Below are 57,104 nucleotides of genomic sequence, written 5' to 3' on the forward strand. Positions count from 1 at the left end.
CTCAACTATTCTTGTTGCACGACAGCATCCCGCTCCATCCTCGGCTTAGCACTTTGTTAACCGTGCGTATTTACTCTATGTTCAAGCTGTGTCATTAGACAGCTCTCTGTTGGGTGCAACCAAGTGTAACGCTATGCGTTCAATGGAGAAATGGTATGGGACTGCCGCAACCGAAGATGTTGCACGGTAGGGAGATAAGGGACAAGATTCCCAGCCCGGAACCGCATGAGCCAGCCCGACCGATTGAATCGGTACAAGGTGAGGTCGCCGCCATGCAAAGCCTGATTGCTTCACGTCTGATCCAGCAAAATGCTGATGACACTCCGGGAACGGCCGGTTCGATGCTCGAGACCGTCGTCTCCAGCGTTTCGCGCCTGAGCGGCTATGCCGCCATGGGGATCGCCCTCGCCGGGATCGCATTTCTTATCTTTTGACTCCGAGTTTTCGCGTAGGAACGAACCTCAGCTTCGGCTGCGCCCGCTGACCGCTATTGCCCTGCAAGCCACCTGAGACTCGAGATAGTCATTCGGGTGCCATTTCAAACAGATAGCACGAGACGCACGCCAATTTCGCATGTGCAGGGTAGCGACAATGTGAATTATTCGCCAAATAGTCCCATTTTGGAGCGTTTTCGCTTCATCGCGTGCATGACCCGGCTGGAACAATGTTTGTTGCATCTGCGTATTCGTGGCATATTAACCTTGTGGTAACCATGGCGAGGCGATCATGCGACGAGGCAAATGCCTCCTCAAAGGTGGACTAGACAATGGTTGGGCACGCCCGGCCGGTTGAACGGGGTTACAGGGAGCGATCAGTGACGGACATCCGAGCCGTAGATGGCGGAATGCCCCGAACGCGTGTTCGCAAGGCACTATCAAAGCAGGCAATTCGCATCATCCTTTACGCGCAGTTGGTGATGCTGGACTGCGCAGCCGTGATTTCCGGCTTTTCCCTCATTGGCCTGATTCGTGGCCAGCAGTGGATTTCGCCTGCGGGCGTGAACATCGGCTATCTGCTGGTGCCGCTCTATGGCCTGCTGGCGATCAACCGCGGCGCCTACACCATCGACGCACTCGGCTCGCTGGCGGAAAGCCTGCGCAGATCGCTCACCGCGCTCTTCATGACGATGCTGATCATCCTGATGTTCGGCTTTTTCTTTCACGCGCAGGATGCCGTGTCGCGCGCCTCGTTTGCGGCTGGGATCTGCGTCAGCGGGCTTTTCGTCTCCATTTCGCGCATTGCGTTCTATTATTACACGCGTAATCGCACCGGCGAGCGCCTGACCGACGAACTGCTGATCCTCGACGGGCTCCCTTATAACGGCCTCTATCACGGCAATGTGATCGACGCCGCCGCCGAGCAGATCGAGCCGGATTTGCACAATCCACGTATGCTCTCCCGGCTTGCCAGCTATCTCCATGGCTTCGACCGTGTTGTCGTCGCCTGTGCACCGGAGCGGCAATATGCCTGGTCGCTGCTGTTGAAGGGTGCGAACATCCGCGGCGAAGTGATGCTGCCCGAATCCAACACGCTCGGCGCAATCGGCCTTTCTGCCTATCATGGCAATGATACGCTGGTCGTCTCGCGCGGGCCGTTGAGCATGGCGAACCGGGCCAAAAAGCGCGCGCTCGATCTGGCGATAACGGTCCCCGCGCTGATCGCTCTTTCGCCGCTTTTCCTCGTCATCGCTATCGCGATCAAGATGGAGAGCAAGGGGCCGGTCTTCTTCCGCCAGCAGCGCATCGGCCGCTCCAACCAGCTATTCAATATCCTCAAATTTCGCAGCATGCGCGAGGAGATGTGCGACGCCGACGGCAACCGCTCTGCCGCGCGCGACGACGAGCGCATTACCCGTGTCGGCGCGTTCATCCGCCGCACCAGCATCGACGAACTCCCGCAGCTCATCAACGTGCTGCGCGGCGACATGAGTCTGGTTGGCCCGCGCCCGCATGCGCTTGGTTCGCTCGCCGGGGACAAGCTGTTCTGGGAAATCGACGAGCAATATTGGGTGCGCCATGCGTTGAAGCCCGGCATCACCGGCCTCGCGCAAATCCGCGGCTATCGCGGAGCGACCATGCAGCGCGAGGACCTGGAAAACCGCCTTAGCGCAGACCTCGAATATGTGCACGGCTGGCGCCTGTGGCGCGACATCTCGATCCTGTTTTATACGGCGAAGGTCGTCATCCACCGCAACGCATTTTAAGCTTTAGCGCGTTGGAAGGCTCGCCAGATAGTGGCGTAGATAGCCGATCAGCGCGGAGGGGTCTGTAGTGGCGCAGAGGGGTTCGCGCGAAGCCAGCGCAGCGAACGCCGACGTAAACTCCGCATCGGTGTCCGCTGTCTCCAGCAACCCGCGATCCCGGAATGCGCCGGTGATTTCGGCCTGATGGTCATCATAATGCTCGCCCAGAGCGAAGCGGCGCGGCACGGCTATCAGGCGGCAGCCCTCGCGCAGCGCGGTGATCAGCGACCCGGTGCCGCCGTGGCAGACGACATAGTCTGCATCGTGCAAAATCTGCTTCACGGTATCGAAGGGCAGAGTCTCGTGAAACGCGATTCCCGGCGGCGGGCTGGCAGGAATGCCTCCCTCCCCAGTCTGGACAATGACCTCATAACCATCGAGCAGCCCGCGCTCTGTTGCACGAATGACAAGATCGACCAGGCGGGGGAATTTCAGCGTCGCGCCTACAGTGGCGAACAGCAATTTTTTCTTCGGCGGCCGGGGCGTATCGAGGATTCGGAACGGATCGAACACCACCGCTCCCGGCCAGTGTCGCGCCGAGGCCTCAGCCTGCGCGATCCGTACATGCGCCAGCGGCCCGGCAATCCGGGCGAACGCGGACGGGCGATCGAACCGGGCAAAGCTGTCTATGAGCAAGATCCTGGCTCCACGCAGCCGCGCCCACAGCACCGTGAACACCATCGACCCAGCACCGGTGGTGATGACCACATCCGGTTTGTGCAGCGCAACAATCCGGAACGATTGCAAGCAGTTGCGCGCCGCATTCCACACCATCTTGAACGGCGCACCCAGTTTTGCCTGCCCCAGCGCAACGTGGGACACAAACGCGCCCGGATGCTTCTCGGCAATCGAGCGCCCGAGCGCCGTATCCTCGGTCACGAATATATGGGGATAGTCTTGCCACAAAGGCTCAAGATCAAGTATCTGCCGCACATGACCGCCGCCCGAAGCCGCCAGACACAAGCGAGGCCCGGTTCCAGTCATTTCCGTGCTTTCGGTCATGATTTACTCTTTTGATCAACCCGGCGTGTATAAAGCAATGGTTTACGAGCTTTGCCGCAGAAGCGAGGCGATTTATAGCAGCAGCGATTCGTGCCGAAATGCGGCTGTGTATTTGCCGCGATAGAAACAAAGAGGCAATCATGAAAACCTTGGGTGTCATTCTTCTTCCCTCCCTCGCCTTGCTCGCCGCCTGTGGTGACAAGGAGGCCGCGGCACCGACAGGTCAGGTAGCGGCCACCGTCAACGGCAAGGAGATCACGGTCATCGACATCCGCCATGAGGCGGGCACCGCAACGCCCAGCAAGGAGCTGGAAGAGGCCGCGCTGCGTTCTCTGATCGTGCGCCAGCTGCTGGCCGACGAGGCTGTGGAGGAGAAGGTGGACCAGCTGCCCGCGACCGCGATCATGCAGGAAAAGGCACGGCAGATGGTGCTCGTCGACGCGCTGACCAACCAGATTCGCTCCACCGCGCCCAAGCCCTCGCGCGACGAGGCGCAACAGTTCATTGCCAACCACCCGGCAAGCTTCGATCAACGCCGCATTTTCCTCGTCGATCAGATCATTATCCCGACGAGCACGCCCGATCTGGTGAAGGCGATCGAGCCGCTGGATACGATGGCTCAGATCGAACAGCTGCTCAACAGCCGAAAGGTGCAGTTCCAGCGCGCCGTAGGCAGCATCGACGCGCTGAGCATTGATGCCGATATTGCCGAGAAAATATCGCAGCTGCCCGAGAACGCCGTGTTCGCCTCGCCCGAGAACGGCGTGATCCGCATCAACCGCATCCGAGAGGCAGTGATCCAGCCGATCAGCGGTGAGGCCGCAATGTCGGTCGCAATGACCCAGATCGCGCGGCAGCGGTCCGAGGCGATTGTCGCCAACAAGATCCAGAGCATATTGGATGCGGGCAAGGCCAAGGTGAAATACAATGCCGCCTATGACCCCGCCGCCAAGATAGGCGCGAAGGTTCCGGCGGCTAAATGAGCGCAACACAGCCGAAACAGCAAAGCCGCCCGGCTGCGCAGGATGGTGACCTGTCCCATTTATGCACAGCGCGCACTATGCGTGGCGCGACGAATGGTCTAACGAGAGCGACGATGAACCCAAAAAGTGGGGAGAAAAGGGTGCGTAACACAGTTATTTTCCTGTCGGGAGCGAGCCTGATCGCGGCCCTTCCCACGCTGGCGCTGGCGCAAGCGGGCGGCGGTGCGGGTGCGGCGGGCGGAAGCCAAGGCCTCAGCATCAACGCCTCTGCGCAGCTGCGCCACGATTCCAATATTGCCCGCACCAACGCGGCCACGGCCGCGCAGCGTGGCCTGCACCGCAGCGATCAGAAGTTCTCGCCCTCGGTCAATCTGAGCCTTGGCAAGCCCTTCGGCCCGCACAACCTTACGGTTTCGGCCAGCGCGGGCTATGACTTCCACCGCCATAACGATCGCCTCGACCGTGAGCGCATCCAGGGCGCAGCCGGGCTGGCACTGAATCTGGGCGTCTGCGCGCCGACCTTCAACGGCTCGATCAGCCGCCGCCAGAGCGAACTGGGCGAAGTGGCCGACACGTTCGGCAATGTGCAGACTGTCGGCAACGCCGAAACATCGTGGAGTGTTGGCAGCACGGTCTCGTGTGGCAAGAGCTTTGGCCTGCGCCCCACCGCGGGCATCACATATCAGGACAACAGCAACAGCAATGCGCAGCGCCGGGGCACAGACAAGCACATTACCAGCTACCAGCTCGGCCTGGGCTATGTGCACCCCTCGATCGGCGACATCCAGCTGTTCGCGCAGCAACGCGATCTGCGTTTCGACGACAAGACGCTGCAACGCGGCAACCGCCAGCGATCCTACGGCGTGAGCTTCACGCGCAACCTCGGGGCGCGCCTTACCGGAAACGCCTCGATCAACTGGACGAACGTGAAACCGCTCGACCCGAATGTGCGCTCGTTCAAGGGCGTCAACTGGTCCGGCAACCTGTCGCTGAAGGCGACCCCGCGCATTCAGGTGCAGGCCTCGCTCGGCAAGTCGATCACCTCATCGTTGGCGGTGGACTCAAACTATAACATCAGCACCAACTATGGCATCAGCGCCAGCTATGCCGTCAGCCCGCGCATAAACTTCAACACCGGCTATTCGCACACCAAGCGCCGGTTCGAGGGGAACCTGGGCTTTTTCGCGCCTGGCACCGCGCCGGTCAACCTGCTGACGAACGACAAGAAGGACAGCATATTTGCAGCTGTCGATTATCTGTTCTCTCCTAAGCTTAAGTTCATATTGAATGGTGGACATGATGCGCGGAGCGCCAATGCGGCATTCTATGACTACAAGAACAACTATGTGGGACTGACAGCGGAATTGTCGCTCTAGGCCTCAGATGGTTGTCCAACAGTATGAAGGTGGACGAGACATGTCACTTACCCGTTCGATGATGTTCAAGACGAGCATGGCCTTGAAGGCGGTGTCGCTGTTCCTGGTCTTGATATTCGGCGGCACGATGCTCGCTCATGCACAAGTGGCGCCTGCTGCGCCGCAAGCAACGGCCCCGGCCGCACAGCCGTTCAGCAGCGCGCCGACGGACGATGCCTATGTACTGGGTGCGGGTGACGTCATTACAGCCGAAGTGCTGGGCCGCGCAGAGTTCAAGACCCAGGTTCAGATACAGACAGACGGCACGCTTCAACTTCCCTTCCTCGGCACGGTGAAGGCGGCGGACATGAGCGTGCTCCAGTTCCGTGAATCGGTGAAGAACGCACTGAAAAAGGGCGGCTATTATGCCGATCCCATCGTCAATATCACCGTTGCCAACTATGCCAGCCGCTATGTGGTCGTGCTCGGCGATGTCGGCAGGCCGGGCATGGTCCCGGTGGACCGCAACTACCGCGTGTCGGAGATTCTGGCGCAGGTTGGCGGCCCGCGTGACAGCGGATCGGACTTCATCATGCTTCGCCGCACCACGGGCGAAGAAATTCAGCTGGATATCCGCAAGCTGGCTACCGGCACGACCGAGGAGGATCCCTTCGTCAAGCCCGGCGACAAGCTGTTCGTGCCCAAGGCCGAGACTTTCTACATCTATGGCCAGATAGCGCGCCCCGGCACGCTCAAGATCGACACCGGGATGGACCTGCGCCGTGCCATTGCGGCGGCGGGCGGGCTGACCACCATGGGGTCTGAAAAGAAAATCAAAATAACCCGCGATGGTAAGGATATTAAGAAATTTCCGCTATCAGGCGCGATCAAGAACGGCGATGTCATCTACGTAGGCGAGCGCTTCTTCTAGAAACCGGGGCAGATCATGAGCTTCTTGCAGTTTTTCCGTATCCTCTGGGCCAGACGGGCGCTCATTCTGCTCAGCGTGCTGGGAGCTGTCGCTGCCGCGACCATCGTGGTGGTGCTCGCACGCCCGCGTTATGAGGCGACCACCCGTATCGAGCTCGACCTTCTGAAGCCGGACCCGGTCACCGGGCAAGCCATCGCTGGTCGTTCGACGCCCGACTATGTGAAGACGCAGGTTCAGCTCATGCAGGACTATAAGGTCGCCGGGCGCGCGGTGGACATGCTCGGCTGGCAGAACTCGCCCCGCATGGCGGCCAACTATGCCCGGCGCGGCCCGGGGGACAAGCGTGACTTCCACCGTTGGCTCGCGCAGCCGGTGATGGACAATACCAACGTGGTCTGGCTGTCCGGGACCAGCCTCATCGCGATTTCTTACACGTCATCTAACCCGGACACGGCTGCCAAAATGGCGGATACGGTGCGTGACGCCTATATCGCGCAGGTACTGGCTACCAAGCGCGAATATGCGATGAAGAACGCGAACTGGTACTACAAGCAGGCGGACGAAACCTACAAGAAGCTCAGGAAAGCCGTCGAACAGCTAACCGCCTTCGAGAAAGCAAACGGCATAATCCTGGCGGATGATGCCAGCGATCCTGAAATGGCCAAGCTCAAGATGCTGGCACAGGCCGCGCCGGCAGCGCAGGCCGCAGCGGGCGCCTTCATTGCCCCTTCGACCGTGCAGGTTGCCTCGCTGGAGGCTCAGATCGCGGCGCAGTCGAAAATTCTTGGCCCCAACCACCCCGATCTCCAGACGCTGCGGAGCCAGCTTGCCACCGCGCAGTCGGCGGTCGCTCGGGAAACCGCGATGGCCCGCTCCGGCAGCGCGCCGGGCGGTCCCTCCGCCTCCAGCATGCTGTCTGCGCAAACGCAGAAAGTGCTTGCCCAGCGTGGCAAGGTGAGCGAGGCGCAGCGCATGGCGACCGACGTGCAGGTACTGCGCTCGCAATATGACAAGGCGCTGCAAAAGGCCGCTGATTTCGAGCAGCAAGCCCAAACCACCGAGTCCGGCGTAAAGGTTCTCGCCAATGCTGTTGTGCCCCGCGCGCCCGATTTCCCGAACATTCCGCTGATCATTGGCGGTGCGCTTACTCTGAGCGCGGCGTTCGGCACGCTCGCGGCGTTGATCATCGAGTTGCTCAACCGTCGCGTGCGCGGAGCTGAAGATCTGATCAACAGCGGCCTTCCTGTCGTCGGCACCATGGGTCATACACCCGATGCCCACGAGCAGGGCCTGCTCTGGAGAATATTGGGCATTCGTGCGCCACAGTTCGCGAGGGCAGCGCAATGACGCAGGTAGACATGCCCCCGAGGGAAGAAAGTGAAGCTATGGTCGAACAACAGGTCAGCGAGCAGACCGACACAGGCATGGATGCCACAGCGGCTGTCGATGCCCCTGCCGGTCCTCTGGTGATCGACGACAACGCCCAGACCGTAATCGGGCGCAGCGGCTTTCGCTTTTCGCGCAAGATTGTCGCGCTCTCGGCGCCCAATTCGATCCAGGCGGAAAGCTTCGGTTCGCTCCAGACCCACCTCAAGGCAAAGCATATCGGCGATGGACGCCGCTCGCTCGCGATCTGTGCCGCGACACAGGGCGTCGGCACATCCTTCGTTGCGGTCAACCTCGCCATGTCTTTCGCTATGGCAGGCCTCAATACGATGCTGATCGATGCCAACATGCGCTCGCCAAGTCTTGAGGATTACATAGCGCCCGACAAAGCACCTGCAGGCCTTCGCCAGTGCCTGGGCGACAATGATGTGGAGTTTGGTGATGTCATCCAGGCCGATGTCTTCCCCAACCTCTCGCTGATCTATTCCGGTGGCGTTGCGCCCAATCCGCAGGAGCTGCTCGCCAGCCGCGCGATGAGCGAACTGCTTGATACCTGCCTGCGCGACTATGATGTCACCATCGTCGACACCCCCCCGGGCAACAGCTCTGCCGACGCCCGCCGCGTCGCGATGGCGGTGCGCTATGCGATGCTGGTGGCCAAGAAGGACAGCAGCTACGTCAGCGACGTGAAGCAGCTCGCCGACGAACTCACGTCCGACCGTGCGACGGTGATCGGCACCTTCCTCAACGATTTTTGACCGAGGGGCAGCAGGGCCGTGGGGGCAATGAGGGCGCAAGGCCGATGACCGCGTCTCCCATAACGGAAACGGAAGCGCCCTCCCCGTCAGGCAATGCGCCATGGTGGAGTGCTGCGATCCTGCGCCATTGGCCGCTGTGGGCTGGATTCTTCATCCTGCTGGTGCCGACGCTCGCCGGTCTGGGCCGCGAGGTCTGGTCGATGGAAATCGGCGCGCATGGGCCGATCGTGCTCGCGACAGGATTGTGGCTGATCAGCCAATGCCTGTCCGATATGCGCGCGCGCTGGCAGCCCGCCAACGCGATGGTGGTGGCGCTGATCCTCGTGCTCGCCCTGCCCGTTTACGCCTTTGGTCGCGCCTATGACTTCATCAGCCTCGAGGCGCTGGGCGTGTATGGCGCGATGCTGGCACTCGCTTACCGGCTGGCCGGATGGAACGCGCTGAGGCACAATTTCTTCCCGTTCTTTTACCTCGGCTTTCTCGTGCCACCGCCGGGCTGGCTGATCGACCAGGCGACCGCGCCCCTGCAGACACTCGTATCCACGGTGGCGACCGGCATCTTGCAGCCCTTCGGCTATCCGATCATGCGCGAGGGCGTGACCCTGTTCGTGGGCAGCTATCAGTTGCTGGTGGAGGATGCCTGCGCAGGCATGAACAGCATCGTCGGCCTTACGGCGATCACCCTGTTCTACATCTACCTGCTCCACCGCGCCTCGTGGCGCTATGCGCTGCTGCTCGTTGCGCTTATCATTCCGGTGGCGATCATTGTGAACATCATACGCGTCATGGCACTGATATTGCTCACGTATTATTTTGGTGACGGCGTGGCGCAGGGTTTTCTGCACGTAACCACCGGCATCGTACTGTTCACCGTGGCACTGGCGGGCATGTTTGCGCTGGATTGGCTGTTGCAGCGCGTGCTCGGCAAAATGCTGGGTGCGACCGCATGATCGCGCGGCGGGATCTCCTGATTGGCGGCGCCTGCGTCGCGGCGCTGGGCGTGGCCGAAGCTCTGCGCCCGCGCACGCTGCTCACGCTGATGCCGCAGCAGACGCTGACCAGCCTCGTGCCCAAACAGATTGGCTCGTGGACGCTGGGCGAAGGCGGCGACATCGTGGTGCCGGAGATACCGGGCAGCCTTTCCGACCGGCTTTATGCCGACACGCTCACGCGGCTTTATATCAATGCCATGACCGGTGCGCAGGTGATGCTCCTCATCGCTTATGGCCGCGCGCAGAGTGATATCCTCCAGCTCCACCGGCCCGAAAGCTGCTATCCCGCCATCGGCCTCGCCATCCAGTCCCGCCGCAACGATGACATCGCGCTGGGCAAGGGTGCTGCAATTCCGGCCGTGGCGCTCACGGCGGGCGAAGGCATCCGCATGGAGGACATCGTCTATTGGACGCGGCTCGGCGAATATCTGCCGCGCACGGCGGGCGAGCAGCGGCGCGACCGGCTGAATACCGCGATGGACGGGATCGTCAGCGACGGCGTGCTGGTGCGCGCGTCGACCCTGCGGCCGGGGCCGGACGCCGCGCCGGGATATGGCATGCTGAATGGATTTCTGGCGGAGCTGGTAAACGCGATCCCCCAGGCAAGCAGGCCGGGCTTCATCGGCACGGAGCGCGCCAAGGCGCTGGCCTGATCCCTTAGCGCAGCATCGGTGGCACGCCGCGCTCGCCCCTGATCCCTGCCCACCAGCCCGAGAGCGCATAGCCCCACTGCCGCCAGGCACCGCGCGCGCCATAGCGCAGCGACAACAGCGCCAGCGTCGCCACAGCAGCGACCGGCAGGCGCCAGGCGGAAATATCGCGAACGACGTGCAGCTTGTTGCGCTCGTCCATATAGATGGGCAGGCGGTTGCGCGCCTTGATCGCGCCCGCAGAGCCGGTGGTGCTGCCCTGATCGTGCCGCACCCGCGCATCCGGCGCGAATCCCAGCTTTACGCCCATCTTGCGCGCACGCAGGCCCCACTCCACTTCCTCGCAATAGAGGAAATATTCGTCGCGCATCAGGCCAGCGCGTTCGACAAAATACCGGTCCACCAGCATGGAGGCACCCAGCACATAGTTCATTTGCGCTTCGATGGCAGCGGGGTCTACAGGATCACTCACCCGCGCGCCCATGCCGATAGAAACAGCGCGCGCGAGCCAATAGCGCCAGTGCCCGCCATAGGCCTGCACGCGCCCGGAGGCGTCATGCAACACGCCGCCGACCATATGGCAGTCCCCGCGCCGCAATCGCTCCACGAGCGCGGCCAACGCCCCGGCATCAGGCGCCGTATCGGGGTTGACGACCCACCAAGCGGCGGCATCGGGCCGGGCACGCATCGCGAGGTTGACGCCGCCAGCATAACCAAGATTGCCGGGCGCGAGCAGGCACTCGACTTTCTGACCGCCCGGCAAACTCTCCGGCAGCGCCGCCTTGAGCTTGCGGAAAGCGTGCTCGCCGCCATTTTCGCAGATGACCACATCGAAATCCGCATAGGTCGATTGCGCCAGTGCGGAGAGGCACCCGGCTATTTCCTCTGCATTATGGAACCCGACGATGCAGATGCTGACCGGAAAAGGCGCGGCGCTCATGCGTGGTGGCCGCCCCCGCGCAGCACGATGCGATGCCCCTCGACAAAGCGCCACAGCCGAATGGCGGCCAATGTGCCCAAGGCGGAAAGCCGCTCGCCAAAGCTAGGCACGCGCCTGTCTGTGAGGATGCGCAGCGCGTGGACGGGGATGGCGGGCAGTTCGAGCCACGTCTTGGCAATCCACTTGAGCGCCGACCCTCCCCCATCACGGCTCAGAGCATAGCGCTCGGCGCAGATGCGCCGCCATTTGCCCTTCAACTGCGCCCAGTCGGCGCGTGCCGGATGGCCGACGATGGCGTCCGCTGCATAGCCAATGCTGTAACCCATATTCCGTGCGCGCCAGCACCACTCATTGTCCTCGGAAACAGCCGTGCGGAAGGGGCCGACCTTGAAAAACAGATCGCGCGGGCAGAAGAGATTGGCGGTGACGGTGAAATGCAGGCGCTTCACATAGCGTTCATTATCGAAGGCGAAGACCGTTTCGAATGCCTCTGCTCCGCTCATCGGCCGCCCGCCCGGCACCAGCACGGTCATGCCGCCGCCCAGGAAATCAGCACCCTGCCCCAGCGCAGCAACGCCACGTTCAAGCCATTCAGGGGCTGGAACGCAGTCGCTGTCAGTGAACGCGAGAATCTTGCCCTGTGCCGCTTCGGCCCCGGCATTGCGGGCGGGGCCTGCGCCGGGCGTCATGGCGGTGACAATGCGTGCGCGACCCGCGACCGCCCGCTCCACCGCGGCCATGCCGCACGGAGAGTTGTTGTCAGCCACGATAATCTCAAACGCGTCGCGCGGCATTGTCTGTTTACTGATCGCGGCAAGGCAGCGATCCAGCCGTTCCAGATCGTTGTAATGCGGAACGACAACGCTGATGCCCGGAGCCAGGGAGGAGGCGGAGGTCATTGCCCGGCGCCCGCCCAGTCCGGTTTCCGGCCTGCGCTAGTCCATGCTTCCACGGACGCGGCGGTGGGATGAAAAACGAGATCGGGGTTGGCGCGCACGAGCTGCTTCAGGGCCGGTGGATCGAGCTCCCACCAGCGGCTGGCTTCCAGCGCGGCAATCAGGTCCGGCGTGAAGCGGTCTCGCAGCTTTTTCGCCGGATTGCCCGCGACGATGGCATAAGCGGGCACATCCTTCGTCACTACCGCGCCTGCCCCGATGATCGCGCCGCGCCCCACATGCTTGCAGCCAGGCAGGATCATGACGTTGTGGCCGATCCAGACATCATCCTCGATCACGAGCACATCGTCGTAAAAGATGTCCTGATCCACCACACCGAATTTGCGTTCATAGAGCGCAGGGTGCGTCGTCATGGCCTCAAAGGGGTGATTGATGGGCGCGGAGCGGACGGTGTTGGCGAGCGAGCAATAGCGACCGATGCGGATCGGCCCCGGCATGCGCCAGCGGTCGAAGCAGCCATAGCTGTACAGCCCGACGTCGATGCGGAAACGATCACGGAAGTATGCGCGCAGGGGTGCGCTGTCATGCTGACGGCGGGACCACAGCTTGATCCTGAATTTTTCGATGAGCGATGCCAGCACGGCGCTTTCCCGGCAGCGTCAGGCGCTTTGTGTTACCGCATATTTATCGAGCAGCGCATCCAGGAGCTTGGTATTGCTCTTTTCGCCCGCGAAGTGGGACTGCGCCAGCTCGATCCAGAGGTAAACGGGCACGCCCTCCTCCCTGAAATGATAGGCGCCCGCAGGGTCGTTCTCCAGCGGCTCCAGCAGACCATAGTCCTGCTGCATCTTCTGCATGAAGGCGAGGCCCTCGCCCGGCTTGCGGATCACCTCATCGGCCTGGCTCGGCATCAGGCGGCCGCCATAATGCAGCGCGAGGCGCGCCAGCAGGCCAAGATTGGTGCCATGCCCCTCAGCCTTGGCACGGGCGGTCTGGAACAGGCTGAGGCTGGAGACGCGGTGGCGGATTTCATCAACCGAGTGATTGATCGCATCCGCGACGTCGCGTCGTTCGACCATATTGGCATCGCGGTCCACCGCCGCGAGACCGGCATGCTGGCTCAGCAGGCTGGCGATATAGGGCGAGCCATAGGCCACGGCGCTGATGAAGGCGATGGCCTCGCGATCGAATGTGAGGCCGCAAATCTTCTCACCGTTGTGGATCAGCTCCTCGATCTCGGTGTTCGACATGTTGGGCACCTGATAGCCCAAAATGTTACGGCGGATCGACGGGATATGCTCGATCAGCTCGGTAAGGTTCGCGGCGACGCCCGCGATCACAAGCTGGAGGCGGCTGGAACGGTCCGACAGGTTCTTGATCAGCTCCGCGATCGAGCGGCGGAATGCGGGCGAATGCGCGCGATCGAACTCGTCGAGGATCACCAGCACGCGCGTGTTGGAGACTTTCGAAAACAGGTCGCTTATCTGCGGCACGGTGAGCGTACCCTCGGGCAGCAGATCCGCCAGCGAGCGTCCGCTCTCAATTTCCGAGGACGTGGGCGCATAATCGGCGTGGTAGAGCAGCGGAATATCGCGCGCGATGGAACGCATCAAATCGCTGAAATGCGTTTCCTCGCCGCAGGACGCATAGCGCACGATATAGCGGGCATCCCTGGCAAGCTGGGCCAGAATGTGCAGCAGCGATGTCTTTCCGATGCCACGGTCGCCGTAGAGCACAACGTGCAGGCGCTGATCCTCGATCGAGCGAATAAGCGTCTTCAAAACTTCGGAGCGCCCGGCGAACATACGGTGAGAAAGCACTGGCTGAGACGGCGTGAAGGCATTGCGCAGGTGGAAACGCACCCGATCGAGCGCGGTACGCTTGCCGGTGCTGCGAATCTGGTCTCCAGCGGTGCCTTGAAAGCGAGGCAGCTTGTCGTCCTGACGATCGCGGTTGCGACCGCCCATGGACAGGCGGGGCACCATCTCGCCATGGTCCTGATCCAGCGCATCAAAGCGCCTTTTGCGCGTTGAAAACCAGTTCTGCCAGCCCATTACATTACCCTTCCATGACATCGGACGACTTGGTTATGCCAAATACAACGAATGTCTTACCGTATAGTATCCGCTATTCCCTTCGCAGACGCAACAGAAACAGCTCCGCATCGCGCAATTAGCTGGGCAGGCGCGGCTTAAGCACAAACCACACATAACCAGCGACTGCCGCAAGCATGAGAATTGCGAGCGCACCCATCCCCTCGTTGCCGAGATAGTTGGAAAGCGCGCAGCCGATGGCCGGAGGGAGATAGTGCCACACCGTATCCGGCGGCTCATCCATTGATGAGCGCTGAAGGAACAATACGATCAGGCCCGCAAAAGCCAGGATTGCAAGCCAGTCATACATCGTTTCCATCAGCGCACGGCCCCAAATTGTAAATTGTCGTCATAAAAAACGCTTCGTCGCAAAAAAAACACGTCGCCCTGCGTCAAAACCGCCCGACGAACTTGTGCTGCCGCATCAATATACCCTAGTGATGAATATCTCATAACAAAATGCCAATCTGGCAATCAGGGCGCGGCACAACAGGGAAATTTGACGGAAACGAGATGGCTTTCCCCTCTGTTGACCCGCGCGCGCTGTTAAAACGTCATTTTCAGTCTTTCATGTCGCTGGCTATTCGCGGCGGCTCCGTTGCGTCCGGCTTTCTGATTACCGTCCTGATCGGCCGCCTGTTTGGCCCAGAGGCGAACGGTCACTATGCGCTGATCACCCAGACCGCGATGTTTCTGTCCGTAGTCGCTGTGGGGGGCATAGACCTCGCGGTCACGCGCAAATTCTCTGCTGCAGTCGCACAGAATATCCGCATCGAGCGCCGCAGCCTGCTTAAGGTTATCGCCTATTCGCTGATGTTTACCGGGATATTGGTGGTGATCCTGATCAATGGCGGCACGCCGATCATGAAACTGATCTTCAAGGGCGAGGTGCCGCAGGACGCGATCCTTGTTCTCATCGTCATCATGATTTCACGGACACTGACCCGCATGCTGGGAGCGGTGTTGCGGTCTCAGAAGGTGTATATCTGGGGTCAGAGCATCGAGGTGCTGTTGATCCCGACGATCGTGCTGATTTACATCGCGGCGGGAATGGCGCCGGGCGTCGAACAGGTATTGTGGATGACCGCAGTCACTGGAATGCTGGTTGGCACAGCGGCATTCTTCACATGCCTACCCTATAGCACCAACGAGCCGGGCGCACTGCACGTACCGATGCGCGAGATATTGAAGGTCGCGGTTCCCTTGTGGGGCGTGGCTATCTTCCTCAACGTGGCCGACTGGTATGGCCTCGCCACCGCGTCGGCCGTGCTTGGCGTCTACGAGGCAGGATTATATCGCGTTGCAGCGCAAGTAGCGGGCGTGCTCAGCATCATCACCATGGGCCTGTTCAGCGTGTTCTCTCCGCAATTCGCCGAGGCTCATGCCGGCGGAGACATGCGCAAGCTGGCACGCCTCGCCGCATCGGCAACTCGCCTGTCCGCCTTTTTCTGCCTGCCGGTGGCAGTGCTTATCTTCGTTTTCGCCGGGCCTGTGCTGGACCTGTTTGGGCCGGAATTTCACCCGGCGACCACGGTGTTGCGGGTCGCGGTTGTCGGCCAGGCGATCTATACCATGACCGGCCCGTCCGGGTTAATCCTGGCGATGACGGGCCATGAACGCACCAACCTCATCCAGACGATCGGCAGCACCGCACTTTTGCTGGTAAGCGCGCCGATCGCCGCGCGCTATGGCGGACTGCTGGGTATTGCGGGCTGTCTTGCTGCGGTGATAATCGCGCGCAACATCGTGAGCATATGGTCGGTGCGACGCCTTACCGGCATCAATGTGTTTACCGGCACGATAAAGCCGATCGAAACGCCAGCGGTGGCCTGAGCCACCCGCCGAACCTCCCTCAGCGGTTAAGCAACGGCCGCCACCAGTTTTCGTTGGTCAGATACCATTGCAGCGTCTGCGCGAAGCCTTCCGCGAAGGTGCGGCGCGGGGCATAGCCCAACTCAGCGCGCGCCTTGGTTTCATCGATGGCATAGCGGCGGTCATGCCCGGCGCGGTCGGTGACGAAGGTCTTGAGGCTGTCAGACGGCTTGCCCTGGGCGGCGGGGGCCTGCGGGAAACGCGCCGCGAGGGACGGATCGGCCGCGAATGCGCGGTCCACCGTAGCGCAAATCTCCTCGATCACGCGCAGATTGGGCAGCTCCTGCCCACCACCGATATTATAGGTTTCGCCGGGCTGGCCGTTGAGGATAACCTTCTCGATGCCATAGCAATGATCCTCGACATGCAGCCAGTCGCGCACGTTCATCCCATCGCCATAGATCGGCAGATTGCGGCCATGCAGGCAGTTGAGCAGAAAAAGCGGGATCAGCTTTTCAGGAAATTGATAAGGGCCATAGTTGTTCGAGCAGTTGCTCGTCGTGACGTTGAGGCCATAAGTGTGATGATAGGCGCGCACGAGATGGTCTGACCCGGCCTTGCTCGCCGAATAGGGCGAGTTGGGGGCGTAGGGTGTCGTCTCGCTGAAGGCGGGATCATTCGGGCCCAATGAGCCATAGACCTCGTCTGTGGAAACATGATGGAAACGGTGCGGCTGGCCGGTGCCGCTGTCCAGCCACAGCTTGCGCGCGGCTTTCAAAAGGCTGTGCGTGCCGATCACGTTGGTGGTGACGAACGCATCCGGGCCGGTGATCGAGCGATCGACATGGCTCTCGGCGGCGAAGTGGACGATGGTGCGGATGCCGCGCTCGGAAAGGAGCCTTTCCACGAGCGCGGTATCACAGATGTCGCCCTCGATCAGCTCGACGCGATCCAGCCCTGCGATATTGGCCGGGTTACCCGCATAAGTGAGCGCATCGAGCACCGTGATGGTGTCATCCGCGTGATGTTCGCGCCAGTAATGCACGAAATTAGCGCCGATAAACCCGGCGCCGCCGGTTACGAGCAATTCAGCCATGTGTTTTGATTTCCTGTAGCATTTTGCGCAGATTGGCGCGCCAATGAGGGGCCGGGCTGCCCAGCGCCGAAAAGGTGCTGCTCTTGTCCAGCACCGAATAATGCGGACGGGTGGCGGGGGTGGGATAGTCGGCGGTGTTGATGGGAATAATCGGCACCGCGCGGCTGAGGAGGCCAGCTGCAAACCCCTCCTCCTGGATCGCGACGGCGAAGTCATACCAGCTCGCCACGCCGCTATCGGTATAATGATGGATGCCGGTGATACCCTTCGCGCTCAAGGCCCATAATGCAGCGGCGAGATCAGGCGCGTAGGTTGGCGTGCCGATCTGATCCGCGACTACGCGCACCTCATCGCGCTCTGCCATCAGGCGGAGCATCGTGCGGACGAAATTATTGCCCTTGGGCGCATAGACCCATGCGGTGCGGACGATGAGTGCGTCAGGGCCGGCGGCCTGTTCGCCCGCCAGCTTGGTGCGGCCATAGGCGCTGACCGGCGCGGGCGCATCGGATGGCTTGTAGGGCACACCGCTCACGCCATCGAACACGAAATCGGTCGAGACATGGACGAGGCGGGCGTTGTGGGCGCGGGCGGCATCAGCGAGGTTGCCGACGGCTTGGGCGTTGATCCGTAGCGCCAGTTCCTCCTCGCTCTCCGCCTTGTCCACCGCCGTATGCGCGGCGGCGTTGAGGATGAGGTCGGGCTTATGCTCGCCAACGAAGGCGGCAACGGCATCCGCGTCGCAGATGTCCAGCTCCGCTACATCGGTGCAGATCAGCTCCGCGCCTTGCGGTGCCGTCTGTTGCAGCGACCAGCCCAGCTGGCCGTTCGCTCCGGTGATCAGCGCCTTCATGGAAACGTCACCGCTTGCGCTAATGGCTTGCCCGCCACATCCTTGGCGGAAAGCTGAGGCTCTATGCCATCGAGCGGCCATTCGATGCCGACGGCAGGGTCATTCCAGAGCAGGCTGTGCTCATTGGCCGGATCATAATAGCCGACGCATTTGTAGAGAAAATCCGTGCCATCCTCGAGGCAGAGGAACCCGTGCGCCATGCCCTGCGGTACCCACAGCATGCGCTTGTTTACAGCGCTGAGCTCCACGCCCACCCATTTGCCGAAGGTCGGCGAGGACTTGCGCATATCGACAACGGCATCGAACACCGCGCCAGCGGTCACGCGTACCAGCTTGCCCTGCGGGCCGGGCTGTTGATAGTGCATGCCGCGCAGCACGCCGCGAGACGAGCGGCTGTGATTATCCTGCACGAAATCGAGGTCCAGCCCGGCTTCCTTGAAGCTGCGGGCGTTCCAGCTTTCCATGAAGAAGCCGCGCTCGTCGCCGAACACCTTCGGCTCGATGATCAGGACGCCGGGAATAGCCGTCTCGATCAGCTCCACTTCGCGCCCCCTTCAAGCAGCTTGAGCAGATAGGCGCCATAGCCGGATTTGACGAGCGGAGCGGCGACGCGCTCCAGCTGGGCGTCATCGATGAAACCCTTGCGCCACGCAAGTTCCTCCGGGCAGCAGATCTTGAGCCCCTGCCGTTCCTCGGTGATGCGGACATAGTTGGCGGCGTCAATCAGTGAGCCATGCGTGCCGGTATCGAGCCAGGCATAGCCGCGCCCCATGATCTCCACATTCAGCTCGCCCGCCTCCAGATAAAGCCGGTTGAGGTCGGTGATTTCCAGCTCTCCGCGTGGCGAGGGCTTGATGGCGTGGGCATATTCGACCGCCCTGCCGTCGTAGAAATACAGTCCGGTCACCGCATAGTTGGATTTAGGCTGAGCCGGCTTTTCCTCGATGGTCTCGGCCCGGCCGTTGGCATCGAACGACACGACACCATAGGCAGTCGGATCATTGACATAATAGCCGAACACCGTCGCGCCGCTCTGCCGCCCCGCCGCGTTGTCCAGCAGTTCGGTGAGGCCATGGCCGTAGAAGATATTATCGCCGAGGATCAGCGTCGACGGGTTGGTACCCACGAAGTCCGCGCCGATATGATAGGCCTGCGCGAGGCCGCCGGGATCAGGCTGCACGGCGTAAGTAAGCGTAAGGCCCATGTCGGATCCATCGCCCAGCAGCGCCTGAAAAGCGGCCTGATCATGCGGTGTGGTGATGATCATGATCTCGCGGATGCCGGACAATATCAGCACCGAGAGCGGGTAATAAATCATCGGCTTGTCATACACCGGCATCAATTGCTTAGAGACCGCCTTCGTCAGCGGATAGAGCCGCGTGCCCGATCCGCCCGCGAGTATTATGCCTTTGCGCATGATGTGATCAGTCTCCAGTGCAGTCCGGTCAGCGATTCGTCTATGCTGCGTGTGCTAAACACTCCGTTACCGCGCGCAAGAGAAGATATCCATTCACGCGCTGGCTGCCGCCGGACGCGCGACAGGTTCAGGGCGCTTGTCAGGCAAAAGGTGACCGACCAGCTTCTCCTTCGGGCCAAAGGCGATGGAGCGCCCGTCTTTCATCAACAGCACGAGATCGACCGAAGCGAGCAGTGAAGGGCGATGCGCAACCGCAATGACGATGGCGCCGCGCGCCCGCACATCGGCAATCGCGCTGGCGAGCGCTTCCTCTCCAAGGCTGTCGAGGTTCGAGTTCGGTTCATCCAGAATAATGAGAAAAGGATCGCCATAGAGCGCGCGGGCTAGGCCGATGCGCTGCCGCTGCCCGCCCGAAAGCGCGCGGCCATCCGCACCCACCGGCGTGTTATAGCCATCGGGCAGATGCAGGATCAGGTCATGCACCCCCGCCAACTCTGCCGCCTTGATGATATCCTCAGACTGGGCGTCGGGATCGAACCGGGCGATATTCTCCGCCACGGTGCCGCCGATCAGCTCGACATTCTGCGGCAGATAGCCGATATGGCGCCCCAAAATCTCCGGCGGCCATTGCGTAATGTCCGCTTCGTCGAGTCGCACGGCGCCGGCATTAAGCGGCCAGATCCCCGCCAGAGCGCGTACCAAAGTCGATTTACCGCAGCCGCTCGGCCCCAGGATCGCCAGCGCCTCGCCAGCGCGCAATCCGAACTTCACGCCCTGCACCGTCAGCCGGTCCGTACCGGGAGGGCCGAGCGTCACATCATCGGCAAACATCGTCTTTTCGGGCGCGGGCAGCATATTGGCAGTAGGGAATTCGGGCATGGCGAGGATCAGCGACTTGAGACGTGCCCAGCCCTGCCGCGCGCCCACAAACCCGCGCCAGTTGGCGATTGCCGCCTCAACGGGCGCGAGCGCCCGCGACGAGAGGATCGAACTGGCGAAGATCACGCCGCCGCTTGCCTCATGGCTCATCACCAGCAGCGCACCCACGGTCAGCACGCCGGATTGCAGCACCATGCGAAGGATCTTCGTCAAGTTACTGAGACTATTGGCAATAGCGTTCAGCTTTTCTTGCGCGGCGAGGAACTGGCCGCTGGTGGTGCGCCAGCGCGCGCCGATGCGCCCCTCCATGCCCAACGCGCTCAGCACTTCGGCATGGCGGCGGGTGATGTCTGCCACTACCTGCCGGTTACCCGCCAGCTGCATCAACTTCTGGTTCTTTTCCGAGGTCAGACGCTCGGTCAGGAACGTGAGGAACACCAGGATCGCTCCGCCGACCAACACGGTGATGCCGAGATAGGGATGCAGGAGAAACAGGATGATGATGAAGAACAGCATCCACGGCAGATCGACCAACGCGGACGGCCCCGGTCCGGCGAGAAACTGGCGCAGCTGATCCAGATCGCGCATCGGCTGGAGGCTGTCCATGCTCGTCTGCGTGCGCGCCATCAGGCTCATGAGCTTGTGCACATCGGCGCTGAGGTCCACATCGACCGCCGCCGAGAAATGAAGCAGCACCCGGCTGCGGATGAAGTCCAGCACGCCTTGAAAGGCATAGGCCGCGAGACAAAGTATGGCGAGGCCGACAAGCGTGGGAATGCTGCCGCTCGGCAGCACCATATCATAGACCAGCATCATGTAGAGCGATCCGCTCAAGAGCAGGACGTTGAGCACTGCGCTCAGCACCGTCGTAGCGATCATCGCCCGGCGGGCATGGGCCAGCACCAGCGCCAGCCGCTGCTTCGCCGCGTCTCCTTGTACCCAGCCCTCGACGCTCATGCGCGGTTTCCCGATCCAGGAGGGGTTATGGCAGAACGCACCGTCATGACCTCAAGCATTAGGGGCGAAACACTATCACGACAAGCATGTTACGGCGCGATGACGCGGCCGCAGCCTCGCTCGTCCATATGCTCCCGCAGCGACGCGATCCAGCGGCTGCCCCAAGGGACGATGCCGATGCCCATCGGCCCGAAAGCGCTTATATCGAGGATGGCGATGTCCGGGTGTCGGGTGCAGAGCCGGTCCACCCGCTCGCGCGTCAACCAGCCGATGTGCATCACCACCGGCCCACCCAGCGGATCGCTGCCCGGCCCGCGCACGAGGTCCGTCACGTAGCGTCCGCCGCGCGGATCGACCAGCACCACGTCCGCCCCACTCGTCATGATGCGCCGGTGAACCTCGGCATAAGGCGCGACATAATCATGCGCGCGCGCCATCAGGAAGCTGCCGGTCAGCAAAGCGATGAGAACGGAGGCACTGAGCACGCGACTGTCTGGTCGTTTGACGCTCGCCCAGCCAAGCCCCGCGAGCAGAGCGAAGCTGCCGATAAAGCCGTGGAGATAGCGATAGCCCCAGCCATAGCCGGGGTCGATCGCGAGCGCCGCCATGCCCAGCGCTCCCAGCCCCAGCGGCAGCGCAACGCGCTGTCCCCGCAAGGCCGCGCGCCATCCGATGCGCCACAGACTGATGAGCGCGAGCGGTACCAGCAGCAGGTTGTTCCATGCGAAGAAGCGGCTCATATAGAGCAAGGGCCGCCATTTCTCGAGCCGCTCGGCCAGGCTCTGCATCTTGTCCGCCACGCCTGCAGAAGGGCGCACATCGGCTGCTGGACCATAAAGGTCTATCATCAGGCCAGGCCACAGCTTGGCCCAGATGACGATGGCAAGCCCGAGAATGATGGCATGGAAGAGCAATGCGCCCCAGCGTCTGCCCAGAGCGAACCACAGCAGAAACGGCGTGAGGAACACAAGCGGGTAATGATATTGATGCAAGCCCGCGAGCAGCAGCGCCGTGATCCCGGCGCCCAGGTGCCCCAGCCTGTCCCCGCGCAGGACCAGCGCCAGCCATACCATGTTCAAGGCGAAATGCCCGGTCATCGCATAGGGGGTCATGCCGGTGACGAGCAGTTGCGCCGACGTGAGCGCCATCAGCATCGTCACCGCCACGGCATCAGGGCGATCCGGCATGATGCGCAGCGCCGCGCGCCACAGAGCGAACAGGCCAAGCGCGAGCAGCAACGGACCGGCGAGGTTGGCGTCTCCCAGCCAGCCGCACAGCGCGCGGAAGGCGGAATTCAGGGGCAGATAGGCTGAATTCCAATACTTGTCCGCCCCGAAGGGCGAGAAGAACTCCGGCATGATGGCGCGGCGATAGTCAAGCCATTCGGGCGGGATCGGCCGGGCTAGCCAGCCGTCCTGCATCGCCTTTGCCGCGAACTCAGCCACTTCCTCATCGCGCGAGAGGCTGTAGTTGCCGAACAGCCAGTATCTCCCGGCCCATGAAGCGAGTCCAAACGGCGCGATCAGGATACCGACGATCCGCGCCTGTCCTCCCCAGCGCCAGCCGCCGTTGGGAACCCAGCGGAGCGCCAGCCCGCCGAGAAACAGCGCGCCGCATCCCATTGCCAGCGCGGGCAAATCCTGCGCCTTGAAGAAAACATGCCCTATGGTGCGGCCCTTTAGCCATTCCACTTCCACGCCCCAAGCCGCGACCAGCCAGAGCGCGTAACAGACCGCACTTATCAGCATCAGCCAGGAGACGCGGCCCCGGGTCATGCGCTGGTTGCGCCCTCGCCCGCAAGATCGGCGCGAAGGAAAATGCCGTCCATCTCGACCAGCAGCGGGAAATGCCCCTTGTTGTTGGCGAAGAATGCGTTGGGAGCATAGCCGCACTCCTCAAGATAGCCGATCATCGCCCGGTAATCGACCGCACCCTGATATTGCGGGCGGACGGCAAGCTCGCTCTGCAGGCCGATCATATCGCCAAGCCGCTCCCCCGCCCCTTCGCACACCGCGCGGTCATGCCCCTGCGTATCCATCTTGAGGAAAGGGCGGGCGAGGCCATGCGGCCTGAGCAACTCATCCAGCATGCCGTCCAATCGGCGGCACTGCATCAGCACCGTCTTTTCAACGCGGTTGCGGCTCTCGAAGATCGGATCGAGGCGCTCGGCGGGCTTGGCGATGGAGCTGAACTGATGCGCGGCCATGATGTGGAACTCGGCCGTGCCGTCGAAGTCCGACAAGGCCATGTTGAACACATGCCATTTCGGATCGCGAGCGGCTTTGGCGGCAAGGATGGCGAATACATCGGGGTTCGGCTCGAACGAGAAGATATGCCCGCCAAAGCCTCCATCTTTCCGAGCCGAGAGCGCATATTGCCCCTCGTTCGCGCCGACATCGATCAGCGCGTCGATGGCGAACGCTTCAAAAAAGCGGCGGAGCGCAAGGATTTCGGGATATTGGTGGACGCGCCCTGCCAAGCCAAGCCGGATCGCCAGCCAGCGTCGCTCCAGTTCCCGCCTTATCCGCCCCGCACTCATTCCTGCCTCATGGTTTTGATTGCCTGTTCATAGACCGCGAGCGTGGCGTCGGCAGCCTGCCCCCAGTCGCCCATCGCTGCCCGCACCGCCTGCGCGCCTCTGCCGAGAGCAGCGCGCGCGCCACCATCCGCCACCAACGGCCCGAGTGCACCGGCCAACTCGCCCACATCCTCAGGCGCGCATAACCGCACCGCGGACTCATCCAGCGCGGCGAACATCCCAACCCGGCTCGCCACCATTGCCTTGCCATAATGCAGCGCCGAGAGGAACGCCCCGCTGCTGTCGATATGGCGATAGGGAAAGGCGATGATGTCCGCGCGTTGGAGATGCGCGTCGAGCCGTTGCTCGGTGAGGAAGCCTAGGTCCAGCACCAGACGATCGCCGAAGCCCGCTTCGCGTATTCTTCCAAGCAGCGGCATAATGTCCATGAAAGGCTTGCCCGCCACCCCGAGCTCAAACACAAGCCCCGCCTGCCAGAGCTGGAGGCACGCCTCTATCAGCAGATCGAACCCTTTATATGGGCGGATCGTGCCGAAGAACAGGATGCGCGGTGATCTGGGTTGCGGCACGGCGGCGAGGTCCGCCTCCCCCGCACGGGCAAGCTCCATCGGGGGGTGCGGCACTACACGCAGACGGTCTGGCGCGATCCCTTGTGCGATCATCGCCTCATAGGTGGTCTGCCCATGCACGATCAGCGCGTCGAACATATCGAGCAGCGCGCGATACCCCCTGCCCTGCGCGCCCGCATCGCCATGATAGGCGGAGGCGTTGTGAACCGTGTGCACCAGTGCGGGCCGACTCTCTCTCGCCCGAAGCCGTTCGATCAAACGCCGATCCGCCGGAGGAAAGGGCAGCCATTGCGCATGGATGACATCGTCCGCGCGCAGATTTGCGATGTTTCCCCCCGTGGCGGAGGCCATATATTCCGCCGCCTTGAGCGCGCGAAAGGCTGTGCCCTCACCAAGAATGCCTCGCAACCGCTCGGACTGGCGGAAAAAACGCGGGACATAGGTGTAGGTCTCCGGCGCAATGGCGTCTGTGGCGCGCATCGGGCGGCCGAGCAGGCTCACCTCATGGCCCGCTCGGCCCAGCGCCGCGCACAGGCCATCGTCATAACGCCCCGTAAAAAGCGAAGGATCGAGCATCGCGATTTTCATCGGGTGCCCCGGATGAGTCGGCGCATCGCGATGACGTGCAATATGGCGGCCCCGATGAAACACAGCGCGTAAATGGTCATGAAGATCATGCCGGTCCCGGTGCCCGGATGCCCCGCCTGCATTGCCATCGTTAGCGGAGTCGTCAAAATCGACCCCGCCAGAAAGGGCAATGACTGTCGCAGTAGCGGCCCGAACCGCCCGAGCGCGCCCTGCACATAGACCGACACACACATCACGGCGAGCGCCAGAAGAAGCGCGCACAGCAGCAGCAGTTCGCTCCACTCCAGGCTGACCTTCCCGGCATACAGATGCGCGAAGACAGCCTGCCCCGCGACGAGCAGCAGCACGCCCGCGCAGGCGGCCACCCCCATGCCTACTGCCGCCGCCCGTCGGAGACTCCGGCCAAAGCTTTCGACATCGTGCACGAACCAGCTGTGCGTGAGGCGTGGCAGCGCACCCTCTATCGTCGCGCGGATCGTTGTGCCCACCGCGCGGATGATCTTGAACGTGAAATCAAAGAGGATCAGCAGGCGGCTATCGTGGGTGAGCGCCGCGATCAGGAAATAGGGGCTGTTATAGGCTGCCACCTCGCTCAGAGTCAGCGCCGCCGATGCGCCGATATCGCGCAGATAGGTGCGTCTGACATGCCCGCCGCCACGTCTCCATGCCAGCCAGTGCCCCACGCGCATCCCGGCCCGCCTGTGGAGCAGCGCCATACCCAGAGCCGCCCCGGCAAGGTTGATGAGCAGCATTGCAACCACCGAGGTGAACAGACCCGCCCCCGCTAGCACCGCGAAGAGGGCAGCCAGGCCTGCCACGCGCCGGGCGATGTCCGTCAACTCCCAGACGAGATTGCGGTCGACAGCAGCCAACGCTCTTTTTGCAAGCAACAACATGATGTTGAGGGCCGAAGCGAAGAAGAATATGAGGAATATGGCAGGCATACCGGTGCGGATCCAGCCCAGCAGCATCGCGCACGCGACCGCCGCTCCGCCCGCCACGATCAGGCTCGCGAGGAACAGGAACAACACGCCGATCTCTTCAGGGCGAAAGTCGCTTTCCCCCGCGCCGTCCGCCCTCCCCAGCCAGTGCCGCCGCAGCCGCGTGTAGATGACGTTGGTGATTCCGAACTCCGCCGAAATGGTGAAGTTGTTGAATGCGATCAGCAGCAGGAACGCGCGGAACTCCGCTTCCGGCAGCACGCGCACGAATACGTAGGTGACGGCAAAGCCCCATAACATCGACAGGGCGACCCCGCCGAGCTTGGCTAGGGTCAGCACCCGCGCGGATCGCTCCCCCGCAGCGACGAATGCGCGAACCACCCCCGGCGCGCCCGCTTAACCGCCCGCCGACGGCCGGCGCGCGCGAAAGAGCACCTCGCCCAGCGCCAGCCGGTGGACATCGCCTGCCGCGCAGTCGGTGGCGCAAATGACATCAAGGTCGAACCCTGCCGCGCGGATGCGGTCCGCAAAATCCGGGCCATATTGCCGCACATGATCCCACTGGCCAAAGCGCCGCTCGCGTTCGCGCGGCGGCATGGCGTAGGAGCCGTCTTCGGTCGGCCTATCCCACAAGGGCACTATCAGCCACGCTTCGCCGCCCGGTTTCAGTGCCGTGAAGATGTTACGCAGCACCGCGGCGTCATCGGGCACATGCTCCATCACATGGCTGGCGTAAAACAGGTCGAAGCGGGCCTTCTCGACGATGTTCATCAAGTCAACCCGCTTCACGCCGGGCACCTTGTAGATATCCGGAAACAGATCGGCCGGCACATAATCACCCGCATCAGCGCGCAGCCGGGCTACCAGACTTGCCTCGTTGGGCGCCATGTGGAGGATCGCACCGCCCTTAGGCACCGCAATGCGCCCGGTATCGAGCAGATGATGCACCAGTCGTTCGCGCGGTGAGGCGCCACATGCCGGGCAACCCCATGCCGGCTCGTCACCATAGCGAAAGAAGCCTGCGACATCCTCTCCGCAGGCGGGGCAATGCCGATCCTTGCGCGCGCCCAGCGCCGTGCGCACCGCGAGCAGCGCGCGCGAGCCATGTTTGCCCAGCGCCTTGGCCACGCGCTGCGCGGTAATCATTGAGGGAGCCTCCGCCACATCATCGCGCACTGCTATGCCGCGCGTTTCGCGAATAGCAAGTGCGGGAATTCAATAGGCGCGGTGATGGACCAGCACCGCAACCGTCGCCAGCATGATGCGAATGTCGCGCGAAACGGACCAGTCCGTGACATATTCAAGGTCCGATTGCAGGCGCAGCAGCAGGTCCTCATGCGCGTCTGTGGTACCGCGATGCCCCCTGATCTGCGCAAGGCCAGTGATGCCGGGCTTGATGCAGTGGCGCGCCCAATAACGCGAATCGACTTCCCAATAAAGCGAGTCCGCCGCCTTGGCTCCGGCGGCATGCGGGCGCGGGCCGACGATACTCATATCGCCTTTCAATACATTGAAAAGCTGAGGTAATTCATCGATACTCGTCTTGCGGATGAACGCACCGACGCGAGTGACGCGCGGGTCGTCCTTCTGCGTCAGCTGGCTGGCGGTGTGATCTGAAAGTTCGGCGCGCATCGAGCGGAACTTGAGGATATCGAAAGGCCGCGCATCGCGCCCCAGCCGTGCCTGACGAAACAATATCGGGCCGGGGCTGGTCAGCTTGACCGCGATGGCTGTGGCAATCAGCAGCGGGGAAAGCACGATGATGGCGCCTAGGGATACCACGACATCGAAGATCCGCTTTATGATCCGCCCCCGAAAATCGAGCGGACCGCCCGCGACGATCAGGGTAGGTAGATGCTGGAAACTCCCAACGCGCGCTGGCGCGAACCGGGCCATTTCGGGGACCAATATCTCGCCACGCGCAGAGAGGGACTTCAGGGCGATACTCCAGTCTTCGATCCGCTCACTGGGGCAGGCAACCACCACATGCTCCGCCCCCCCGACGATACGGGCGAGCTTTTCGGCCATTTTCGCGTCGTGGCGCGTGGGGTCCAGCCCGCGTTTGCGGGCATCGACCACTGTCATGTGCGGCGGGACATGCGGCAGCGCTACGCCATCGGCGATGAACATCTCCATGCGCGGCACCGCGCCCAATATCCGCCGCGACAGCGCGGTCATGCCATAGCGGCAGGCAATCAGCCCGATCACCGAAAACCCACCCCCGACGACGAAGGTGAGACGCGAAATCTGCTCGCCGATCTTGGCGAGGAAGATGATGAATAAGGTAAGCATCGCCGCCTGCACGAAGGCTAGCAGCGCATGCGCCGCGCTGGTCTTCGCTGCGCCGAGCATGCGCAAACCATAGGCACCGCCGTTGATGGCCAGCAGCGCGTAGATCGGCCCCAGCAAGGTGAAGATCACGATGCCGTGCGGCTTCCCCGGCTCACCCCATGGCGACCCGAGCACGAGCCAGTTCGCCAGAATGAAGCTGCCTAGCATGCCCCACATATCGAGCACCAGCCCGAGCAGATAGAGGCGCAACCGCGCATGTTCCTTGCTGACGGGGGGGCTGACGGGTGGGGCCGCCGCCGATTCGTGGCGCACTTTTCGGTTCATCGACGATGCGGATTCCTGGTGCATGACGCGTCTTTACACGAGCCATGTTACCGCTCAAAGAGGGGCGATGTCCAAAAGCTTGTGTCGCCCTGTCATGCGCTGGATCGCGCTGCCTTGGTGGGCAATGCAGCTGTTGACTGGCGCCAAGTCCTTTCGCGACAACCCGCTGATCGGCTCGAAGCGGCTCAATCGGCTGGGCCTGCATGGTTGGCGAGTTAAGCTCGCGCATCGACTGGCTGCGCGCAGGCGGAGGGCGCTGGGCAGGCGCTTGAGCGCGGAAGACCGGGCGCAGTTCGAGCGGCAAGGCTTTTTGCTAGTGCGAGATTTTCTTCCCGAGGAGGAGTTTGCAGCACTCAGGCAAGCGTTGCTTGCGCGCGTCTCGCCGGCGCGGGAAATGGTGCAGGGTGACGCAATTACCCGGCGCATCGCGATCGACGCCGCAATGCTGCGCGATGTTCCGGCGCTGCGCCGCCTGATCCGCATGCCGCGCTGGAAGAGCCTGATGCGCTTTGTTTCCAGCTTCGACAGCGAGCCGCTTTACTATATCCAGACGATCCTCACCCACCGCCATGACGCGCAGCCGGACCCGCAGCTCAATCTTCACGCCGACACATTCCACCCGACAATGAAGGCGTGGTTTTTCCTGTCTGACGTGGCAGATGAGGATGGCCCGCTGACCTACGTGCCAGGATCACATCAGCTCACGCAGGACCGGTTGGCTTGGGAGCAGGCGCGCGCGTTGCGGGCGCCCGAAAATGTGGATTTTCTCTCCGCGCGTGGTTCCATGCGGATCGAGCCTGAGGAGCTGCCCGCACTTGGCCTTGGACAGGCGGTTCGCTTTTCCGTGCCTGCCAATACGCTGGTGGTCGCGGACACTTGTGGGTTTCATGCGCGGGGCAGCTCGTCGCGACCGTCGACGCGGATTGAGATCTGGGCCTATAGTCGCCGCAATCCTTTCCTGCCTTGGTCCAATATGGATCTATTTAGCCTCCCAGGACTGGCGGAACGGCGCATCGTGGCGTTGTGGGCATTCAGAGACCGGTTAAAGCGCTGGGTGGGCCAGCCGTGGATGCCAGCGGGTTTGATGACAGCAGATCATGACAGACCTACGAGTGACTGAGCCGCTGCTGCGTATTCCGCCCTTTCCCGGCGCACGGGTGAAGGCGTTCACCTCGACAGGACCGGGGTTAGCGTCAGGCCTCTCTTCCGTTACCGAAATACTCAAGCTGATGCGCAACGCGCGCATAGGTGGCACCTTCTGGGGAGCGCAGCCGGAGCTGCCACAGGGCGACTATCTGCTCGTGCGAACACGGGACACCCAGATGCGCGCCGAAGCATTGGGACAAGCCGCCGGGCCGGTCGTCATATGGGCACAAGAAGAGCAAAGGGGGGACACGCTGGATGACAGCGTGACCCTTGTCGTCGGCGCGGCGGACCCATGGCATATGCTTTCCCGCGCACGCATGGTGTGGACCGATGCCGACGACGAGACGGCCTTCATCGCCGCGCTGATGCACGTGCCGCTTGGGTTTTCGCGCGCTGCCGGGCGCTTCACGGCCTTGGGGCGCAGCGATCCGCAAGCACTTGAGCAAATCGCCACGCGGGAACTCGCGCGCGCATGGGCCGATCCATTCACCGGTGCGGCGACCGGCGTGGATCGCATCATCCTCTATTGCGCGGAGTGGCGGCGGCTGATTGACACCAATCGCCCTGTCATGGCCGCCTTCGGCTTCGGGCACTGGAAGCAGGGAACGGTCGATGCGCTCCTCTGGGGTGGGAACAGCGCGCATACGCCATTTCTTGCTCCGCGGCGCGAGCAGCTGGACGCGCTGCCCGCAGACGCTGCTGTCGCACTTTGGAAAGCGCGGGTACCTGAAAGCTTTCTTGCCGCGTGCGAGCAGTCCGGCCGCCCGCTCTATGAGGTGGAGGACGGGTTCATCCGCTCGGTCGGGCTTGGGGCGGACTGCGTGCCGCCGCTGTCGATCGTCGTTGACCCCGTGGGGGTGCATTACGACCCAGCGCGCCCCAGTGAGCTGGAAAATCTGTTGATTGACCGCAATTTTGCGCCTGATCTTCTGGTGCGGGCGCGTCAATTGTGCACTCTCATCATCGAAAGCGGGATCAGCAAATATGAGGCAGGGGGCGTGGCTCCCCTGCCCCGCCCCGGCGGCGCCCGGCGGCATATCTTGGTGACAGGGCAGGTAGAGGATGATCGCTCGGTGATGGCAGGCGGCGGCGATGTGCAGGGCAATTTCGATCTGCTTGCCCGCGCGCGCGCTGTCGAGCCGGATGCCTTCATCCTCTACAAGCCGCATCCCGATGTCCTTTCCGGCCACCGCAAGGGGCATGTCGCGCACAGTGACGCGCTGCGTCATGCCGATGCGGTCGTGACAGACCAGCCGATCTCGACGCTGCTCGATATGGTCGACGGCGTGCATGTGTTGACCTCGCTCGCCGGGTTCGAGGGGCTGTTGCGCGGCAAGGATGTGACGACGCATGGCGTACCCTTTTATGCGGGCTGGGGACTGACCACCGATCTGGGCGAGGTGCCGGAACGGCGGCGGGGGCACAAGCGCACCCTGGACGAGCTGGTGGCGGCGACATTGCTGCTCTATCCGCGCTATCTCGACCCGATTACCGGCCTCCCCTGCCCGCCGGAAGTATTGATCAAACGCTTGAAATCCGGCGGGGCGCGTCGGAAAAATACAATCCTTGTGTCGCTGCGCCGCGCACAGGGAAAAATGCGACGCTGGCTATCGGGGGTTAAGACAGCTTCATGAAGAATGTGGGCATCGCCAAACGCCGTTTCCTGTTTCTGCAGGGCCCGCAGGGGCCCTTCTTCTGGCTGCTGGCGCAGGAGATCGGTCGCCTCGGCTACCTGGTCTATCGCATCAACCTGAACGGCGGCGACCAGCTGGACTGGCCGGGAAAGGCCGCCAACTATCGCGGCGGACAGGCCGGATGGAACCGCTATCTCGATGCTTTTCTGCGCGATAATCGCATCACCGACATTTTGTTGTTCGGTGACTGTCGCCCGCTGCACCAGGCGGCGCACGGCATGGCAAAGCTGCGCGGCGTGAATATCCATGTGTTCGAAGAAGGCTATATTCGGCCGCACTGGATGACGATGGAGCCGGACGGGGTCAACGGCCACTCGTCCCTTCCCCGCGACCCTGAAGTTCTACTCAAAATGGCGGCACAACTTCCGCCCCCGCCTCGTTCGCCCGAGATTACAGCCAGTTTTCGCCGCCGTATGCGCGACGCTCTGCGCTATTATCTCGCTGCCAGCCTGCGGCGCTGGCAGTTCCCGTGCTTCCGGTCGCACCGCCCTGACTGGCCAATAGCGGAAGTTGCAGGCTGGGCCCTGAAATATGCGCGCCAGAGACTTCACAGACAGCGCGAAGCCGAGGCTCTCGCTGAGGTCGGCAAGGAACCCTATTTCCTGTTCCCGCTTCAGCTCAATTCCGACTATCAGATCCGGGCGCATTCCCCGTTTTCGAGCATGTATGACGCGGTGCTGTACGTTATGGAAAGCTTCGCCCGCTTTGCGCCGGACGGGACGATGTTGGTCATCAAGGAGCATCCGTTCGACTGTCAGTTCAGAAGCTGGCGACGTTTTCTCGATCGTCGGGCGCGCTGGCTCGGCATCGCCGACCGCGTGCTCCATGTGGCGGGCGGCGATCTGACCGCCATGGCGCGCGACAGCCTTGGCATGGTGACGGTCAACAGTACATCGGGCACACTTGGCCTGTCAGAAGGCGTGCCCGTGTTCGTGCTGGGTAACGCGATCTACGATATCCCGGGTATCACTCATCAGGGGAAGCTGGATGATTATTGGTCCGCCCCCCAGGCCCCGGACCCTGCGGTCTACGACGCCTTCCGCCGGGTGCTGCACGCGCGGTGCCTGATCCCGGGCGGCGTTGCCAGCGAGTCAGCTGTTGCGACACTGATCCAATCGGCACTACACCGGTTGTTCGAGGACCCGGCTCACATTCCCGTGAGAATGGAGCCGGGCCAAAGCCTCGCCGCCGTTCACGCCGCTGCGGAGGTTTCCACCAATATGCCTGCGTCAGCATCGGCGGGGACCTGGCGGATCAGATAATCGAACGCGGACAGGGCCGCGGTCGCACCATCGCCCATCGCAATGACGATCTGCTTATAGGGCGCAGTTGTGGCGTCTCCTGCTGCGAACACGCCGGGAAGCGAGGTCGCGCCGCGCGCATCCACCTCGATCTCGCCGCGCGGAGACAGAGCGATGTCGCCATCGAGCCATTCGGTGTTGGGCACCAGGCCGATCTGTACGAATATCCCCTCAAGTTCGATGAGATGTTCCTCGTCGCTCGTGCGGTCACGATAGCGGATGCCCACCACTTTCTCGCCGTCACCCAGCACTTCGGTGCTGAGCGCCGAAAGGATCACCCGAACATTGGGCAGGCTGTGGAGCTTGCGCTGCAAGACCGCGTCGGCGCGCAACTGGCTGTCGAATTCGATGACAGTGACCTGCGCGACGATTCCGGCAAGGTCTATCGCCGCCTCCACGCCGGAGTTTCCGCCGCCGATCACCGCAACGCGCTTGCCCTTGAACAGCGGCCCATCGCAATGCGGGCAATAAGCGACGCCCTTGTTGCGATATTCCTCCTCGCCCGGCACCCCCATCTGCCTCCAGCGTGCGCCGGTGGAGAGGATGACAGTCTTGGCCTTCAACTGCGCGCCGTTTTCCAGCGCTACGCCGATCAGGCCGCCCGGCTGGGCTGCGGGCACCAGCTTTGCCGCCTTCTGCAGGTTCATGACGTCGACGCCATAGTCCTTCACATGGCCTTCCAGCGCAGAGGCAAGCTTCGGCCCCTCGGTATAGGGAACGGAGATGAAGTTCTCGATGCCCATCGTATCGAGCACCTGGCCGCCGAACCGCTCCGCCGCCACCCCTACCCGGATGCCCTTGCGCGCGGCATAGATCGCCGCCGCCGCCCCGGCCGGCCCGCCACCCACGACGAGAACGTCGAACGGCTCCTTGCCGGCCAGCTTTTCGGCAGCCTTCGCTGATGCGCCGGTATCAAGCTTGGCGACAATCTGCTCCAGCTCCATGCGGCCCGAGGCGAACACCTCGCCGTTCAGATACACGGTAGGCACCGCCATCACCTTGCGGGCATCGACCTCGGCCTGAAACAGCGCGCCGTCGATAGCGGTGTGCGAGATGCGCGGGTTCAGCACCGCCATCAGGTTGAGGGCCTGCACCACATCGGGGCAGTTCTGGCACGAGAGCGAGAAATAGGTCTCGAACGCGTAATCGCCATCGAGCGCACGCACCTGATCGAGCAGTTCAGGCGCGGCCTTCGAAGGATGTCCGCCCACCTGCAACAGCGCCAGCACCAGAGAAGTGAACTCGTGGCCAAGCGGAATACCCGCGAATGTAACGCCGATGTCCGTACCCACGCGGCGGATCAGGAATGAGGGCTGGCGCGCATCGTCGCCATCGCGCCTTACGCTCACCTTGTCGGAAAGCGCAGCGATCTCATCGAGCAGCGCTGCGAGCTCCTGCGATTTCGCGCCGTCGTCAAGCGACGCCACCAGCTCTATCGGCTCGCGAATGTTCGCGAGATAGGCCTTGAGCTGTTCCTTCATTGCGGGTTCGAGCATGAATGCCTCCATTGCCCTTCCCAAGGGCCCACACTATCGCCTGCCGCCCCGATACGTGTGGGGGTCGACATCAGAACGGCAGGCGACGGGTTCGCGGCGCGCCTCTCAGGCAAACGCCGCTTGTCTGGATCGTCAGATCTTGCCGACAAGATCCAGCGACGGAGCAAGGGTCTTCGCGCCCTCCTCCCACTTGGCAGGGCAAACCTCACCGGGGTGGGTCTGCCAGTACTTCAGCGCCTTCACCTTGCGCAGCAGTTCCGCGGCGTTGCGGCCGACACCCTCCGGGGTGATCTCCACGAGCTGGATGACGCCCTGCGGATCGACCACAAAAGTGCCACGATCGGCGAGGCCCACGCCGGGACGCAGAACGTCGAAATTATTGGCGAGCACGTGGTTCTGATCGCCGAGCATATAATAGTCGATCTTGCCGATGGCTGGCGACGTATCGTGCCATGCCTTATGGCTGAAATGCGTATCGGTCGAGACCGCATAGATCTCGGCACCAAGCGCCTGGAATTCGCCGTAGAGATCGGCCAGATCTTCAAGCTCGGTCGGGCAGACGAAGGTAAAATCCGCAGGATAGAAAACAAAAATGGCGTATTTGCCTTTGACATCCGCGTCCGTCACATCGACGAACTTGCCTGACTTGAAAGCTGTGGCGCTGAACGGTTTGATCTCGGTACTAATAACAGCCATCTTCTATCTCCGTATCTGGCAGGTTGAACTTCCGGCGCGTCAGGCTGCGATGCCACATCCGACTCCGCGCAAAACTTGCTGGAGTGCTAATATCAGTCGGCTGCCCATTGGGGAAATTGCTTTTATCCGCAACACAGATCGAGAAAATCGATTATACTCACCCGCGCGTCGCTGACCGAGCCGTTTTTGCACTAGACGTCGGGCGCTCCTTCAAGCATGGAAGCGCCCACGCCGGCTTAGCTCAGTTGGTAGAGCACCTGATTTGTAATCAGGGGGCCACGGGTTCGAATCCTGTAGCCGGCACCACTACATCCGATCATGAATCGGATGGTCGCAATTGCGTTTTCCGAGAACGAGTGTGCAGGAGTTGACACAGCACACTCAGCCCAGATCCGCAGAAACCTAGAGATGAATGGCGCGCCCGGAACGATTCGAACGTCCGACCCTCAGATTCGTAGTCTGATGCTCTATCCAGCTGAGCTACGGGCGCGCATGGCCTTTGGTGGCCGGGGCAAGTGCCCCTTGGAGGTGCCGCAGATAGAAGGGGCTGCCGGTTCTGGCAACCCCCTTTTTGCGGTTTATTTGCTGGCCTGAAGCGCGGCCTGCGCTGCGGCGAGCCGCGCGATGGGCACGCGGTAGGGCGAGGCCGAGACATAATCGAGGCCGGTCTGCTCGCAAAAGGCGATGGAGGCAGGATCGCCGCCATGCTCCCCACAGATGCCGAGCTTGATGCCCGGGCGCGTCTTCCTGCCCCGCTCCGCCGCGATTTCGATCAGCTGCCCCACGCCTTCGACATCGAGGCTGACGAACGGATCGCGCGCGAAGATGCCCTTGTCGACATATTGCGTCAGGAACCGCCCGGCGTCATCGCGGCTGATGCCGATTGTCGTCTGCGTCAGGTCGTTGGTGCCGAAGGAGAAGAACTCGCCGACTTCGGCGATCTCGCCTGCCTTGAGCGCAGCGCGCGGCAGCTCGATCATGGTACCGACGAGATAGTCGATGGTCTGCCCCCGCTCGGCGAAGACTGCCTGTGCCGTCTTGTCGACGACTTCCTTCATCAGCTCCAGCTCTCGCCGGGTGGCGACCAGCGGGATCATGACCTCCGGGATCGGCGCCGCGCCGCTCTTCGCCGCGACATCCAGCGCCGCTTCGAAGATCGCGCGAGCCTGCATCTCGTAGATTTCGGGATAGGTGACACCGAGGCGGCAGCCGCGATGGCCGAGCATCGGGTTGAACTCGTGCAGCTCTGATGCGCGCTGCTTCAGCGCCACGACGCCGATGCCGGTCGCCTTGGCCACTTCCTCGAACTCCGCCTCTTCATGCGGCAGGAATTCGTGCAGTGGCGGATCGAGCAGGCGGATGGTGACAGGCAGGCCTGCCATCACTTCGAAGATCTCGGTGAAGTCGCTGCGCTGTTCGGGCAGCAGCTTGGCCAGCGCCTCGCGCCGCCCCGCCTCGTTTTCCGCGAGGATCATCTGGCGCATGGCAGTGATGCGACCGGCATCGAAGAACATATGCTCCGTGCGGCACAGGCCAATGCCTTCCGCGCCGAAATCACGCGCGGTGCGGCAATCGAGCGGGGTCTCGGCATTGGTGCGGACCTTCAAACGGCGCACCTTGTCCGCCCAGCTCATCAGCGTGCCGAAATCGCCTGCCAGCTCCGGCTGCACGGTGGGCACTTCGCCCGCCATCACTTCGCCGGTCGCGCCGTCAATGGTGATGATGTCGCCTTCCTTCAGCTCGCGCCCCGAAATGCGCAGCACTTTCGCCTTCGCATCGATCGCGAGGCTGCCTGCGCCGGAAACGCACGGGCGGCCCATGCCGCGCGCCACCACGGCGGCGTGGCTGGTCATGCCGCCGCGCGCGGTGAGGATGCCCTTGGCCGCATGCATGCCATGAATGTCTTCCGGCGAGGTTTCGATACGCACGAGGATGACTGCCTCACCCAGCTCGGCCCGGCGCTCCGCCGTATCGGCGTCAAACACGATCGCGCCGGATGCCGCGCCCGGAGAGGCGGGCAAGCCCTTGGTCAGCACGTCGCGCGGCGCCTTGGGGTCAAGCGTGGGGTGCAGCAGCTGGTCGAGCGCGGACGGGTCCACGCGGGCGACAGCTTCCTGCTCGGTGATCAGCCCCTCTGTCGCCATATCGACGGCGATCTTGAGCGCGGCCTTGGCGGTGCGCTTGCCCGAACGGGTCTGGAGCATCCAGAGCTTGCCCTGCTGCACCGTGAACTCGATGTCCTGCATGTCGCGGTAATGGGTTTCGAGGATATGGAACACCCGCGCCAGCTCCGCGTAGGTTTCTGGCATCGCCTCTTCCATCGAGAGCGGCTTGGCCCCTGCCCGCTCACGCGCGGCCTTGGTGAGATATTGCGGGGTACGGATGCCCGCCACCACGTCTTCACCCTGCGCGTTGATGAGATATTCGCCGTAATAGGCATTTTCGCCGGTTGCGGGATCACGCGTGAAGGCCACGCCGGTCGCCGATGTGTCGCCCATGTTGCCGAACACCATCGCCTGCACGTTGACGGCCGTGCCCCATTCGCCGGGAATGTCATTGAGGCGGCGATAGACCTTCGCGCGGTCGGACTGCCAGCTGCCGAACACCGCCGAGATCGCGCCCCAGAGCTGGTCATGCACATCCTGCGGGAACGGCTTGCCCCACAGCTTCTCCACCAGCTTCTTGTATTCGCCGACCAGCGCCTTCCAGTCGCCCGCGCTCATCTGCGTATCGAGATGATAGTCGTTGTCTTCCTTGGCGATCTCCAGCGCTTCCTCGAATGCGCCGTGATCCAGCTCCAGCACCACATCGGAATACATCTGGATGAAGCGGCGATAGCTGTCCCACGCGAAACGCTCGTCGCCGCTGGCCGAAGCGAGGCCGAGCACCGTCTCATCGTTGAGGCCGAGGTTCAGCACCGTGTCCATCATGCCAGGCATCGAAACGCGCGCGCCGGAACGGACGGAGACCAGCAGCGGGTCCGCCTTGTTGCCGAACTGCTTGCCTGTCACGCCCTCGATATGCGCGATGCCGTTCGCCACTTCGGCGCGCAGGCTATCGGGAAACACCTCGCCATCCGCATAATAGCGGGTGCACATCTCGGTCGTGATCGTGAAGCCGGGAGGGACCGGCAGACCGATGGAGGCCATGCCATCCAGGTTTGCGCCCTTACCGCCCAGCAGGTTCTTGTTGCCATTGCCACCGTCATTCGCATCGCCGCCAAAGCGATAGACATATTTGGTCATGTGCCCTTTTCCTTGGTTTTTCTGTCGCTGCCCTGGCGCTGCACCGCTTATGGCGCAGCCCTATTAGCCGCCAATTCTTGAAAAATCAGCAACTTTGTGCACTGCAACGCGAACGCGCTGCAGCAGGGCAAGACGCGCGGACCGCTTGGCGGGTTCCGGGTCGTTGACGATGACGCTCTCGAAGAAGGAATCGATGGGCGCGCGGAGCGACGCAAGGGCAGCCATGGCGCCCTCGAAATCCTCCGCCTCTATGGCGGCGGCGGCGCGCGGCTCCGCAGCATCGAGCGCGGCGGAGAGCGCGGATTCGGCGGGCTCTGGCGCGGGCGCTGATGCGGCGGCGGGTTGCCCCTGCGCCATCTCGGCCACCGCCTCGGCTATCGCAGGCTCCTCGACCAGCGCGAGCGGGTCTTCCTCGCCGGTCTGGGCTATGCCCTGGCTCTCCGCCGTCGCCATCGCGGGCGCGCCGCTGTCGTCATAACCCTCCTTCTTGAGGATATTCGCCGCACGCTTGTATCCGGCGAGCAGGTTCGCGCCGTCCGCCGTCTCGATGAAGGACTGAAGCGCACGGACGCGGGCGAGCAGGCGGACGAGATCGCTCTCTTTTCCACCATCTCCATCAATGATTTGCGCGGCGCGAATAAGGTCAGCAGAAACCCCCTGGTCTTTCATCGCCACTTCAAGACGATCGAGAAAGAAGTCTCGGACGGACGCCACCATGAAAACAAGATCCTGAAATCCGCGTGCTGATTCTTCCTTCGTCGGTTGCAAAACCTGAGGCACCACCTGCCCTAATGCATCTAGCACTGCCGGTCCCGTTTTTGCGTCCAGCGCTTTTCCGACAGCCTTTATAGCGTGCGACAGCGCATCACTTTTTGGTGAGAAGCGCCTGTCCACTATGCTCTGCCCTGCAGCTTGCAGCGCTGCAAAGATAAGATCAAGTCGCAAGCCGTTTCGCTCAATAAGCGCAATACTACCCAAAGCCGCTCGCCGCAAAGCGAACGGATCTTTTGAGCCAGTTGGTTTTTCTTCAATCGAAAAAAACTGCGCTATTGTATCCAGCTTGTCCGCCAGACTGACCGCCACCGTCACCGGCGCGGTGGGGACTTCGTCGCCCTGCCCCACGGGCTTGTAATGATCGCGGATCGCGTCGGCCACTTCATTCGGCAGGCCTTCCGCCCGCGCATAATAGCCACCCATCAGCCCCTGCAATTCAGGGAATTCGCCGACCATCTCCGTCACCAGATCGGCCTTGCAGAGCTTTGCTGCCTGTTCGGCGAGGTCGGCGAGCTGGGCACGATCAAGCCCCTCCCCTTCAGGGGAGGGGTTGGGGTGGGGATTGGTTCCGGGCGCGATGGTGTCTCGAGAAGCCCCACCCCCGGCCCCTCCCCTGAAGGGGAGGGGTGGACTGGAAACAATGCCCTCTTCCACCAGCCAGCGAGCGAGCTTTGCCACGCGCTCGACCTTGTCGGCCACGGTGCCGAGTTTCTCGTGGAAGGTGATGCGCGAGAGCTTCTTGGCGTGCTCTTCCAGTGGGGTCTTTTTGTCCTGCTCCCAGAAGAAGCGTGCGTCGGATAGACGCGCGGCGAGCACCTTGCCGTTACCCGCCACAATAGCCGCGCCGCCGTCCTTCGCCTCGATATTGGCGGTGCAGATGAAGGCGGGGGCAAGCTTGCCGTCCGCGCTCCGCAGCACGAAATATTTCTGGTTGATGCGCAGGGTCAGCTGAATGACCTCTGGCGGCACCTCAAGAAACGCAGGGTCGAAATGCCCCAGCAGCGGCACCGGCCATTCGGTCAGCCCCGCATTCTCGGCGACCAACCCGGCGTCCTCGATCAGTTCGTAACCCGCCTCACCGGCAAGCGCCTTCGCGCGGCTCTCGATGATCGCCTTGCGCTCCTCCTGATCGACGATGACATGGCAGGCGCGCAACTTCTCGACATAGTCCGCCGCGCTGCCGATGGTAATGATGCCGGGATGGTGGAAGCGGTGGCCGACCGTGGCATAGCCGGAGGTGACGCCCTCGACCTCTATCGCCACCAGCTCCTCGCCCAGCAGCGCGACGATGCCCTGCAATGGGCGCACCCAGCGCAGGCTCTCGGTCGTCTCGCTCGCCGCGCCCCAGCGCATCGACTTGGGCCAGGGGAAGGCACGGATGATCGCGGGGATAGCTTCACTCAGCACGTCGGCAGTCGCGCGGCCGGGCTTTTCGACAACCGCGAACCACACACCGTCACGGTCTTCGAGCTGGTCTTTCGCAAGGCCGGTCTTGCGCAGGAAGCCCTCCAGCGCCTGCTCCGGCGCAGAGGTGCGCGGGCCTTTGAACTCTTCGCTCACCGCTTGCGTCTCGCCCGGTAGCCCATGCGCGATGAGCGCAAGGCGGCGCGGGGTTACATAGGAAGTGATGCGCTCCGGCTTCAGGCCCGCCTGCGCCAGTTGCTCTGTAAACAGGCGCGCGAGATCGTCTGACGCCTTCGCCTGCATCCGTGCCGGGATTTCCTCGCAGCGCAGTTCGAGGAGGAAGTCAGTCATGGTCTGCCCCATAGAAGCCGTTCGTTTCGAGCGCAGGTTCGAACGAAGCTGAGAACCGAAGTCGAGAAAGGGTTCTCGACGGTCGCATCTCGACAGGCTCGATGCTGCTCGAACCGAACGGAGAGGTGGTGACGTGCCGGGAAGGAGTCATTCCGCCCACCCGTTCACCTGCATCCATGCGGCGCAGCTGCCCTTGGCGAGATCGCGCACGCGGCCGATATAGTTGGCGCGCTCCTGCACGCTGATGACGCCGCGCGCCTGCAGGAGATTGAAGAGATGGCTCGCCTCAATCGCCTGATCATAGGCAGCCAAGGGCACACCCGCCGCGATGCTGCGCTGGCACTCCGCCTCCGCCGCCTCGAAACCCTTCAACAGGCTGTCGGTATCCGCCACCTCGAAATTCCATTTCGACATCTGCTGCTCATTCGCGAGGAACACCTCGCCATAGCTCACCGCAGGGCGGTCATCGACCGCGTCGTTGAAACGCAGGTCATAGACGCTGTCGACGCCCTGGATGTACATGGCGAGCCGCTCCAGCCCGTAGGTCAGCTCACCCGCCACCGGCTTGCAATCGAACCCGCCCATCTGCTGAAAGTAAGTGAACTGCGTCACCTCCATACCGTCGCACCAGACCTCCCAGCCCAGCCCCCACGCGCCCAGGGTCGGGCTTTCCCAGTCATCCTCGACGAAGCGGATGTCGTGCAGCAGCGGGTCGATGCCGATGGCGGCGAGGCTGCCGAGATAGAGCGCCTGAAGGTCCGGCGGGGACGGCTTCATGATCACCTGATACTGGTAATAATGCTGAAGCCGGTTTGGGTTCTCGCCATAGCGGCCGTCGGTCGGGCGGCGGCTCGGCTGAACATAGGCGCAGTTCCACGGATCGGGGCCGAGGCTGCGCAAGGTGGTGGCGGGGTGAAAGGTACCCGCGCCCACGCGCATGTCATAGGGTTGGAGGATGACGCAGCCCTGCCTGCTCCAATAGTCATGAAGCGTGAGGATCAGCCCTTGGAAGCTCAGTGTTTCCGCCTGTCCGGCCATGATGCCCTTCGCGCGCTTGGGGGTATATTTTCGCGGGGACGCCTTGGCCCATGGGCGCGCGCGGGTCAAGAGAAGGCTTGCATGGCGCCGGGCATTGCGGCCATGAAGCAACCCATGATGGACAAGTTTCTGCGCCTATTGCCGCTGCTGGCGACAGCCGCCCTCGCCTGCTCCGCGCCGGTGGCGGGCGGGGCGAAGACGGGCGCGCGCGTGGCCGGAGATGGCCTCGTCCACGCGACGCCCGCCTTATGGGCGGTGCGCGATGCCGATACGACCATCTATCTGTTCGGCACCGTGCATATGCTTAAAGCCAATGTGCGCTGGTTCGAGGGCGATGTGAAAACCGCGTTCGACAGCGCGGATACGCTGGTGATCGAGGTGTCTCAGGACGACCCCGCCAAGCTGGCCGCCGCCTTCGCGCGCCTTGCCGCCAGCGACGGCGGCCCGCCCGTCTCCCAGTCGCTCACGCCCAAGCGAAGCGCGCGTTATGCCGCCGCGCTCAAGACCTATCATATCCCCGCCGAGGCCATGGACCGCGTGGACCCATGGCTGGTGGCGATCAACCTCTCGGTCGCGCCGCTGATGCAGCTCGGCTATCAGCAGGACCTCGGCGCCGACAAGGTGCTGGAGCAGGCGGCCGCGCAATCGGGCAAGGCGGTGGTGGGGCTTGAAAGCGCGGAGGAACAGCTCGGCATCTTCGACGCCCTGCCGCGCAAGGTGCAGATCGACTATCTCAACGCCACGCTCGAAGGGCTGCCCGAAGCGGAGAAGGAATTCGCTACCCTGATCCGCAACTGGTCACGCGGGCGGGCGGATGCGCTCGCCAAACAGATGAACGAGTCGCTGAAAGACACGCCTGAGCTGGCCAAGCCCCTGCTGCTCGATCGCAATGCGCGCTGGGCCGCGTGGATCGAAAAGCGGATGGACCAGCCGGGCACGGTGTTCATAGCGGTGGGCGCGGGGCATCTGGCGGGCAAGGGCAGCGTGATCGAGCTGCTGAAGGGACGGCGGCTGGTCGCGCATCGGGTTGGAGCTGCGGCCAAGCATTAAACGGGGGTGGGTTCTCGCGACGGCGGGGAGGCGCTGCTGCGGATTTCAATCCCTTGGGGGGATGTGGTGGACAGGGCTGGACTGACGAATTCCACCAGAAAACCGCAGATTTCCGTAGGTTTCCGACGGCGCACTGCGGGCAGATGTGTAGCAGTATTGTGGTGGCCCAACAAGAGCTACGGCGGTAGGCAATTCCACGTAAGTTAGCTCAAGCAGATCCGGCAGTCCTGAAAGCGGTTGATCGGCGTTTCTTGTGGGTTAGAATGTTTGCGATCTATGATGAAAAAAAGAACCAAGCCTCAAAAAACAAGCGTCTCCCGGCGTGGGTTGCTTTACATTTTCAAGAAACCTTTGACAGTCATGACAAGTTAATGAAGATTGCACGACTGACCACTCAAGGCCTGTCTCTGCATATTGCGAGACCCAACCTCATACGCGTTCTCGTCAAGTATCAGGATATTGCTGATGATGGGAAAAAATTAGATAGCAAGACTGCTGAGAAACAGATAAAAGAAGCGGAGAGCGATGCCAGTTTCATAAAGCGGGAAGCGGATAAGGGTTTTCCTGTACTGAACGGTTTCATTACGATTGCTCTTTGGAGCTTATTGGAAGAATTCGCGAAAGGCCTAGTCGCTAGTTGGCTGCTTCATCGACCATCTACATTGAGCTCTCCAGAGATAGGCCGTATTAAAGTTAGAGTAGGCGATTATGCTACCCTGTCGAGGCAAGACCGCGCGCTACTTTTGGTCGAGATGCTGGAACAAGACATCAGCAGTCCGCTCAAAAATGGAATAAATCGATTCAACAGTTTGCTCGGCATCATCGGCATAAATCCAAAAATATCAGCAGAAACCAGTCGAGAGATATTCGAGTTTCAGAAAATACGGAATGGATTAGCGCATAGGTCTGGAAAAGTTGATCGTAGATTTAAAGAGGATTGCCCATGGTTAAATTTGAAAGTTGGAGATGATCTCAGTTTGAACCACGGAATGGTAGTACGTTATGCCAAGGCAGTTTCCGAATATATAGTCGAAACGTTGTGTTGTGTAGGCGACGCTTACGGACTTCCCATCCGATCCGATCTGCTTGAACGTGAGGCTGCCCGAGTGCAGAGCTAGTAAAACAACGCAGGGCATCAGCCGGGAGAGTGACAACTCACTCAGCCAGCCCTCGGGCCTTCATCCGCTCATAGAACGCATCTACCTCCCGGCGACGGCCTCTCTGCATCCTTCGCCGCTCCTTTGCGCACCCTCGGCACTCTGTCTCGCGTCCATCGGGCTTGCGGCGGTCCACGGTGTAAGCATCGAGCGGTAGCGCGGCGCGGCAGGCGCGGCACTGCTTGGTCCCCATAGGCCTCTCTTGATGTTCTTGGTCTCAGCTAGGCAGCGCGGCCGGAGATTCGAAACTTCCCCGGCCCGCAATCATCGGTTCACCCCTCACCCAGCCATAGGGTTGCGCTGCCATCGCCCGAGAGAACCTCTAGGCGCACATATGGCACCCAGTTGACGGCTTCGAGGCAACTCACCGTATCGGCAGCGCGTAATTCACGCCACTGCGCTTCGGGCGATACCCGCCCCAATATCCGATAGGTCGCCGTGCCTTCTACAGCCACCTGCACGGGGAGGAGCCATCCGTGGAGTGCACGGACAGCGAACAGATTTTCGACAAACCCGACGCCTGTCTGGGCAATTTTCATGATAGATTTCCAAACTAAAAAGGGGCCGCTGTTGGCCCGAGATGGGTGCCGTGTGCGGTGGTGCCGCTAGGCAGCTTTCTTCTCCGCCCGCTGGATAGCGGCCCGGCTGACTCCGTATTCCTTCGCCAGTGCCCCGAGGGAGACCCCTGAGGCCCGCTTGGCCTGCACTTCGGACAGCTGGGCAGCCGTCAGAGCTGAGGGACGCCCGAGTGCTTTCCCCTCCGCCTTCGCCCGCGTCAGGCCTGCTTGCGTCCGTTCAATGAGCAAGTCCCGCTCGAACTCAGCCACGGCTGCTATGACGGACATGGTCATCTTTCCGGCCGGGCTGGTGAGGTCAACCCCGCCAAGGGCGAGGCAGTGAACACGGATACCATCGTTAGCCAGCTGTTCCACGGTAGCCCGCACGTCCATAGCGTTGCGCCCTAAACGGTCCAGCTTGGTCACGACGAGAACGTCTCCGCCCTCCATCCTGTCCAGCAACCGGGCAAAGCCCTTGCGCTCCATCGCTGGCACGGAACCGGACACGGTTTCCGCCACGACCCGCTTTGCTTCGACGGAGAAGCCCGCAGCTTCGATCTCCCCCAGCTGGTTGTTCGTGGTCTGATCGGCTGTGCTGACGCGGCAATAGGCAAAGGTACGGGCCATCGTTGATCTCCATGTATCGAAAACATGGCTCGGAAATAAGGAAGGATCGAAACCCCGTCAACCCTAGTTTTCGTTACAGGGTGAGCTGAGGGCTCGCAAACGGACGATTTCGTGCCGTTCGGCTGGCCTCTCTATTCTCGGTCTACCGCAATTAGGATTCGCTTGGACTCAGCCCTTTCCTCAGGATCGGCGGAATTGCGTGGGGATATTCGCGCTAACGGGAAGGTCTCGTTAAGCGAACTTCATTCTTGATGACCGGCGGCCTTGGCCCGCCTAGATGGATAGCCCTCATCAACAGACGGAGGGCAAAATGGGAATAGCGATAGAGTTCGCATCGTGGCGCTGGGGCCATGTGGAAGGATGGACCCGCAATTGGGAATGGGGCTTCGGTCGGATGGACCGGGAGGACTGTTCCGTGATCGGTCAAGGCAGGAAGATCGCAGGGGGCACCCGAGGTTCTCTGAGGGCCGGAGAATGGGATGCTGAGGCCGCCCTCGGCGGCTTTGCGGTCTGGTTCTATCTCCGCCGTCCTCGGCCACCAGCAACCGGTAAGGAGATTAGAGAAAGCTGCAAGGCTTTCCTAGACCGGCTTGAGCAAAGGACACAGGGCAAGCAGGAAGCGGCTTGAGGCTCAGAGGGGCGGGTGTGTTGATCCCATGGGGGTTCGCTACACCCGCCCCCCTTCAGGCTGCAACCTAGCCACTCCGACGGCGCGCCGTCCGGTCACTCCGGCGGCACCCCCTATGGGGGGAACTCACCAAAATCGTCCGTACGTAGGGGCCTTCGGAGATTCGCAATAAAACTAACGGACCTCCAAGGGCACGCTAACGGGTCCGCTGGCGTACCTACGGGCCATCCTGAAGGCGCTCTGCGGTGCCCTGTTGTTACCGAGCAACTTCATGGCGAAGTTGTCCCGGTCTCGTGGGTCGCTGAAGTGAGAAGCGAGAAATGCGATTTGGAATCGACGGGGGCTCATGGGTGCTCCTGAAGGGTGTGTGTGTTGATTGTCGCTGAGAGTTGACCCGGGAGGGTTATAAATTTCCACTGAGATTTGACCCATGTTGAACTCATCCCTGGCTTTGATGAGCGAGGGATCATGGAGTGTTGGACATGGCGTTATTGAGCATTATTCGGCGCTGGCATTTGCGCGATCATTTACCGATCCGGGAGATAGCGCGACGCACGGGACTATCCCGTAATACCATCCGTAAATATCTGCGTGCAGGGACTGTGGAGCCCCGGTTCAAGGTGCCGGAGCGGCCGAGCAAGCTGGATCCGTTTGCCGAACGATTATCGGCATGGCTGAAGCGGGAGATGGGACGCCCGCGCAAGCAGAAGCGCACGATGAAGCAGTTGCACGCCGATCTGGTCGCGCTGGGTTATGACGGTTCCTATGGCCGGGTTGCTGCCTTTGCACGAGCCTGGCGCGACGATTACCGGCAAGCGCAGCAGATGAGCGGTCGCGGCACCTATGTGCCGTTGGCGTTCGCGCCGGGAGAAGCGTTCCAGTTCGACTGGAGCGAGGACTGGGCGATCATCGACGGGGTACGCACCAAGTTGCAGGTGGCGCACTTCAAGCTCAGCCACAGCCGGGCCTTTCTGGTGCGGGCCTATTTGTTGCAGACGCACGAGATGCTCTTCGACGCCCATAATCACGCGTTCCGTGTGCTGGGTGGCGTTCCGCGCCGGGGCATTTACGACAATATGCGCACCGCCGTCGACAAGGTCGGGCGCGGCAAAGAGCGGACCGTCAATGCCCGCTTTCTGGCGATGGTCAGCCACTACCTGTTCGAGGCCGAGTTCTGCAACCCGGCAGCAGGATGGGAGAAAGGCCAGGTCGAGAAGAACGTTCAGGACGCCCGCCATCGCCTGTGGCAACCTGTCCCTCAGGCTGAGAGCCTTGATGCGCTCAACCTGTGGCTCGAACAGCGCTGCAGGGCCTTGTGGCAGGAGATACCGCACGGGATCGAGCCGGGTTCGGTCGCGGACGCGTGGGCCGACGAAGTGCAAAGCCTGATGCCGATGGGCAGGCTGTTCGATGGCTTTGTGGAACTGGGCAAGCGCGTCTCGCCGACCTGCCTCGTCCATCTGGACCGGAACCGCTACAGCGTACCGGCATCCTTCGCCAATCGGCCCGTGTCATTGCGGATTTACCCTGACCGTATTCTGGTCGCTGCCGAAGGTCAGGTGATATGCGAGCACCAGCGCATCATCGATCGGTCGCATCATCTGCCGGGCCATACTGTCTATGACTGGCGCCATTATCTCGCCGTCGTCCAGCGCAAGCCCGGAGCGTTGCGCAACGGTGCGCCGTTCCTCGAGATGCCCGATGCCTTCCGGCGGTTGCAGACGCATCTGCTGCGCACCCCTGGTGGCGACAGAGAGATGGTCGAGATCCTGTCACTGGTGCTCCATCATGACGAACAGGCCGTGCTGACTGCGGTCGAACGGGCACTGGAGGCTGGCGTCCCGACCAAGACCCATATCCTCAACCTGCTGCATCGGCTGCTCGACGGAAAGCCCACCGCTACGCCGCCGGTGACGGCACCGCAGGCATTGAGGCTGGTCAGTGAACCAATGGCCAATGTCGAACGCTATGATGCGCTGCGTCGGGAGACACGCCATGCGTCATGATCCTGCCAGTGGCGCTATCGTCGTGATGCTCCGAAGCCTTAAGATGCACGGTATGGCACAGGCCGTTACCGATCTCATGGCACAGGGATCGCCGGCGTTCGAAGCCGCCGTGCCCATGCTCTCACAGTTGCTCAAAGCCGAGACGGCCGAACGGGAGGTGCGCTCCGTCGCCTATCAACTCAAGGTCGCGCGGTTCCCGGCCTATCGCGATCTTGCCGGCTTCGACTTTGCCAGTAGCGAGATCAACGAGGCGCTGGTTCGTCAGCTCCATCGTTGCGATTTTATCGACGTTGCCGACAATGTCGTGCTGGTTGGCGGCCCGGGCACCGGAAAGACCCATGTCGCCACCGCGCTCGGTGTGCAGGCCATCGAACATCACAGGAAGCGGGTGCGGTTCTTCTCCACTGTCGAACTGGTCAACGCCCTCGAACAGGAAAAAGCGCAAGGCAGGGCCGGACAGATCGCTAATCGGCTCGTGCACTCCGATCTCGTGATCCTCGATGAGCTGGGCTATCTGCCGTTCAGTGCATCAGGCGGCGCATTGCTGTTCCACCTGCTCAGCAAACTCTATGAGCGCACCAGCGTCGTCATCACCACCAACCTCAGCTTCAGTGAATGGGCCAGCGTGTTCGGCGATGCCAAAATGACCACCGCTCTCCTCGATCGCCTCACCCATCACTGCCACATCCTCGAAACCGGAAACGACAGCTTCCGCTTCAAAAATAGCTCTGCCCAGCAGGCAAAACCAGAAAAGGAGAAAACATCATCTTGACCCACAGGACGTAACCGAAACATATATCCGAGACGGGTCACTTCTCAGTGAAAATCCCGGGTCAACTCTCAGCGACCATCAACAATCGGCCTTCTGCTTTGTCGAGACCCCTTCCCCATAGCTGCGGCTGGACCCGGCCTCTGATCGACCGGCCAACGCAAGAGCAGTTCTCTCAGGCAATTCCGCTGCCCTCAGTCGATCCTCAAAGCCATGACGGAACGAGTGCATTCCCAGCTTGCGACCGTCGAAATCCATTGCCTTGACGCGCGCGCTGAAGCGCTCGCCCAGCTTTGCGGCAACCTGTCCCCGATCATTCACCACGCCCTCAGGAAACAAGAGAAATGCACCCGCCTCCCTTCGATGCTGGACATACTCCAAGAATCCCAAACGGATGAGCTCAGGATGTACCGGAAGTGTCCTGCGGGATTCCCGCGTCTTGAGTTTGCGCTGTCCATATTCACGGACGTGCAGAACGGTGACGCCGTCCTCTTCGTCGATGTCCTCGACACGCAGCCCCCCAGCCTCCCCGTTCCTGAGACCATGATAGAGACAAAGAAGGGGCACCCAGAAAGCGCCACCACCCTGCTTGCGCTCAGGGTTCCAAGGGGCGTCCCAAGGAGCCGAAGCGAACAGCTTGTTCAGCTGGTCCACTGTGAACGGGTCTCTCCTGTCCAAATCGGAAACAGGGTCATGGACTTGCAACCCCTCGAACGGGCTTGCCGCTATCCACTGCTCTCGCCTTGCCCAATTGAACACAGCAGCGATATGAATGAGGTAGCCGTCGTTGATGGTCTTGGGTTGCACCTTAGGCAGCCCTAGCGCCCTGCCCTTCACTATTGCCTGTGGCACGGTTAGCCCTTCCAGCTCCTTGCGCTTTCCCATGTTCGCCGGGAGCTCCTCAAGAAGACTGCGGACCATCTTGGCGTCGGCGCGGGTTATGCTCGCCACCTGCCGTCCCGGGAACACCTCTCGCAAGAACCTGAAAACCGGCGCAACGCCCTTCTTTGTTGAGCCGCTCCATTTGGGTGATTTCTCTGCCTCGTATTCGGTTATGAGGTCGGCCACCGTCCTCCCGGCTTCCTCCGACGCCGGAATCTCGCGCATGGCGCTATCCTCCGGCCTATAGTCGGCAGCTCCCTCTAAATGTGCAACGGCGGCCCGGTGCAGCTCCACGAACGCCCGCATAAGCATTCGCTGAAGATGTTCATAGGAGGGGTGATCGTCGGGTACATCTAGCCCCGCCTGCTCCACCATAGTGCGGCTCACGCCCGCCACAGCTCCGAAGCTATTGCGGCCCAGCGATGCCTGAGCGGCCCCGAGGCGCTCCTTAGCGTCCCTGAGCAACTCGCTGTGCTTCGCAGGATCAAGAGCTCTCCGCACCACGAAACTCGGAAGGCTCGCCTCAAAAAACTGCACGGCCATGCGGTGGCACTCATCATTCGATAGCTCGCCGCGTGGAGCTTTTGCCAGCTTGTCTCGCGCCTCTCGAACTCGCCGGTTGTATTCAGCGACTATGAGCGCAAGGTTTTCCTGCGCCCGCTTCTTATCCTCCTCGCCGGTTGATGCGGTGAACTCGCCCTTGAGAATATGAGCCACATCTGACGGCCACCGCTTACGGACCTGCCACTTCGCAGACCCCCTCCGCCGGGACAACTTGAACATCTCTTCCATGCCTTCCGTGTAGCAAGAATGTGTAGCAATGGAAGGTCGAAAAGGGAGGATTTCTGCGGATTTCAATCCCTTAGTGGGATGTGGTGGACAGGGCTGGATTCGAACCAGCGTACGCTCTCGCGGGCAGATTTACAGTCTGCTGCCATTAACCACTCGGCCACCTGTCCTCGCTCAGCGCCGCCCTGCGGGGCGTAAATCGCTGTCGGAGCCGCGCTCATGGCGAAACGAGGCTTGCCTGTCAATGCTTGTTGGTGAAAAGAGCGGGATATGAAAAGAGGACACAGAACCGGCAAGCCCAAGGGCGGCTTTCCCCGCCTTTACGGCCGCCATGCCATCATCGCCGCGCTGGCGAACCCCGACCGCGTCGTGCGCAAGATCTGGGGCACGCGCGACGCGATTTCCGCGCTGGAGCTGCCGCCCGTGCTGCCCATCGTCTATTCCGACGTTGCCGATCTGGGGCGGATGGTGCCGCATGACGCGCCGCATCAGGGCATTGTGGCTGAGGTCGAGCCGCTCGACGATATCTGGCTGGGCGATGTGCTGGAGGAAGGCGCGGAGGAAGGCCCGGCAAATGCGCGCCCCATCCTCGTGCTCGATCAGGTGACCGATCCGCACAATGTCGGCGCGATCTTCCGCTCGGCGGCGGCGTTCAATGCGCTGGCGATCGTGACGCAGGACCGGCATTCTCCACCCGAGAGCGGCGTGCTGGCGCGGGCGGCGAGCGGCGCGCTGGAGATCATGCCGTGGGTGCGGGTGGTGAACCTCGCCCGCGCGCTCGATGAGATTGCCGACGCGGGCTATTGGCGCATCGGGCTGGACGGCGAGGCGAGCGAAACCCTGTCCGGCGCCTTGAAGGGCGCGGGCAAGGTGGCGCTGGTGCTGGGCGCGGAGGGCGACGGCCTGCGCCACAACAGCATGGCACATTGCGACATGGTGGCGAAGCTGCCTATCAGCCCGCGCATGGAGAGCCTCAACGTATCGAACGCCGCCGCGATCGCGCTTTACGCCGCGACGAATCGGTGATTGACTGATCCTCGGAAAGAGGGGGATGTATCATGACATTCTACGCCCGTATCTGCGCCACGCTGGTGCCATTGCTTGCGCTCTCCGGCTGCCTGCTCAGCCCGGGGAAGTTCACTTCGAGCCTTGATATTCGCAAGGATGGCAGTTTCAGCTTTGCCTATGCGGGCGAGGTTATCGTCGCCGAGCCTTCGGGGCAGATGCCGGGGATGGCCGAGGGAGACGACGGCAAGGCTTCCGCTCCGGCAAAGTCGGCGCAGGCGGCAAAGGAAACCGCCGCCAAGACCAAGGCGATTGCCGATGCGCTGGCGAAGGAAAAGGGCTTCCGCTCGGTGCGCGTAACCGGGTCTGACAGGCTGAGCGTCGACTACCGGATCGACGGCAGGCTCGATCACAGCTTTGTCTTTCCGTTCAACATCGACGCCAAGGCGATCATCCCGTTCCTCGCGATAGAAGTGCGCGCGGACGGCAAGGTGCGGATGATCGCGCCTGGCTTTGGCGAGGAGGCGAGCGGCCCGGCGGCGGGGCCGATGGGCGATATGGGCGGTGGCGGAGGCGCGAAGGAGCGCAACGGCACGTTCACGCTCACCACCGATGCCGAGATCGTCAGCCAGAATCAGGAGGACGGCGCGAAGGATGGGCCGCGCGGCAAGCAGATTGTCTGGACGATTACGCCCGAAACGCGCGTGGCGCCGATGGCGGTATTGAAGCTCTCAAAATAAGGCTGGAGGGAAGCCCGCTGTGCTGCGCGCTTCCCCCCGCCCCTCTCCTGGCTCTCAAAGCTTATGCTGCCGCGCGGTAGCCGGTCTTGCCTCTGGCGGCGTCACGCACGCGGTTGGCGCTTAAGGCGACGCGGAATTTCTTGATCTGGTCACTCAAGGAATCCGCCTCCACCGCGAGGGTGCGCGAGGCGGCGTTGCTTTGCTCGGCCATGGCGGCGTTCTGCTGAGTCATGCGGTCCATATCGCCCACGGCGGCGTTGACATGATCGAGCGTTTCGGCCTGCGTCACCGCTGCTGCCGCCAGCTCCTGCATCGTGCCGCTCATCTCGTTGATGCGGGCGACGATATCCTGCAATACCGTGCCCGCGCGGCCGACGAGGCTGACGCCCTTTTCCACCTGCGCGCCGCTCTTGGAGATCAGATCCTTGATGCCCTGCGCGGCGTCTGACGAGCGCTGCGCCAGAGCGCGCACCTCGCTTGCCACCACGGCGAAGCCCTGCCCCGCATCGCCCGCGCGGGCGGCCTCGACCCCGGCATTAAGCGCGAGCAGGTTGGTCTGGAAGGCGATGCCCTCGATCACGTCGATGATCTGGGCGATCTCGCTGGAGCTCTGGTGGATCTGGTCCATCGCCTCGACCGCGCTGGCGACGACCTGCCCGCCCTCGGCGATCTCGCGCTGCATGATCGTCACCGTCTCGTTCATCGTCTTGGTCTGGGTCGCGCCCTGCTGGATCATGCCGGTGACTTCGCTCATCGCGGCGGCCGTCTCCTCCAGCGAGGCGGACTGGCGCTCCGTCCGCGCGGCAAAATCGTCTGACGCGACGCGGATCTCGTCCGACCCGCTGTGAATATGCTCCACGCTATAGGCCACCGCCGCCATCGCCTCGTGCAGCTGGCGCACGGCGCTGTTGAAATTCGTCGCCAGCTCACCGAACTGGCCCTGCATCTGAGGCATCGAGACGGTGAGGTCGCCCTGCGCCATGCGCCCCAGCACATCACCGAACTTGCCGAGCATATCGTTGCGCATCTCCTGCTCGGCATCGAAATAGGTCGACACGGCAATCTCCATATCGAGCATTGCCGCGCGGATCAGCGCCACCAGCGTCTTGGCCAATCGCTCCATGCCCGGCAGGCGGCCATAAGGCGAGGTCTTCACCAGATGGACGATCACGTCCGCCAGCACATTGGCATAGCCGCCGATGTACCAGCGCGGCTCCAGCCCGATCTTCGAATGGATGGTGCCGATATGCTGGGCGCGCATCGCATATTCGGGCGTGGGGCGGCCGGTGAACAGATGCCCCCAGTGCGCCACCTGCGCCCGGCGGGCATTGTTCATCGCCTCGGGCGAGCTGAACTTGTCCCGCAGGTGCGGCTGGGCGGAGATCATGCGATAGAATTTGTCGAGGCTCTCATCGCCCATCTGGCCGAGCGCCTTGCGGACATAGGGGTAATAGTCCTCGTCGCCCGCCATGTTGAAAAAGCCCAGGCGCTCCCGCAACTGATCCGCCACATCCGCATCCATGATCCGCTCTCCGAAAAGGGTTTCAGGGCGCATTATAGGAGCGGCGCGGGAGGGCGCGGGCGGCGGCGGCGGAAAAATTAACCATGGCGGTGGCGGGGGGCTATTGGATCGGCAGACGCAGGCCCGCCTTCTATGGCGACGAGAGGAAATCAGTCGGCGTGTCCCGCCCATTTCGCTTGAGAAATGGGCCACAAAGACCGCAGGACGCGCAGGCGAAGATGTTGGATCAGCAGGCGCGGGTCCGCCTTCTCCGGCAACGAGAGGAAATCGGTCGGCGCGTCCTGCCACGGGCATCGGGCATCGAGGACACTTATGGTCTGGCGCATTCGATGGATGCGCCTGTGCTTGTTTGGCGGGCCAGCGGTCCTGCTCTTCCCGTATTAAGCGCTGTTGCGCTTGCCGCAGTGGCAAGTACGGAGCTCAGTGGCAATTATGGTTGGCCGGATCGCACCTGGGAGGGCGAGCTTGCGAGCGAGCGGAGCCGATCAGCGCCACTCCCCGGGCCCGGGCATCCCCTGTGCCACCCGACGCCCCTACAGGACATCGTTACTGGGCACCGCCGGTTCGTCACCTTGGGACACGGATATATCCGGTTTTCGCCCAATGTCTTCACGCCGACCGACAGTTGCGCGGCTGTTTTCAGCGCAGGAAGGAGCGTCCCCACACCCCGGCCCGCAGCACCGCACAAAGCCCATCCGCTTCGCACCCCTTGGCCTTCGAGGGAGAGCGGACGGGAGGGGGTGTATCAGAGCGGGTGGGCTGTAGGACAGGGGATTTTGGGGCAGGTTCAGTGTCATTAAACAAACCGCTGAATGTTGCCTATATGTCACACATATGAACTCTTTTTGTTCTGCACCGATAATAAGCTTGCGCCTGTTGGAAAATAGCTCATCAAGTAGGACGTTATCTGAATTCAATCAATATATGGTATTCAGAGAGCTAGAAAGGAGGTTGTATGAGCAAGATGTTTAAACCGGGTCAGTCTGCTCCCGTTTCGGGTCAGTACGGTATATTCGGTCCGCGTGGTGGAACTACAGGCGCGGAACGCACTGTCAGCAAAGGCGAACCCCTTCCACCAACACCGAAGCCCGGTATGGGTTATAAGTTGGTTGATCGGACCAAGCACTGAAGCGCGATAGGGCAATATAATCTGGCTCGATCTTAACAAGGATTGGCAGGCGGCAACTAAAACAAAATAGTCAGACACCGAATTCCGTTCGAATCAGTCAGAATCGAAAATTGAACTAGCGCTTTGGGAAGGGCGGCTAAAAAGGTCGCCCTTTTCAAGTGAAGGAATTAGGAGATAGATGAGCAGCGCCAGATCGACGAATTGGGGAAGACAAAGGATGCAATTCGTAGTAGGGTTATTAAAGTAGATATACTGGCAACACAGCTATCAGCGACGGAGAAAAGGCCATGAAATCCAGCAAGCGGACAACTGCGGCCTTGACGGGCGCAATGATGGCCTTAGTAGTTCCAGGTCAAGCCGAGGCTACAAAGATCATAGGAAGTCTCACGACTGACAGCAGTGGTTATGCATATATTTCGTTGCCGCTACTAACGGCCCACTGGAATGGCGAAACTGAACTGATATTCAAGACGCCGTTCAGTGTAACTTCGCAAGTGGTCGGAACAACTACAGAGCATGTCTATTCTCATCCCGGCTATCAATTGCTCGGAATTTACAATAACGTACTTAAAACGCCGCTACAGACCACCACATTATATAGGACAATTTATTCCGTTCCCAGCTACTATCCTTGGTATCGGGGAAATCGCCTGTATAGCGAATTCTCAAATCTGGAGGCTACGCTAAACGTAATTTCGGCGCCTGGAACCAAAATTGACTATGAGATGACAGTATTGGCGCTCCCCGAACCCTCCACATGGGCGCTGATGATCCTCGGCTTCGGGGGCATCGGTGCGGCGATGCGGCGTCGCGCTTCAGCGGGGCGTGTGACTGCGCGGGTTAGCTATAGCCAGTAAATAGCCGGGGGCGTCGAAGCCCTCAGCCCCCAGCCCTCACCGGAAATTGTCGGCGTTGGCGAACATGCTGGCATTACTATTTCAAGTTCGGAGACAGACCATGAAACTCGGCAAGTGGGCATGTATGGCGATAACCGGCGCGGCGATAATGATGGCCGCTCCGGGGCAGGCAGGAGCCGAGGTGTATGTCATTACGATCTTCGGGCACGTTACTGATTTTCAAGATCAAACAGGGGTTTTTGGGCCGGGTGGCAAAGGCGGAGATATAGTCCCCTATAAGTCTGTTCATCTGGTCTCCGTTCCTTCGTCCGGCGGCAACAGCTACTACGATGGTACAAATACTATTTATTACGGAGGACGAGATTACGGTGATCAATCTCCTGTACGATCGAGCATCACTATCAAAGGTCACACCGTAAGCGATTCCGGTGCAGTCATTAATGGCAATATCTTCAACCCTAATGAAGGTATGATAAATCCGATATCGAACAATACCCCCTATACATACAACATATCTTCCTTCACATATGGGGGTGGATCAATACATGTTAGTAACAGTATTTACAGTCATTTTTCAGTTTCAAGCGATAAGTTTAAAAACGGAAATTTATTGAATAGACTTAATTACATATTCCAACCCACGGACAACGTGGGAGGCGGGTTTGAATTTACTACGCAAGATCTCACAAAAGGCATATATACTGAATATGCGCTTGGATCACTTGTTCCGCATCAGATCAACATCAAGCCGCTGAGCGCGGGTTTCGTCCCCGAGCCCTCCACATGGGCGCTGATGATCCTCGGATTCGGGAGTATCGGCGCGGCGATGCGACGGCGTGCGTCGGCGGGGCGTGTGACTGCGCGGGTGAGCTATAGCCAGTAAATAGCCGGGGGCGTGGAAGCCCCCACCTCTCACCTAAAATTATCGGCGTAGGCCTGTAGCTTCAGCGCCTTGGGCGCGGGCAATGTCACATGATAGCTGACGCCTTCGCGCTCGGCATAGGCCTTGGCGGCGTCCAGCGAAGGAAAGGTGAGGCGCAGCTGCTGGCGCGTGTCGCCGGAGCCTGCCCAGCCGGTGAGCGGATCGGGCCGCTTCGGCTCGGCGGGGTCGAACTCCAGCACCCAGGTCGATGTGCGCGCCTTGCCGGATTGCATCGCATTCTTCGGCGTCTGATAGATATGCGCGGCCACGTCGTTTCTCCCTGAACCCGATGCCCTCCCCTATGCCCAGCCGGGCGGCTTCGTCAAGATTTGCGTTTGGTGCGCAGGGTGGCGGCGGCGCTCGCCGGGTCGTCCGGCCAGTGATGTTTGGGGTAGCGCCCGCGCATTTCCTTGGCGACATCGGCCCAGCTGCCCGCCCAGAAGCCGGGCAGGTCGCTCGTCGTCTGGATCGGGCGGCCGGCGGGCGAGGTGAGGCTGAGGCGCAGGGGCAACCTGTCTGGCCCGATGGTGGGATGCTCGGCGAGGCCGAACAGCGCCTGTACGCGCAGCTCCACCTCCGGGCCGCCGGGCGCGTCATAGTCTATCGCGGCTTCATGGCCCAAGGGCGTCAGGAAATGCGGCGGGGCGAGCGCATCCAGCCGTTTGCGCCCGTCCCACCCCAGCGCCAAGTCCAGCACGGCGCTGAGGCCTTGCGGGTCTATGGCGGCGAGGCGGCGCTTGCCCTCGATGAGCGGCGGGAGCCAGTCGTCCAGGCTGGCGAGGAGCGCGGGGTCGGATATCTCGGCGACGCCCGCAAAGCTTGCGCGG

Annotated in this window: 50 protein-coding genes and 3 tRNA genes (1 of these 53 cut by a window edge); 22 read left to right on the top strand and 31 right to left on the bottom strand. The window is 61.9% G+C overall.

Translation table 11 applies throughout. The features are described from left to right. Positions 1-155: 155 nt before the first annotated feature. Both OOT33_RS06150 and OOT33_RS06155 read left to right on the top strand, forming a co-directional pair. Positions 156-434, top strand: coding sequence for a hypothetical protein (locus tag OOT33_RS06150; protein WP_307749123.1), 279 nt, complete (start codon positions 156-158; stop codon positions 432-434). A 380-nt stretch (positions 435-814) separates the two neighbouring features. Beyond that, entirely contained in the window at positions 815-2,203 is a 1,389-nt protein-coding gene (locus OOT33_RS06155; protein ID WP_307749124.1) for an exopolysaccharide biosynthesis polyprenyl glycosylphosphotransferase, read from the top strand. Positions 2,204-2,206: 3 nt separating this feature from the next. Here OOT33_RS06155 and welK read toward each other — a convergent pair whose 3' ends face one another. Then, positions 2,207-3,244, bottom strand: a complete 1,038-nt coding sequence (gene welK, locus OOT33_RS06160; protein WP_307749125.1) for a beta-1,4-glucuronosyltransferase WelK — start codon at positions 3,242-3,244, stop codon at positions 2,207-2,209. A gap of 140 nt (positions 3,245-3,384) precedes the next feature. Between welK and OOT33_RS06165 the strand changes: the two genes are divergently transcribed. From OOT33_RS06165 to epsI, 7 genes are all read left to right on the top strand, one after another. Beyond that, positions 3,385-4,227, top strand: coding sequence for an EpsD family peptidyl-prolyl cis-trans isomerase (locus OOT33_RS06165; protein WP_307749126.1), 843 nt, complete (start codon positions 3,385-3,387; stop codon positions 4,225-4,227). A gap of 140 nt (positions 4,228-4,367) precedes the next feature. Then, positions 4,368-5,603, top strand: coding sequence for an outer membrane beta-barrel protein (locus OOT33_RS06170; protein ID WP_307749127.1), 1,236 nt, complete (start codon positions 4,368-4,370; stop codon positions 5,601-5,603). Between the two features lie 40 nt (positions 5,604-5,643). Further along, complete coding sequence (locus tag OOT33_RS06175; RefSeq protein ID WP_307749128.1) at positions 5,644-6,513, top strand: SLBB domain-containing protein; 870 nt, start codon at positions 5,644-5,646, stop codon at positions 6,511-6,513. Between the two features lie 15 nt (positions 6,514-6,528). Continuing rightward, positions 6,529-7,860 carry a Wzz/FepE/Etk N-terminal domain-containing protein gene (locus tag OOT33_RS06180; RefSeq protein WP_307749129.1) on the top strand — a complete coding sequence of 444 codons (1,332 nt, stop codon included), beginning with the start codon at positions 6,529-6,531 and terminating at the stop codon, positions 7,858-7,860. A gap of 38 nt (positions 7,861-7,898) precedes the next feature. Continuing rightward, a complete protein-coding gene (locus OOT33_RS06185) occupies positions 7,899-8,657 on the top strand; it encodes a polysaccharide biosynthesis tyrosine autokinase (RefSeq protein ID WP_307749130.1) in 759 nt (252 codons plus the stop codon). A 44-nt stretch (positions 8,658-8,701) separates the two neighbouring features. Further along, positions 8,702-9,607: an exosortase V gene (xrtV, locus tag OOT33_RS06190; RefSeq protein ID WP_307749131.1), complete on the top strand. Its 906-nt coding sequence runs from the start codon at positions 8,702-8,704 to the stop codon at positions 9,605-9,607. Beyond that, complete coding sequence (gene epsI / locus OOT33_RS06195) at positions 9,604-10,302, top strand: exosortase-associated protein EpsI, V-type (RefSeq protein ID WP_307749132.1); 699 nt, start codon at positions 9,604-9,606, stop codon at positions 10,300-10,302. The genes xrtV and epsI overlap by 4 nt, the downstream gene beginning before the upstream one ends. 4 nt (positions 10,303-10,306) lie before the next feature. Here epsI and OOT33_RS06200 read toward each other — a convergent pair whose 3' ends face one another. From OOT33_RS06200 to OOT33_RS06220, 5 genes are all read right to left on the bottom strand, one after another. After that, positions 10,307-11,239: a glycosyltransferase gene (locus OOT33_RS06200; RefSeq protein WP_307749133.1), complete on the bottom strand. Its 933-nt coding sequence runs from the start codon at positions 11,237-11,239 to the stop codon at positions 10,307-10,309. After that, a complete protein-coding gene (locus tag OOT33_RS06205) occupies positions 11,236-12,138 on the bottom strand; it encodes a glycosyltransferase (protein WP_307749134.1) in 903 nt (300 codons plus the stop codon). Before OOT33_RS06205 ends, OOT33_RS06200 begins: the two co-directional genes overlap by 4 nt. Beyond that, positions 12,135-12,776 carry a CatB-related O-acetyltransferase gene (locus tag OOT33_RS06210; RefSeq protein WP_307749135.1) on the bottom strand — a complete coding sequence of 214 codons (642 nt, stop codon included), beginning with the start codon at positions 12,774-12,776 and terminating at the stop codon, positions 12,135-12,137. Before OOT33_RS06210 ends, OOT33_RS06205 begins: the two co-directional genes overlap by 4 nt. An 18-nt stretch (positions 12,777-12,794) precedes the next feature. After that, positions 12,795-14,189, bottom strand: a complete 1,395-nt coding sequence (locus OOT33_RS06215; RefSeq protein WP_307749136.1) for an AAA family ATPase — start codon at positions 14,187-14,189, stop codon at positions 12,795-12,797. Positions 14,190-14,307: 118 nt separating this feature from the next. Continuing rightward, the gene (locus tag OOT33_RS06220) at positions 14,308-14,538 is read right to left on the bottom strand and encodes an XrtV sorting system accessory protein (RefSeq protein ID WP_307749137.1); all 231 of its coding nucleotides are present in this window, start codon (positions 14,536-14,538) and stop codon (positions 14,308-14,310) included. Positions 14,539-14,798: 260 nt separating this feature from the next. Between OOT33_RS06220 and OOT33_RS06225 the strand changes: the two genes are divergently transcribed. After that, the gene (locus tag OOT33_RS06225; RefSeq protein WP_307749138.1) at positions 14,799-16,061 is read left to right on the top strand and encodes an oligosaccharide flippase family protein; all 1,263 of its coding nucleotides are present in this window, start codon (positions 14,799-14,801) and stop codon (positions 16,059-16,061) included. Between the two features lie 19 nt (positions 16,062-16,080). On the opposite strand, the gene rfbB is transcribed toward OOT33_RS06225, so the two are convergent. From rfbB to OOT33_RS06280, 11 genes are all read right to left on the bottom strand, one after another. Beyond that, entirely contained in the window at positions 16,081-17,136 is a 1,056-nt protein-coding gene (gene rfbB, locus OOT33_RS06230; RefSeq protein WP_307749139.1) for a dTDP-glucose 4,6-dehydratase, read from the bottom strand. Then, positions 17,129-17,986 carry a dTDP-4-dehydrorhamnose reductase gene (gene rfbD / locus OOT33_RS06235; RefSeq protein ID WP_307749140.1) on the bottom strand — a complete coding sequence of 286 codons (858 nt, stop codon included), beginning with the start codon at positions 17,984-17,986 and terminating at the stop codon, positions 17,129-17,131. The genes rfbB and rfbD overlap by 8 nt, the downstream gene beginning before the upstream one ends. Next, the gene (gene rfbC / locus OOT33_RS06240; protein ID WP_307749141.1) at positions 17,983-18,528 is read right to left on the bottom strand and encodes a dTDP-4-dehydrorhamnose 3,5-epimerase; all 546 of its coding nucleotides are present in this window, start codon (positions 18,526-18,528) and stop codon (positions 17,983-17,985) included. The genes rfbD and rfbC overlap by 4 nt, the downstream gene beginning before the upstream one ends. After that, the gene (gene rfbA, locus OOT33_RS06245; RefSeq protein WP_307749142.1) at positions 18,519-19,403 is read right to left on the bottom strand and encodes a glucose-1-phosphate thymidylyltransferase RfbA; all 885 of its coding nucleotides are present in this window, start codon (positions 19,401-19,403) and stop codon (positions 18,519-18,521) included. Before rfbA ends, rfbC begins: the two co-directional genes overlap by 10 nt. A gap of 93 nt (positions 19,404-19,496) precedes the next feature. Beyond that, positions 19,497-21,239, bottom strand: a complete 1,743-nt coding sequence (locus OOT33_RS06250) for a type I secretion system permease/ATPase (protein WP_307749143.1) — start codon at positions 21,237-21,239, stop codon at positions 19,497-19,499. Between the two features lie 89 nt (positions 21,240-21,328). Next, the gene (locus OOT33_RS06255; protein WP_307749144.1) at positions 21,329-23,014 is read right to left on the bottom strand and encodes an MFS transporter; all 1,686 of its coding nucleotides are present in this window, start codon (positions 23,012-23,014) and stop codon (positions 21,329-21,331) included. Further along, complete coding sequence (locus tag OOT33_RS06260; RefSeq protein ID WP_307749145.1) at positions 23,011-23,778, bottom strand: FkbM family methyltransferase; 768 nt, start codon at positions 23,776-23,778, stop codon at positions 23,011-23,013. Before OOT33_RS06260 ends, OOT33_RS06255 begins: the two co-directional genes overlap by 4 nt. Beyond that, positions 23,775-24,935 carry a glycosyltransferase gene (locus OOT33_RS06265; RefSeq protein ID WP_307749146.1) on the bottom strand — a complete coding sequence of 387 codons (1,161 nt, stop codon included), beginning with the start codon at positions 24,933-24,935 and terminating at the stop codon, positions 23,775-23,777. The genes OOT33_RS06260 and OOT33_RS06265 overlap by 4 nt, the downstream gene beginning before the upstream one ends. After that, complete coding sequence (locus tag OOT33_RS06270; RefSeq protein ID WP_307749147.1) at positions 24,932-26,257, bottom strand: hypothetical protein; 1,326 nt, start codon at positions 26,255-26,257, stop codon at positions 24,932-24,934. Before OOT33_RS06270 ends, OOT33_RS06265 begins: the two co-directional genes overlap by 4 nt. Before the next feature lie 15 nt (positions 26,258-26,272). Then, entirely contained in the window at positions 26,273-27,022 is a 750-nt protein-coding gene (locus OOT33_RS06275) for a methyltransferase domain-containing protein (RefSeq protein WP_307749148.1), read from the bottom strand. Positions 27,023-27,091: 69 nt separating this feature from the next. Further along, complete coding sequence (locus OOT33_RS06280; RefSeq protein ID WP_373690528.1) at positions 27,092-28,492, bottom strand: exopolysaccharide biosynthesis polyprenyl glycosylphosphotransferase; 1,401 nt, start codon at positions 28,490-28,492, stop codon at positions 27,092-27,094. A gap of 67 nt (positions 28,493-28,559) precedes the next feature. Between OOT33_RS06280 and OOT33_RS06285 the strand changes: the two genes are divergently transcribed. The 3 genes from OOT33_RS06285 to OOT33_RS06295 are packed head-to-tail and all read left to right on the top strand — an operon-like array spanning position 28,560 to position 32,594. Further along, entirely contained in the window at positions 28,560-29,612 is a 1,053-nt protein-coding gene (locus tag OOT33_RS06285; RefSeq protein ID WP_307749149.1) for a phytanoyl-CoA dioxygenase family protein, read from the top strand. Then, a complete protein-coding gene (locus OOT33_RS06290) occupies positions 29,590-31,272 on the top strand; it encodes a capsule biosynthesis protein (RefSeq protein ID WP_307749150.1) in 1,683 nt (560 codons plus the stop codon). Before OOT33_RS06285 ends, OOT33_RS06290 begins: the two co-directional genes overlap by 23 nt. Then, positions 31,269-32,594, top strand: coding sequence for a capsular biosynthesis protein (locus tag OOT33_RS06295; RefSeq protein WP_307749151.1), 1,326 nt, complete (start codon positions 31,269-31,271; stop codon positions 32,592-32,594). Before OOT33_RS06290 ends, OOT33_RS06295 begins: the two co-directional genes overlap by 4 nt. Here the strand turns inward: OOT33_RS06295 and ahpF are convergent. Continuing rightward, on the bottom strand, positions 32,525-34,129 hold the full coding sequence (gene ahpF, locus OOT33_RS06300; RefSeq protein WP_307749152.1) for an alkyl hydroperoxide reductase subunit F: 1,605 nt from the start codon (positions 34,127-34,129) through the stop codon (positions 32,525-32,527). The two genes, OOT33_RS06295 and ahpF, sit on opposite strands and share 70 nt — an antisense overlap. A gap of 132 nt (positions 34,130-34,261) precedes the next feature. Next, positions 34,262-34,825 carry an alkyl hydroperoxide reductase subunit C gene (gene ahpC / locus OOT33_RS06305; protein WP_307749153.1) on the bottom strand — a complete coding sequence of 188 codons (564 nt, stop codon included), beginning with the start codon at positions 34,823-34,825 and terminating at the stop codon, positions 34,262-34,264. A gap of 230 nt (positions 34,826-35,055) precedes the next feature. Here ahpC and OOT33_RS06310 point away from each other — a divergent pair. After that, a tRNA-Thr gene (locus OOT33_RS06310) sits at positions 35,056-35,131 on the top strand. Positions 35,132-35,238: 107 nt separating this feature from the next. On the opposite strand, the gene OOT33_RS06315 is transcribed toward OOT33_RS06310, so the two are convergent. The 4 genes from OOT33_RS06315 to OOT33_RS06330 form a co-directional block, all read right to left on the bottom strand. Further along, a tRNA-Arg gene (locus OOT33_RS06315) sits at positions 35,239-35,315 on the bottom strand. An 88-nt stretch (positions 35,316-35,403) separates the two neighbouring features. Then, the gene (gene ppdK, locus OOT33_RS06320; protein ID WP_307749154.1) at positions 35,404-38,070 is read right to left on the bottom strand and encodes a pyruvate, phosphate dikinase; all 2,667 of its coding nucleotides are present in this window, start codon (positions 38,068-38,070) and stop codon (positions 35,404-35,406) included. 63 nt (positions 38,071-38,133) lie between these two features. Next, positions 38,134-40,599, bottom strand: coding sequence for a glycine--tRNA ligase subunit beta (glyS, locus tag OOT33_RS06325; RefSeq protein WP_307749155.1), 2,466 nt, complete (start codon positions 40,597-40,599; stop codon positions 38,134-38,136). A gap of 147 nt (positions 40,600-40,746) precedes the next feature. Next, entirely contained in the window at positions 40,747-41,637 is an 891-nt protein-coding gene (locus tag OOT33_RS06330; protein ID WP_307749324.1) for a glycine--tRNA ligase subunit alpha, read from the bottom strand. A gap of 81 nt (positions 41,638-41,718) precedes the next feature. On the opposite strand from OOT33_RS06330, the gene OOT33_RS06335 reads away from it, so the two are divergent. Together OOT33_RS06335 and OOT33_RS06340 are read left to right on the top strand one after the other, a co-directional pair. After that, positions 41,719-42,687, top strand: a complete 969-nt coding sequence (locus OOT33_RS06335; RefSeq protein ID WP_307749156.1) for a TraB/GumN family protein — start codon at positions 41,719-41,721, stop codon at positions 42,685-42,687. Between the two features lie 263 nt (positions 42,688-42,950). Then, on the top strand, positions 42,951-43,805 hold the full coding sequence (locus OOT33_RS06340) for a hypothetical protein (RefSeq protein WP_307749157.1): 855 nt from the start codon (positions 42,951-42,953) through the stop codon (positions 43,803-43,805). Between the two features lie 311 nt (positions 43,806-44,116). Here OOT33_RS06340 and OOT33_RS06345 read toward each other — a convergent pair whose 3' ends face one another. Further along, entirely contained in the window at positions 44,117-44,383 is a 267-nt protein-coding gene (locus OOT33_RS06345; RefSeq protein WP_307749158.1) for a hypothetical protein, read from the bottom strand. A gap of 66 nt (positions 44,384-44,449) precedes the next feature. Beyond that, positions 44,450-45,028: a recombinase family protein gene (locus OOT33_RS06350; protein ID WP_307749159.1), complete on the bottom strand. Its 579-nt coding sequence runs from the start codon at positions 45,026-45,028 to the stop codon at positions 44,450-44,452. A 1,110-nt stretch (positions 45,029-46,138) separates the two neighbouring features. On the opposite strand from OOT33_RS06350, the gene istA reads away from it, so the two are divergent. Further along, positions 46,139-47,662, top strand: coding sequence for an IS21 family transposase (gene istA / locus OOT33_RS06355; RefSeq protein WP_307748224.1), 1,524 nt, complete (start codon positions 46,139-46,141; stop codon positions 47,660-47,662). Then, the gene (istB, locus tag OOT33_RS06360; protein ID WP_307748225.1) at positions 47,652-48,434 is read left to right on the top strand and encodes an IS21-like element helper ATPase IstB; all 783 of its coding nucleotides are present in this window, start codon (positions 47,652-47,654) and stop codon (positions 48,432-48,434) included. Before istA ends, istB begins: the two co-directional genes overlap by 11 nt. Positions 48,435-48,512: 78 nt before the next feature. On the opposite strand, the gene OOT33_RS06365 is transcribed toward istB, so the two are convergent. Further along, the gene (locus tag OOT33_RS06365; protein WP_307749160.1) at positions 48,513-50,105 is read right to left on the bottom strand and encodes a tyrosine-type recombinase/integrase; all 1,593 of its coding nucleotides are present in this window, start codon (positions 50,103-50,105) and stop codon (positions 48,513-48,515) included. 81 nt (positions 50,106-50,186) lie between these two features. Further along, a tRNA-Tyr gene (locus OOT33_RS06370) sits at positions 50,187-50,272 on the bottom strand. Between the two features lie 100 nt (positions 50,273-50,372). Here OOT33_RS06370 and OOT33_RS06375 point away from each other — a divergent pair. Further along, positions 50,373-51,128 carry a TrmH family RNA methyltransferase gene (locus OOT33_RS06375; protein ID WP_307749161.1) on the top strand — a complete coding sequence of 252 codons (756 nt, stop codon included), beginning with the start codon at positions 50,373-50,375 and terminating at the stop codon, positions 51,126-51,128. Positions 51,129-51,160: 32 nt separating this feature from the next. Then, positions 51,161-51,847, top strand: a complete 687-nt coding sequence (locus tag OOT33_RS06380) for a hypothetical protein (RefSeq protein WP_307749162.1) — start codon at positions 51,161-51,163, stop codon at positions 51,845-51,847. A gap of 61 nt (positions 51,848-51,908) precedes the next feature. On the opposite strand, the gene OOT33_RS06385 is transcribed toward OOT33_RS06380, so the two are convergent. Together OOT33_RS06385 and OOT33_RS06390 are read right to left on the bottom strand one after the other, a co-directional pair. Further along, complete coding sequence (locus OOT33_RS06385; RefSeq protein ID WP_307749163.1) at positions 51,909-53,369, bottom strand: methyl-accepting chemotaxis protein; 1,461 nt, start codon at positions 53,367-53,369, stop codon at positions 51,909-51,911. 149 nt (positions 53,370-53,518) lie between these two features. Beyond that, the gene (locus OOT33_RS06390; RefSeq protein WP_307749164.1) at positions 53,519-53,695 is read right to left on the bottom strand and encodes a hypothetical protein; all 177 of its coding nucleotides are present in this window, start codon (positions 53,693-53,695) and stop codon (positions 53,519-53,521) included. Positions 53,696-54,785: 1,090 nt separating this feature from the next. On the opposite strand from OOT33_RS06390, the gene OOT33_RS06395 reads away from it, so the two are divergent. Both OOT33_RS06395 and OOT33_RS06400 read left to right on the top strand, forming a co-directional pair. Then, positions 54,786-55,355, top strand: a complete 570-nt coding sequence (locus OOT33_RS06395; protein ID WP_307749165.1) for a PEPxxWA-CTERM sorting domain-containing protein — start codon at positions 54,786-54,788, stop codon at positions 55,353-55,355. Positions 55,356-55,455: 100 nt separating this feature from the next. Continuing rightward, positions 55,456-56,238, top strand: coding sequence for a PEPxxWA-CTERM sorting domain-containing protein (locus tag OOT33_RS06400; RefSeq protein ID WP_307749166.1), 783 nt, complete (start codon positions 55,456-55,458; stop codon positions 56,236-56,238). A 29-nt stretch (positions 56,239-56,267) separates the two neighbouring features. On the opposite strand, the gene OOT33_RS06405 is transcribed toward OOT33_RS06400, so the two are convergent. Both OOT33_RS06405 and hrpB read right to left on the bottom strand, forming a co-directional pair. After that, the gene (locus OOT33_RS06405; RefSeq protein ID WP_307749167.1) at positions 56,268-56,546 is read right to left on the bottom strand and encodes an NADH dehydrogenase ubiquinone Fe-S protein 4; all 279 of its coding nucleotides are present in this window, start codon (positions 56,544-56,546) and stop codon (positions 56,268-56,270) included. A gap of 53 nt (positions 56,547-56,599) precedes the next feature. Continuing rightward, on the bottom strand, positions 56,600-57,104 hold the 3' end of the coding sequence (hrpB, locus tag OOT33_RS06410; protein ID WP_307749168.1) for an ATP-dependent helicase HrpB. It continues 1,949 nt past the right edge of the window; 505 of the gene's 2,454 nt are visible here — the last part of the coding sequence; its start codon lies off the right edge, out of view — the gene reads right to left on this strand; the stop codon is at positions 56,600-56,602.

The organism is Sphingobium sp. DEHP117, from assembly GCF_030867385.1.
Lineage (GTDB): Bacteria > Pseudomonadota > Alphaproteobacteria > Sphingomonadales > Sphingomonadaceae > Sphingobium.

Bases quoted from the DNA above. Each gene is read 5' to 3' on its own strand.
- glyS (WP_307749155.1), bottom strand. From the start codon at position 40,599: ATGACTGACTTCCTCCTCGAACTGCGCTGCGAGGAAATCCCGGCACGG.
- OOT33_RS06185 (WP_307749130.1), top strand. From the start codon at position 7,899: ATGGTCGAACAACAGGTCAGCGAGCAGACCGACACAGGCATGGATGCC.
- OOT33_RS06255 (WP_307749144.1), bottom strand. From the start codon at position 23,014: ATGACCCGGGGCCGCGTCTCCTGGCTGATGCTGATAAGTGCGGTCTGT.
- OOT33_RS06395 (WP_307749165.1), top strand. From the start codon at position 54,786: ATGAAATCCAGCAAGCGGACAACTGCGGCCTTGACGGGCGCAATGATG.
- welK (WP_307749125.1), bottom strand. From the start codon at position 3,244: ATGACCGAAAGCACGGAAATGACTGGAACCGGGCCTCGCTTGTGTCTG.
- OOT33_RS06400 (WP_307749166.1), top strand. From the start codon at position 55,456: ATGAAACTCGGCAAGTGGGCATGTATGGCGATAACCGGCGCGGCGATA.
- OOT33_RS06285 (WP_307749149.1), top strand. From the start codon at position 28,560: ATGTCCAAAAGCTTGTGTCGCCCTGTCATGCGCTGGATCGCGCTGCCT.
- istB (WP_307748225.1), top strand. From the start codon at position 47,652: ATGCGTCATGATCCTGCCAGTGGCGCTATCGTCGTGATGCTCCGAAGC.
- OOT33_RS06165 (WP_307749126.1), top strand. From the start codon at position 3,385: ATGAAAACCTTGGGTGTCATTCTTCTTCCCTCCCTCGCCTTGCTCGCC.
- ahpF (WP_307749152.1), bottom strand. From the start codon at position 34,129: ATGCTCGAACCCGCAATGAAGGAACAGCTCAAGGCCTATCTCGCGAAC.
- rfbA (WP_307749142.1), bottom strand. From the start codon at position 19,403: ATGCGCAAAGGCATAATACTCGCGGGCGGATCGGGCACGCGGCTCTAT.
- rfbB (WP_307749139.1), bottom strand. From the start codon at position 17,136: ATGGCTGAATTGCTCGTAACCGGCGGCGCCGGGTTTATCGGCGCTAAT.
- xrtV (WP_307749131.1), top strand. From the start codon at position 8,702: ATGACCGCGTCTCCCATAACGGAAACGGAAGCGCCCTCCCCGTCAGGC.
- rfbD (WP_307749140.1), bottom strand. From the start codon at position 17,986: ATGAAGGCGCTGATCACCGGAGCGAACGGCCAGCTGGGCTGGTCGCTG.
- OOT33_RS06215 (WP_307749136.1), bottom strand. From the start codon at position 14,189: ATGGGCTGGCAGAACTGGTTTTCAACGCGCAAAAGGCGCTTTGATGCG.
- OOT33_RS06345 (WP_307749158.1), bottom strand. From the start codon at position 44,383: ATGAAAATTGCCCAGACAGGCGTCGGGTTTGTCGAAAATCTGTTCGCT.
- OOT33_RS06225 (WP_307749138.1), top strand. From the start codon at position 14,799: ATGTCGCTGGCTATTCGCGGCGGCTCCGTTGCGTCCGGCTTTCTGATT.
- istA (WP_307748224.1), top strand. From the start codon at position 46,139: ATGGCGTTATTGAGCATTATTCGGCGCTGGCATTTGCGCGATCATTTA.
- OOT33_RS06260 (WP_307749145.1), bottom strand. From the start codon at position 23,778: ATGAGTGCGGGGCGGATAAGGCGGGAACTGGAGCGACGCTGGCTGGCG.
- OOT33_RS06250 (WP_307749143.1), bottom strand. From the start codon at position 21,239: ATGAGCGTCGAGGGCTGGGTACAAGGAGACGCGGCGAAGCAGCGGCTG.
- OOT33_RS06380 (WP_307749162.1), top strand. From the start codon at position 51,161: ATGACATTCTACGCCCGTATCTGCGCCACGCTGGTGCCATTGCTTGCG.
- OOT33_RS06375 (WP_307749161.1), top strand. From the start codon at position 50,373: ATGAAAAGAGGACACAGAACCGGCAAGCCCAAGGGCGGCTTTCCCCGC.
- OOT33_RS06295 (WP_307749151.1), top strand. From the start codon at position 31,269: ATGAAGAATGTGGGCATCGCCAAACGCCGTTTCCTGTTTCTGCAGGGC.
- OOT33_RS06150 (WP_307749123.1), top strand. From the start codon at position 156: ATGGGACTGCCGCAACCGAAGATGTTGCACGGTAGGGAGATAAGGGAC.
- OOT33_RS06265 (WP_307749146.1), bottom strand. From the start codon at position 24,935: ATGAAAATCGCGATGCTCGATCCTTCGCTTTTTACGGGGCGTTATGAC.
- OOT33_RS06290 (WP_307749150.1), top strand. From the start codon at position 29,590: ATGACAGACCTACGAGTGACTGAGCCGCTGCTGCGTATTCCGCCCTTT.
- OOT33_RS06275 (WP_307749148.1), bottom strand. From the start codon at position 27,022: ATGATTACCGCGCAGCGCGTGGCCAAGGCGCTGGGCAAACATGGCTCG.
- OOT33_RS06205 (WP_307749134.1), bottom strand. From the start codon at position 12,138: ATGACCTCCGCCTCCTCCCTGGCTCCGGGCATCAGCGTTGTCGTTCCG.
- ppdK (WP_307749154.1), bottom strand. From the start codon at position 38,070: ATGACCAAATATGTCTATCGCTTTGGCGGCGATGCGAATGACGGTGGC.
- OOT33_RS06220 (WP_307749137.1), bottom strand. From the start codon at position 14,538: ATGTATGACTGGCTTGCAATCCTGGCTTTTGCGGGCCTGATCGTATTG.
- OOT33_RS06335 (WP_307749156.1), top strand. From the start codon at position 41,719: ATGGCGCCGGGCATTGCGGCCATGAAGCAACCCATGATGGACAAGTTT.
- OOT33_RS06280 (WP_373690528.1), bottom strand. From the start codon at position 28,492: ATGAACCGAAAAGTGCGCCACGAATCGGCGGCGGCCCCACCCGTCAGC.
- OOT33_RS06180 (WP_307749129.1), top strand. From the start codon at position 6,529: ATGAGCTTCTTGCAGTTTTTCCGTATCCTCTGGGCCAGACGGGCGCTC.
- OOT33_RS06330 (WP_307749324.1), bottom strand. From the start codon at position 41,637: ATGGCCGGACAGGCGGAAACACTGAGCTTCCAAGGGCTGATCCTCACG.
- OOT33_RS06365 (WP_307749160.1), bottom strand. From the start codon at position 50,105: ATGGAAGAGATGTTCAAGTTGTCCCGGCGGAGGGGGTCTGCGAAGTGG.
- OOT33_RS06340 (WP_307749157.1), top strand. From the start codon at position 42,951: ATGTTTGCGATCTATGATGAAAAAAAGAACCAAGCCTCAAAAAACAAG.
- OOT33_RS06175 (WP_307749128.1), top strand. From the start codon at position 5,644: ATGTCACTTACCCGTTCGATGATGTTCAAGACGAGCATGGCCTTGAAG.
- ahpC (WP_307749153.1), bottom strand. From the start codon at position 34,825: ATGGCTGTTATTAGTACCGAGATCAAACCGTTCAGCGCCACAGCTTTC.
- epsI (WP_307749132.1), top strand. From the start codon at position 9,604: ATGATCGCGCGGCGGGATCTCCTGATTGGCGGCGCCTGCGTCGCGGCG.
- OOT33_RS06200 (WP_307749133.1), bottom strand. From the start codon at position 11,239: ATGAGCGCCGCGCCTTTTCCGGTCAGCATCTGCATCGTCGGGTTCCAT.
- OOT33_RS06385 (WP_307749163.1), bottom strand. From the start codon at position 53,369: ATGGATGCGGATGTGGCGGATCAGTTGCGGGAGCGCCTGGGCTTTTTC.
- OOT33_RS06390 (WP_307749164.1), bottom strand. From the start codon at position 53,695: ATGCGCCAGACCATAAGTGTCCTCGATGCCCGATGCCCGTGGCAGGAC.
- OOT33_RS06350 (WP_307749159.1), bottom strand. From the start codon at position 45,028: ATGGCCCGTACCTTTGCCTATTGCCGCGTCAGCACAGCCGATCAGACC.